The sequence below is a fragment of the Candidatus Abawacabacteria bacterium genome, from assembly GCA_016207805.1.
Taxonomy (GTDB): domain Bacteria; phylum Patescibacteriota; class Gracilibacteria; order RBG-16-42-10; family RBG-16-42-10; genus JACQZO01.
This window is the reverse complement of the sequence record JACQZO010000010.1, coordinates 1-40,601: the sequence shown is the minus strand read 5'-3', so window position 1 is coordinate 40,601 and position 40,601 is coordinate 1. Positions and strand designations below refer to the sequence as shown.

The 40,601-nt window shown below is 40.7% G+C and carries 36 protein-coding genes and 2 tRNA genes; 28 read left to right on the top strand and 10 right to left on the bottom strand.

All coding sequences use genetic code 11. From position 1 onward, the window contains the following. Positions 1-376 precede the first annotated feature (376 nt). Positions 377-453 (top strand) — tRNA-Asp (locus tag HY817_02800). 105 nt (positions 454-558) lie between these two features. On the opposite strand, the gene HY817_02795 is transcribed toward HY817_02800, so the two are convergent. From HY817_02795 to HY817_02765, 7 genes are all read right to left on the bottom strand, one after another. Then, positions 559-777 (bottom strand): hypothetical protein, encoded by a 219-nt coding sequence (locus HY817_02795; protein MBI4836163.1) that lies wholly within the window; start codon positions 775-777, stop codon positions 559-561. A gap of 351 nt (positions 778-1,128) precedes the next feature. Then, positions 1,129-1,557, bottom strand: a complete 429-nt coding sequence (locus tag HY817_02790) for a DUF3592 domain-containing protein (GenBank protein ID MBI4836162.1) — start codon at positions 1,555-1,557, stop codon at positions 1,129-1,131. A 108-nt stretch (positions 1,558-1,665) separates the two neighbouring features. Continuing rightward, positions 1,666-2,403: a hypothetical protein gene (locus tag HY817_02785; protein MBI4836161.1), complete on the bottom strand. Its 738-nt coding sequence runs from the start codon at positions 2,401-2,403 to the stop codon at positions 1,666-1,668. Between the two features lie 63 nt (positions 2,404-2,466). Further along, a complete protein-coding gene (locus HY817_02780; protein ID MBI4836160.1) occupies positions 2,467-2,820 on the bottom strand; it encodes a hypothetical protein in 354 nt (117 codons plus the stop codon). A gap of 4 nt (positions 2,821-2,824) precedes the next feature. Next, positions 2,825-4,429: a hypothetical protein gene (locus HY817_02775; protein MBI4836159.1), complete on the bottom strand. Its 1,605-nt coding sequence runs from the start codon at positions 4,427-4,429 to the stop codon at positions 2,825-2,827. 60 nt (positions 4,430-4,489) lie between these two features. After that, positions 4,490-5,533, bottom strand: a complete 1,044-nt coding sequence (locus tag HY817_02770; GenBank protein MBI4836158.1) for a hypothetical protein — start codon at positions 5,531-5,533, stop codon at positions 4,490-4,492. Positions 5,534-5,596: 63 nt separating this feature from the next. Next, positions 5,597-6,295, bottom strand: a complete 699-nt coding sequence (locus HY817_02765; protein ID MBI4836157.1) for a DUF3592 domain-containing protein — start codon at positions 6,293-6,295, stop codon at positions 5,597-5,599. A 184-nt stretch (positions 6,296-6,479) separates the two neighbouring features. Between HY817_02765 and HY817_02760 the strand changes: the two genes are divergently transcribed. From HY817_02760 to HY817_02730, 7 genes are all read left to right on the top strand, one after another. Next, positions 6,480-6,761: a winged helix-turn-helix transcriptional regulator gene (locus HY817_02760; protein ID MBI4836156.1), complete on the top strand. Its 282-nt coding sequence runs from the start codon at positions 6,480-6,482 to the stop codon at positions 6,759-6,761. An 11-nt stretch (positions 6,762-6,772) separates the two neighbouring features. After that, positions 6,773-8,182, top strand: coding sequence for a Fe-S cluster assembly protein SufB (sufB, locus tag HY817_02755; protein ID MBI4836155.1), 1,410 nt, complete (start codon positions 6,773-6,775; stop codon positions 8,180-8,182). Between the two features lie 3 nt (positions 8,183-8,185). After that, entirely contained in the window at positions 8,186-9,244 is a 1,059-nt protein-coding gene (locus HY817_02750; protein ID MBI4836154.1) for a SufD family Fe-S cluster assembly protein, read from the top strand. A gap of 51 nt (positions 9,245-9,295) precedes the next feature. After that, a complete protein-coding gene (sufS, locus tag HY817_02745) occupies positions 9,296-10,510 on the top strand; it encodes a SufS family cysteine desulfurase (GenBank protein MBI4836153.1) in 1,215 nt (404 codons plus the stop codon). A 67-nt stretch (positions 10,511-10,577) separates the two neighbouring features. Then, positions 10,578-11,030, top strand: a complete 453-nt coding sequence (locus HY817_02740; GenBank protein MBI4836152.1) for an SUF system NifU family Fe-S cluster assembly protein — start codon at positions 10,578-10,580, stop codon at positions 11,028-11,030. 55 nt (positions 11,031-11,085) lie between these two features. Beyond that, positions 11,086-11,829 (top strand): Fe-S cluster assembly ATPase SufC, encoded by a 744-nt coding sequence (gene sufC, locus HY817_02735; protein MBI4836151.1) that lies wholly within the window; start codon positions 11,086-11,088, stop codon positions 11,827-11,829. A gap of 67 nt (positions 11,830-11,896) precedes the next feature. Then, on the top strand, positions 11,897-12,712 hold the full coding sequence (locus tag HY817_02730) for a hypothetical protein (protein ID MBI4836150.1): 816 nt from the start codon (positions 11,897-11,899) through the stop codon (positions 12,710-12,712). A 35-nt stretch (positions 12,713-12,747) separates the two neighbouring features. On the opposite strand, the gene HY817_02725 is transcribed toward HY817_02730, so the two are convergent. Then, on the bottom strand, positions 12,748-13,578 hold the full coding sequence (locus tag HY817_02725) for a prohibitin family protein (GenBank protein ID MBI4836149.1): 831 nt from the start codon (positions 13,576-13,578) through the stop codon (positions 12,748-12,750). Between the two features lie 346 nt (positions 13,579-13,924). On the opposite strand from HY817_02725, the gene HY817_02720 reads away from it, so the two are divergent. The 11 genes from HY817_02720 to HY817_02670 all read left to right on the top strand — a co-directional run bounded on the left by HY817_02720 (position 13,925) and on the right by HY817_02670 (position 25,926). Further along, entirely contained in the window at positions 13,925-14,281 is a 357-nt protein-coding gene (locus HY817_02720) for a hypothetical protein (protein ID MBI4836148.1), read from the top strand. Between the two features lie 9 nt (positions 14,282-14,290). Then, positions 14,291-14,932, top strand: a complete 642-nt coding sequence (locus HY817_02715; GenBank protein ID MBI4836147.1) for a hypothetical protein — start codon at positions 14,291-14,293, stop codon at positions 14,930-14,932. Between the two features lie 21 nt (positions 14,933-14,953). Continuing rightward, positions 14,954-18,166 carry a hypothetical protein gene (locus HY817_02710; protein MBI4836146.1) on the top strand — a complete coding sequence of 1,071 codons (3,213 nt, stop codon included), beginning with the start codon at positions 14,954-14,956 and terminating at the stop codon, positions 18,164-18,166. A 10-nt stretch (positions 18,167-18,176) separates the two neighbouring features. Continuing rightward, entirely contained in the window at positions 18,177-18,461 is a 285-nt protein-coding gene (locus HY817_02705) for a hypothetical protein (protein MBI4836145.1), read from the top strand. A gap of 117 nt (positions 18,462-18,578) precedes the next feature. Continuing rightward, positions 18,579-21,032 (top strand): type IV secretion system DNA-binding domain-containing protein, encoded by a 2,454-nt coding sequence (locus tag HY817_02700; protein MBI4836144.1) that lies wholly within the window; start codon positions 18,579-18,581, stop codon positions 21,030-21,032. 9 nt (positions 21,033-21,041) lie between these two features. Then, positions 21,042-21,797: a hypothetical protein gene (locus tag HY817_02695; GenBank protein ID MBI4836143.1), complete on the top strand. Its 756-nt coding sequence runs from the start codon at positions 21,042-21,044 to the stop codon at positions 21,795-21,797. 124 nt (positions 21,798-21,921) lie between these two features. Beyond that, positions 21,922-23,403, top strand: coding sequence for an S-layer homology domain-containing protein (locus HY817_02690; GenBank protein ID MBI4836142.1), 1,482 nt, complete (start codon positions 21,922-21,924; stop codon positions 23,401-23,403). Between the two features lie 42 nt (positions 23,404-23,445). Then, on the top strand, positions 23,446-24,231 hold the full coding sequence (locus tag HY817_02685; GenBank protein ID MBI4836141.1) for an inositol monophosphatase family protein: 786 nt from the start codon (positions 23,446-23,448) through the stop codon (positions 24,229-24,231). A gap of 63 nt (positions 24,232-24,294) precedes the next feature. Next, a complete protein-coding gene (locus tag HY817_02680) occupies positions 24,295-24,843 on the top strand; it encodes a sigma-70 family RNA polymerase sigma factor (protein ID MBI4836140.1) in 549 nt (182 codons plus the stop codon). A 7-nt stretch (positions 24,844-24,850) separates the two neighbouring features. Next, entirely contained in the window at positions 24,851-25,147 is a 297-nt protein-coding gene (locus HY817_02675) for a hypothetical protein (protein ID MBI4836139.1), read from the top strand. A gap of 71 nt (positions 25,148-25,218) precedes the next feature. Next, positions 25,219-25,926 (top strand): S-layer homology domain-containing protein, encoded by a 708-nt coding sequence (locus HY817_02670; protein MBI4836138.1) that lies wholly within the window; start codon positions 25,219-25,221, stop codon positions 25,924-25,926. A gap of 291 nt (positions 25,927-26,217) precedes the next feature. Here the strand turns inward: HY817_02670 and HY817_02665 are convergent, their stop codons facing one another. After that, positions 26,218-28,668: a leucine--tRNA ligase gene (locus tag HY817_02665; GenBank protein MBI4836137.1), complete on the bottom strand. Its 2,451-nt coding sequence runs from the start codon at positions 28,666-28,668 to the stop codon at positions 26,218-26,220. A 180-nt stretch (positions 28,669-28,848) separates the two neighbouring features. Then, on the bottom strand, positions 28,849-29,655 hold the full coding sequence (locus HY817_02660; GenBank protein ID MBI4836136.1) for a hypothetical protein: 807 nt from the start codon (positions 29,653-29,655) through the stop codon (positions 28,849-28,851). A gap of 139 nt (positions 29,656-29,794) precedes the next feature. Here HY817_02660 and HY817_02655 point away from each other — a divergent pair, with 139 nt between their 5' ends. From HY817_02655 to HY817_02615, 9 genes are all read left to right on the top strand, one after another. Next, entirely contained in the window at positions 29,795-30,523 is a 729-nt protein-coding gene (locus HY817_02655; GenBank protein ID MBI4836135.1) for a 16S rRNA (uracil(1498)-N(3))-methyltransferase, read from the top strand. A gap of 76 nt (positions 30,524-30,599) precedes the next feature. After that, positions 30,600-31,697 (top strand): hypothetical protein, encoded by a 1,098-nt coding sequence (locus tag HY817_02650; protein ID MBI4836134.1) that lies wholly within the window; start codon positions 30,600-30,602, stop codon positions 31,695-31,697. 75 nt (positions 31,698-31,772) lie between these two features. Further along, a complete protein-coding gene (gene clpB / locus HY817_02645) occupies positions 31,773-34,358 on the top strand; it encodes an ATP-dependent chaperone ClpB (GenBank protein ID MBI4836133.1) in 2,586 nt (861 codons plus the stop codon). Continuing rightward, on the top strand, positions 34,348-35,082 hold the full coding sequence (locus HY817_02640; GenBank protein ID MBI4836132.1) for a hypothetical protein: 735 nt from the start codon (positions 34,348-34,350) through the stop codon (positions 35,080-35,082). Before clpB ends, HY817_02640 begins: the two co-directional genes overlap by 11 nt. Positions 35,083-35,140: 58 nt before the next feature. Next, positions 35,141-35,704 (top strand): nucleotide exchange factor GrpE, encoded by a 564-nt coding sequence (locus tag HY817_02635; protein MBI4836131.1) that lies wholly within the window; start codon positions 35,141-35,143, stop codon positions 35,702-35,704. Positions 35,705-35,836: 132 nt separating this feature from the next. Continuing rightward, a complete protein-coding gene (gene dnaK, locus HY817_02630) occupies positions 35,837-37,759 on the top strand; it encodes a molecular chaperone DnaK (GenBank protein ID MBI4836130.1) in 1,923 nt (640 codons plus the stop codon). A gap of 331 nt (positions 37,760-38,090) precedes the next feature. After that, complete coding sequence (locus HY817_02625; GenBank protein ID MBI4836129.1) at positions 38,091-39,158, top strand: trypsin-like peptidase domain-containing protein; 1,068 nt, start codon at positions 38,091-38,093, stop codon at positions 39,156-39,158. Between the two features lie 2 nt (positions 39,159-39,160). Continuing rightward, positions 39,161-40,252 (top strand): molecular chaperone DnaJ, encoded by a 1,092-nt coding sequence (dnaJ, locus tag HY817_02620; GenBank protein MBI4836128.1) that lies wholly within the window; start codon positions 39,161-39,163, stop codon positions 40,250-40,252. Between the two features lie 136 nt (positions 40,253-40,388). Beyond that, a tRNA-Lys gene (locus HY817_02615) sits at positions 40,389-40,464 on the top strand. The last annotated feature ends 137 nt before the right edge of the window (positions 40,465-40,601 follow it).

The following is a 40,601-nucleotide window of genomic DNA, read 5'->3' as shown; positions in this document are numbered from 1 at the left end:
GCATCTCGAAAGTTTCCTTAGCTCATGGCTAAGGTTAAAAAGAATCTCAATTATGAGAACTGTAAAAAAAGAAAACAAAATACTTGTTAGGCCATAATTATGGCAAATTCACCCGGCAAGTTAAGGTACATAAAATACTACAAAAGCATCTTATCATTCATTTCTTGTTTGTGAATGGGTGTCCGCTATTCCCAATATTATTCTCTTTAGCATTTCAAAAAGTGTTACCAACAAAGCAAGCTTGAATTGTGCTTTAACTTCATTCGGTATACTCAGCTCCTTCTTTGACATCCCTCTTATCTTCCCTTATATTCCACATGCCTCATGAAGTGAGTGCAGTGACATGTTATTTTGGTTTGATTGTTCAGCCTTATAAGGGATTGTAGCTCAGTTGGTTAGAGCGCTCGCCTGTCACGCGAGAGGTCACGAGTTCGAGTCTCGCCAGTCCCGCCATCCTACGCCAAGGCTTCGGATGGCAGGCCAATTAAGTGTGTTTTAATAAGAGGTTAGTGGGAATAAAAGCCCGCTATACAGCTGTTGGTGTCTATTTTGAAAAAGCTACTGTGAGCCAACAAAGATTTTTCGGATAGCAATATTCGTTGCCGCAGTCGGTGGAAACACGTGTACATGGCCTTTATATGGCTCTCCCTCTACAATTTTTGTTGGACAAAAAAATGGCTGATCATCCCCTGTAGCTGTGAAAACTGCTCTTATCATTTTTGCTATATCAGCATTTGGAGTTTCTATTTCTAGTCTGAGTAGTCCTTTATTTATCATATACTTATTCTCATACAAGACGTCGAGTATACTTTATCTTGTCGAAATGTACACAGGGACACCAAACTCCTTAGTAATGCTTTGAGTAACTCAATAAAAACCTTTTTCACTGGTATGTTACAATAATATGAGATAATTATTTTTATGATCGACAGTCTGGTATCAGATACTCATGGACCTATAGAGAAAACGCAGTTTAATGGCACAGTGCCCATTATAACTATTACCAAAATAAAACTGTCTTCGCGTTAGCAGACCTATGATAGAAAATTGCTATGCCACCGAGAATTTCCTTACTGTTCTGCCCATTAAGACGGTCCATAAATTAGTGTGAAATATACTTTTCGCACTTTAATTAGAAGTTACTTTTCTTAAAATAACAAAATATAAAACTATTGCCGAGATCAACGCTGCACTGGACGCTATACCGGAAAGAAAAGTCCACAAATAAAGCTCCCAGAAAGTAGCCACCTTGGCCTCAGCCGGATTATTGGGATTAAAAATTACATCAACAATATCTGCGACTTCATAGCCAGGCTCGGAAGCATTAAAAGTTGTTTCGATCATATATTGCTTGCCCTGTCGATCGGCATAAGCAACTTTAGTAGTATAGCTCATTCCTTCAAAGTCATTATGTGCAGTAAAGCCAATTACTGTACCTTTGGTCCATACCGAGTGTTGTAAAAAACCCTGGGTAGCAGAATATTGATACACACTAAAACCAGCACAGATTACGGCCAAAGTGACCAGGAAAATGATGAGGCGTGAGATTGATTTCATAGTTTAATTATTCCTTGTATATCCTTAGTGCGATGAACATGTGCAGTCACGATATTCTCAGCTTTTGCCATTCACCAAACCACATCGCAGCAATTAAGCCAGATAAACCTAGGCGGATTTAGCTACTACTTGCCGAAGGCGACGACGCTGAACTTCTTGAGTGCTAATTTCCGTTAACTTTTCCCCCTGACGAAATAATTGACTAGCGACTAAAGTCACCAACGGCACAGCTGCTTTAACTTCTTTATCTGAACCTACCGTGTCATTTTTAGCAATGAAAGTGTCATCTTCCATGGCGTCTATCAATCCCGGCTCGCTGGCCACACTGATCGTATAACGTTGGCCGATACTGTCATCCACAGTATCGTCACCACCTTGCACTATCAATCGCCATATACCTTCTGGAACATTCTGCTTGCCACGACACATGATCTCCATCAGCCATGGCCTTGAGTCACTATCAGCACCAAAAAGATGGATACGCAACTCAATATAGTTTGGATGGAATGGTTGCTCATTTGTTACTTGATTGAGACAAGAGACAGTTAATGGAATTGTAGGATGATATGTCACAATTAGCTCAGCCCGATGCGTATTGGCATTGTCATTTTGAGCACAGTTTGTTTCCAAAAAGACCTGTATAGTTCCAGTACCATCCTTCATCGTAAAACAGCGGAAAAGACGTCCAGAAAATATTTTCTGTGGCTGAATAGCGGCAATATTGGCACCTGCAGCATCACGCAGTACCAGTCGTTTTACCTCAGCCAAGATAGCATTCATATGCCGTTTTATTTGCTCAGCACCTTCACCTAACGGAGTCGATTCTCTTTGTTCTATTGAATACATAGAATTAATAAAAGACGCAAATATACCCGATAAAGCAGCTTTTGATAAGCAAATTAATAATTTTCATGAGGTCCTATTTATATTCTTCAAGTTAATAATCACTACTTGGTTTGGTAACTTTTTACAAAGTCGTACAGTTACCATCTCTCCTACTTTTGGCGCATATTGTCCCGGATACAACATTTGACTAAATTGAACACGATAGGGTTCTTCAGTCGGTCGATACACCTCCAAATCAACATCAAAAGCGGGAAATAAATCATACGTATTCTCCCCCTCCATTTGAGTTAATTTGCAGGCCAATACCTTAGCAGGCACTTCTTCATTGATTGACTTCCGATTTGGTAAAAAGATTATAATACCAGCAATAACCAAAACCAGTAGCACAGGAATAAATTCTGGGACCATAGCATCCATACATTCAATGTAAAATTTGCTGATAAGCAGATTCACTTACAATTCTACCATCTAAACTTTTGGGCAAAGTGGTCATTATGGCTTGACCTGTTTTAGCACAGAGCGTTTCACGAGCAGAGCCATCAAAGTGCATCCAAGAGAAGTTTTCATTAATACGGCGAGCATAGAAACAATTGGGCAAAGGAACTTGCTGCTTTTTACTATGTTCTAGATCAAATTTTTGAATAGTAAATGGCCTTTTGGCTACTTCATCCCAGAAACCTTTTTGCATAACTTTCTCTTCCATCGCTTGAATATCATCGGGTAGTGCTGATACAGGTAAGTAATCACTAGCGTTATATGGTTCATCTTTTTTTACCCGAAATTGTAGTCTCGCCTGTTCATCTCTACTCAAGGGGAAATATACGGTAGCTAAACTTTCTTCATAAGCGCCTGGAGCAAAATAGGCTGGAAATAATTGCCCGTACTCATTACTAGCTCGTAAATGTGACTTTATCTCAACCAACTTCTTATCATACTCTTGAGGAGAATACTCTTTATTGAGAATACAATACTTTTTTCCTACTAAACCCGCACAACCAAAGCAGTGCTCACAATTAGCACAATACATACAATATTCCATAAATTTACTATCAACTAAATTTACTGAATACTTAATGTCGTAAACACCTTCAGAGCCTAGGAAAACAGTATAGGCTACCAACTCCGAGCCAAAACATCCTACTGAGTTCACAACATCTTTTACTTGAAATGCGCGACACGTATTGACGATGTCCTGCCCCTTATCAATAAAAAATGCCATTGAGCTATCTTTTACTTCGCGTAAATAATCTCCCATTGCATTTTCTGTCTGATCTAAGTGCTGTGCTCGCCACCAGGCTTGAGTATGCAATAAACTTTTGAAGTGCTCTTTTGCTTGATCATAACTTTTTCGTGAACTGAAATGATACTCTTGTTTCTTTTGCTCATATTCTTCCTTACTGTATTGCTTGTTTTCAATACAGTACTGTTTGTTTCTCAAATTGAAACAGAACATGCAATCACTACAGTTGCGACAATCAAAAAGAAAAGCTGAGTCTCGACACTGAGAACAATCCAAGCCATAGGTTAAGTTGTAACAATTGGTAGAGTTAATAACATCAGTACAAAGCTCACAATTGTTACTAAACACACAGAAAAAAGAATTACGACAGTTGATTACCCGATATGAATAGTAGACATCTTCGCACTGAAAACCAGAGTGACTCAGATAACAGTTTTTTGAATACCACCAATCATCGGTATATTCGCAATTCTCAGTATTAATGCAGACATTATGAGGCAAGGGACAATGTTGAAACAAATCCCAAAGTTGCCCCCAAAAAGGCTTATTAGAATCAAATTCTGCTTGAGGAGGATTAGCGTGTTTAATCCACTCATCTCGATACCACACCGGATAGGGACAATCTTTACTAAAAACAGAGATAACGTCTTTACCAGTACGATCACATTTCCGCTTGAATAACGAGGTGTGTTGCCAAAATGCTAAGAGATGTCGAAAAAGATCAGGTAAAGCTAAAAGACTAGCTGGCACATGCATCTTCGCCAGCAATTCTTGTTCTCTATTCATTGTGTTCAAGCTAATTCATCAAGATAATAAAGAGCAAGTATAAAATCCGCAATTAATTTTTTACTTCGTGCTAAATATCTTGAGTGTACCTGGTCTCGTGGCTAAAGAGATTTCAACATTTCCTGGTTTAGCAAATGAAACCACTTTTGGTGTACCATCGAGGTGAATATGCCTTTTATCACCAGCGCGAACTTGATGAGTCACCTTATGAGTTCGCTGATGGCTAGGACGGATAGATTTAACTAACTCCCAGGCAGGCATTGCTGTGGATAGTTGACCATGCAGCAATGTATCCCGCCAAGGAGAATGTGTCGCTGCCAGCAAAGTAGCAAACTTGGTAACAGCATCCCTAGGACTAGTAGCAGTAATTGATATCGAACCTATCAGGTCAGAATGAAGATAGTCATGGCATGGTCCCAAATCTATTGGCGATCCTAAATGACGTTGGGTAACACCAGCGAATTCATCAGGCACATAGCCATCTGCTACGGCCTCAGGATAAGCAGTCCATAATGCTCTTAGCACATTTTCTGTGACTGTCCTTTTTCTGTCCTGAGGTTCATAGTGGACTAATAAGCGCGCTACTGCACCTACCCCACAGAAGCTTGTCCAAGGGCCACAAAAAATTTCTTCTCCACTAGCAGCGTCAGTGATTCGCAGCTCTCTTATTCTCAAATCTTGTAAAGATCCTTCCCCTCGTAAAAAGGTCTTCCAAACAGCTTTTCTGCCAGTACCTAAATGTCGCGACAAGAGATTTTCCGTTCCGCCGGGACTGATTAACACTTCTACTTGACCTTCACAACGCTCTTCTTGCACTGCCCTTATCGCATTGAGAGCAACTGTTGTGGAGCCATCGCCAGCTACCACTATTATTTTTGTTTTGACCAAAGATAAGCCATGTAGGACAGCACGTACTTGCTCTACCGGTGAAGTATAGTCGAGACATAGTGTTTGTGGCGCATAACCGGCAAGACAGATCTCTTTTACTATCTCCGAAAAGACTTTTACTCCTTTTGGATTGGAGGGGCGTTGGCCACTATTACTAGGAGTACCAATTAATAGCATATCCCCCCGAAGTCCAGATTGTTTATGTAAAGAACGCATGAACACAAATTACAAGAGCGCAATTTACTAGAAATAATTACGGATGACAAATTGTAGGGATTTTCACGCAGCCACTTTAGGCAATTGCTCCAATGACACCCAATAACTTTTAATATTATTAGGATCAATAAATACATCTATTTCATCTTTTACGTACTGACTGGGATCGAACCAAATGTTATCACTACGAAAGACTTGAATAGCACCCATTGGGTCTTGCCACTGAGTCACAATTACATAAGGCGATTGACCATTTACTTTGAGATTAGTATTACGATCCACACTTAAAACTTTTGCTTTTACTACCTGGCCATTGTGTTTGAGCCATTCGATCTTTTGCTTCCGTTTATGCATAGAAAAAAGCACTCCTCCACTAATAAGCGTAAATAGTCCGCCCATAATGCCCAAAATCAATGTGCCTAAATGTAAGTCAGCAAAACTGTTTAACTGGGCTGTTTTGAAGTCAGCAGGATCATAGAGCACCTCTATTCTATCGCCTTCTTCGAAAGCAGGTAGATTGGACGATGTAGCAGATTCAAAAGTATGTTCTTTTCCTCGACGGTCTGTGAAAGTGATCACCGGTGAGTACATATAATCTCCATCGCTGTCTATATGCCCAGCTATTTTTGTTACCGTGCCATGTGTTTTGATTGCCTTATCAAGAAATGCTTGGGTATTACGATAATTACCATAGGCCAAACACAGTTCTCCTATACCCATAATTAGCAATATCCAGATAATTATTCGCGCCTTTTTGAACATAGGTTTTGTTTTTAATTTTGCTCTTAGCTCTATTATACCAGAGTACTCTTTGCTTATAAAAGCACTCTTGTAATTTCGTTACTAACAGATGCGGCCACCCCATGTACCCGAGCCCCGCGAGTGATTCATGGTTGATTTTTCCTAAATTATCCCTATTATCCTATAGATATCTATCTATGAATCAATGCCATCTTGTACTCCCAAGAAATGTTCGCAATGCTTTGCTCTTCTCGCAGACGAAACTAGATTAAAGATATTTAGCAAGGTGCGTGCTGGTATCAATCAGGTTAAGCTTTTAGAAAAAGAACTTGCCGTGAGCCAACCAACCATATCGCATCATTTGGCTATGCTGAGCTCTGCCGGAGTAGTAATAGCAAGCAAACAAGGCCGGGAAACAAAATATCAATATAATCCTCAATTTGCCTGTAATGGCTGTAATATTTTCAATCTGGAATTTAGAGTATAGAATTTATTCTTATGAGTCCCAAAAGCATTTCTGACATCACTATCGATCGCTCCCGCTATGATCATGCTGACAAAGGGCATAATAAATATGCTTCAGGTAAAGGTTTAACTGAAGCGGTAGTGCGTGAGATATCTAAGCAAAAAAATGAACCGGAATGGCTGCTCAAAAAGCGGCTCGCTGCTTATCAGCTTTTTGTTGAGACACCGATGCCCAGCTTTGGTCCTAGTTTGGCCAAGCTGGATCTAGACCAAATTGTTTATTTTGTCCGTCCTGATACTGAAGAAAAAAAGATTTGGGAAGAAGTTCCTGAGAATATTCGTAATACTTTCGAAAAGCTTGGTATCCCTGAAGCTGAAAGAAAAGCCTTGGCCGGTGTCGGAGCACAGTATGACAGCGATGTGGTCTATCACAATCTCAAAAAGGAATGGGAAGAAAAAGGTGTGATATTCGAAAACATGGATACTGCAGTTCACAAATATCCTGAATTAGTAAAAAGATATTTCATGACAGATTGTGTCGGCATCAATGATCACAAGTTTGTGATGTTGCATGCGGCTGTGTGGAGTGGTGGCACTTTTATTTATGTCCCTCCAAAAGTGAAAGTATCTATCCCCTTACAAGCATATTTCCGGATGAATGCCCAGGCTGGTGGCCAATTTGAACATACACTTATTATCCTTGATAAGGGTGCTGAGCTTCATTATATCGAAGGTTGCTCTGCCCCTCGTTTTGAGGCCAGTGCATTGCATGCTGGCTGTGTGGAACTTCATGTTCATGAAGGCGCTCGTATGCGTTATAGCAGTATTGAGAATTGGAGTAAAAATACATTCAATTTGAACACTAAACGGGCAGTAGTAGATAAAAATGCTACCGTAGAATGGATTAATGGTAATTTGGGCAGCGGTGTCACCATGCTCTATCCTTGTAGTGTCTTGCGCGGTGAAGGTGCTCATTCTGACAGTCTGGGTATTGCTTTTGCTGGCCCGGGACAAGATCAAGATACCGGCGCAAAAGTGATTCATGTCGCACCCCATACCACTTCAACTATTAGAGCCAAAAGCATTAGCAAAGGCGGCGGCATATCTAGTTATCGTGGCCAAGTGCGCATTACTCCTGGGGCCCATCATGCCAAAGTAAGTGTTCATTGTGATGCCTTACTTTTTGATAAAACATCAAGTTCACGAACATACCCAGTGATGAAAGTGGAAAATGACACTGCGATCATTGCTCATGAAGCTAGTGTGGGAAAAATCAGCGACGATGAGATTTTCTATTTAATGAGTCGAGGAATAAGCAAAGAACAAGCAATTCAGATGATAGTTAGTGGCTTCATTGATCCTGTCGTACGAGCACTACCCTTGGAGTATGCAGTGGAGCTAAACAAATTAATCGCTTTAGAGATGGAGGGAGCTGTTGGCTAATATATGGACAAAGAATTAAGCAAACAGATTAAGAAGCAACAATATGGATTAGGCATTTTTGCTTTGCTACCAGCGATCAGTGATGATCACTTTTCTGCAGCTACTTATCATATTGCTAGTAAAACTACGATACAGAGTATTCCCTTAATAAAAGCGGGAAAAAAATTCAATGTTTTATTTGATTTAAATACTGCTTTTGCTGCTACCATCATACCTAAGGGAATTTTGGCCAAAGTGAAAGAATCTGCAATTCTGATCCATGTTCCCGCAAACACCAAAGCTGCTGATGCCTACACTGTCGATATAGATGGATTCGCGGGCTTTAGCATCGGCTGTGTTTGTATCTTGGTGGAAGCATCCAGTGATGTCCATATCATTATCAAACATACGCAAGCTACTAGTCAGCTATTGGTACATACCATATGTGAAGCCAATGCCAAGTTAAGTTTGGTTCACCTCACTCCTCAATACCCCCAACCCTATCACTATTATCAACACAATATTATCCAGACAAAAGCTCAATATTCTGGCTTGGAACTAATTCGCAATGCTGACCTAGTTCAGTCTCATGTCACTACTCAATTAGCGGGAGCCGAAAGCGCTGCATTCCAAGGGCATATTGATTTTGGCTCAAGAGAAAGTAAACACGATCTTTTTGTGGGCATGCACCATGAAGGAGCTGGTTCCACTTCAGAAATGCTGAGCAAAGTAATTCTTAGAGATAGATCACATACTGTTTATCGCAGTATGATCAAAATTACAGAAGATGCTGACAAGGTATCTGGTCAACAAAAAGAACAAACATTACTCCTTAGTCCCCAAGCCAGGATTGATGCCATTCCCATGTTGGATATTACTAATGATTCAGTTAGTTGCAGCCACAGTGCTAGTATGAGTAATCTAGACCAGGAGCAATTATTCTATTTACAATCACGAGGCTTTTCTTATGAGCAAGCGGAAAGTCTCATCGTACAAGGATTTTACAGCGATGTCCTAAAATACTTCTCCAACCTGGCGCTTTGTGCCCTAATTCATGACTACACCTCGCCTCTTCATTTATAATTCCTTTCTTTACACATTCGTAATTAGTAATTCGTAACTCGTAATTCTCACATGCCTTTTTCTCCACAAGCTTTCAAAAAACACTTCTCCATTTTCAAAAATCAGCCCAACCTGGTGTACTTAGATAATGCTGCCACATCACAGACCCCAGACTCGGTACTAACGGCCATGAATGATTATTATCAAAATTACCGAGCGAATACGCATCGGGGTATTTATGAGAGCAGTGAAAAAGCAACCAGCAAGTATGAAGACAGTCGAGAAAAAGTAGCAAATTATATCAATGCTGCCCCTGAAGAAATCATTTTTACTCGTGGAGCCACTCATGCACTCAATTTGGTAGCCAATGGGTTAACAACATCATTACAGCATGGAGATGAAATTGTCATCACCGAAATAGAACATCATAGCAATTTGGTTCCCTGGCAAGTATTGGCTAAGAGGTATCAGTTGGTTTTGCAATACATTCCCATTAATGCTGATGGCCTTCTAGATCTTACAGACATGGGAACTATTATCACTAAAAAAACTAAAGTAGTAGCATGTTCTCATGCTTCCAATGTCTTAGGTACCATCACTCCTCTCGAGCAAATTATTCAGCATGCTCACAATGTAGGTGCTGTGGTAGTAGTAGATGCTTGCCAAAGTATTCCACATCAACGAATTGATGTGCGGGCATTGAACGCTGACTTTGTCGTTTTTTCTGCCCATAAAATGTTCGGCCCCACAGGCATTGGCATATTGTATGGGAAAAAGGAGTTATTAAATCAATTACCACCTTTCGAATATGGCGGCCATATGATTCATGAAGTTACTTATACAGACACCACCTTTGCTGAAGCGCCGGAACGTTTCGAAGCAGGAACAGCCAATATCGCTGGCGTGATTGGCTTTGGGGCTACTATCGACTTCTTGCAATCGCTAGACTGGCAGGGTGTTCAGGAACACGAACAAGAATTGGTAAAATATACTTTACAGAAATTGCGCCAATTAGAAGCAGTAATTGTTCATGGACCAAGCGGCACAGTAAATCGCACGGGTGTAATTTCTTTCAACATAAATACTGTGCATAGTCATGATGCTGCTCATATTTTGGCTATGAATAATATTGCTGTACGCGCTGGCCATCACTGCGCTCAGCCGCTTTTGCATAAATTGGGTATTAAGAATAGCATCAGAGCTAGCCTATATTTCTACAATACCGCCGAAGATATTGACGCCTTAATTATGGGCCTCAAGAAAGTCATAACAACCATGAAGGCCTAGGATAGGTCTACCTCATCCCGTACACTCGCAATTAGTAATTAGTAATTCGTAATCCGCAATTATACGCATGTCTCTCCACCAAGAAATCACCAATCAGGCACTGACTCCTGAACAGGAAATATATCGAGAAAATATCCTCGATCATTACCGTGAACCTAAGAATGCGGGGACATTGCTTGAGTATGATATTAAACATAGAGAGTTAAATCCTTTATGTGGTGATGAAATAACCGTGTATATTTTGTTTGATGCTAAGCAGAAAATAAAAGATATTCGTTTTGATGGTCATGGCTGCGCGATTAGCCAGGCTTCAATGTCCATGTTTACTGAAATGATTCAAGGAAAGACAGTAAAAGAAGTAGCGCAAATAAAAAAAGAAGATATTTTAAAAATGCTGGGCATTCCTATTGGTATTGTAAGGATGAAATGTGCTTTATTGTCATTACGTACGGTGCAGAAAGGACTGGTTCAGAGCAAAGAGCAAAGAGCAAAGAGCAAAGAGATCATGTCACGGGCCTAATCCCTTTATCCTTTTCCCTTCATTTGTAATTCGTAATTTGTAATTAGTAATTGTCATGCTTGCTCTTATCATCAAATCTCTCTCAGTTGCTGTGGATGGCAAATCTATTCTTAAAAATCTCAATTTAAGTATTAAGCCTGGTACTGTGCATGCACTCATGGGACCAAATGGTTCAGGAAAGAGTACTTTAGCTAATACTTTGATGGGGCATCCCAAATATCAAATCACTAAAGGAAAAGTAGTATTGAATGGTCAGGATATCACTAAACTACCTCCTGATGAAAAAGCCAAGACTGGGCTTTTTCTTTCCATGCAATATCCAGCCGAAATTGCTGGCATTACTGTGAACAATTTTTTACGCAATGCTTGGCAAACTATTAAGGGCGAAAAGATTAGCTCACTCGACTTTTTTCGTTTATTACAAAAAAAGATGAAAGTGTTACATCTTGATGATAGCTTTGCCCAAAGACCACTCAATGTTGGCTTCTCTGGGGGAGAAAAGAAAAAAATGGAAATACTACAGATGCTAATACTAGAACCTAAGTATGTTATCCTCGATGAAACAGATTCAGGCTTAGATGTAGATGCCCTCAAGACTATCGGTAAGGCAGTTAATTTGTTAAAAAAAGAACAAAAGATTGGAGTATTAGTCATCACTCATTATGCTCGTTTTCTCCATCATATTGTTCCTGATTTTGTCCATATATTAAGTAAAGGCAAAATAATTGAGTCTGGTGATAAGAAGCTAGCAAAAAAAATTGAACGTCAGGGTTTCAAAGCAAAGACTAAAGTGGCATAAGTATGCTCTGCCCGACATTGACGAAATAAAACCAAGAAACTAGAATCACTTATCTTGTTTATATTCTATGGATAAGAGTCAAATTACTGAACATTTTCGTGCAGGCATATATACACCTATTGAAACTGCCTTGCATAATGAGATAGCGACGCTAGAAGCTACCTCCTTAGCCAACAACAGACGGAATCGTTGGGCTCTAGCGGCGGTTATTGCCGCTGCTTTCGTACCAATAGGCGGATTAGGTCTAGCACACCAAGCACTCAGTAAGAAAAATGCTGCATTAGCAAGGATCGCTACTCATATCTTAGCGCAAGAATTGGCCCTTGAGGAGGCACGGATGCGGCAATGGCAAATGAGAGTAACAAGGTATAATCTCCATTTAAGACTACCGGGTGCTACTAGTGCCCACCCTTTACCGGTTGCTTGTCGACTATCTTTGAATGATCAAGAAAACGCCCTCGACACAATGAGAGTAGTGCGGCACGGCAGAGGGTACTTTGCCGGTGTGCATGCTAGAATTAGACAATTACAAGTATCGCATCCCACTTGCATTGCCTTGACTGATAAAATACGAAAAATTGAGACCGCTGCAACAGCCAATGTTTCAGCCATTGACACTTGTTTACAACAACTAGAAACAGCTCGCACTGAGGAGGCTCGCCAGACATTGCGTAGAGCCAGCTTATTGCAGACAGACCCTTTGCGATTAGCTGCTGAAGCGGTAGAGAATACCAATCGCAGCCTATGCAATAACCCTGATATTAGACGTGAGTGTACCGGTAGATTGCATGGCCTTATTTGCTATGCTTTTGCGCCAGGAACTAGAGACCGTCGCTCTTGTGAATTAGTAAAGCCCATATGTATTAGCTGTGGACTAAGATAGTTTTGAGCTTTACAGTTTTTTGTCCTTAATCTCTGCTATTGGGTTAACGATTTCAAATCGATCAAGGGCAAAGCTCCAGATGGCAATATTCCCCAATTAATTTGTGGTGCCATTTTCTGCACAAATTCAAATTGAATAACTGCAGGATTAGCTCGTAACGTTTCTCCCTTCAGCTTAATCGCTTCCGCCTCAGCCTGTGCCTCAATAATCTTCTTCTGCTTCAATTGTTCAGCTTCTTGCTTTTGGTATTCTGCCGTCTTGATTCTTTGAAAAGCGATTTGTTTTTCTTCAATTGCTTTTGCAAAATCTGGAGAAAAGTTAATGTCTCGTAATACTACTTCATCCAAAGTTACTTTATTTTCTGCCAAACTACTACCCAGCGCCGCATTCATCGCACTCACGATTTCTGTACGCTTTTCCGACACCAAATCCAAAGCATCATAACGAGCTACTACTTCACGTAAAATAGACCGAGCCTTCGGAGTAACAACTACATTTTTGTAATCATCTTCGGAACCAAGGGTAGTTTTAATTACTGGCGCGTCTACTGCAGTAATATGATAAAGAACAGTAGCATCTATCCTGACTGATTGACCATCACGAGACCGCGCTTCAATTGGATAATCCCCGCTATACTCCTCACCGACACTCATAGTATAAGCCTGAGTGCGAATAGTATAATGAGTCACTGTTTGCCAAAAAGGAATTTTCAGATGAATACCGGCATCCATAGCATTCGGTAATATTCCCCGACCACGATCAAATATCACTCCCACTTCACCAGCGTTGACCAAGACAAAACCATCAAGGATGATCAGAACAATGACTATCACTGCAACAGTAATAGCAGTTAACTTTGATTTCATAAGAGAGATTTTTAGATCAGAGGCACTATATAGGTAGTACCCAACAATTGGCAATTGGTGAAAATATCTCAAGAACCTTTTAGAACAAAGAACAAGATCATGGAAGACAAAGACGAAGACTAAGACGGAAGACGAGAGATTAACTTTGAGCAGCACACTTCTTGTTATGGTCGCAAGTCTTCTTCATTTCGATGAGCAAAACTTTCTAACTTTTTCTAGTTTTTTTCCTGTCTTCGTCTTTGTCTTGGTCTTCGTCTTTATGATCTCGTGCCTCGTCCACCCTTAAAAACTTCCCACTTCATGCTACTTTGTGTTACAATTTCTAGAAACCAAAACAAATCCCCCCATGCCAGTCCCCACCGCAAAATCAATGCGGGAAAAATCTAAAGTAAGCAAAAGGCAGCTTGTAAACTACCTTCTCGAGCATGCAATTGATTTAACTTTTTCCGCAGAAGAATTGGCAAAGTTGCCTATCACTGCCTTACTTAATGAAAAGGTGTATATGCAGACTGATGATGATAATGATCGCTTGCGTAGTCCTCAAGAGTTAACCGCAATTGAATTTATTTTGGCCCAACCTGACAACTTTCTTTCCCGTACCGACCTTGAAGCAATGTGTTCTCAAGATCTCTTGGCTGAGGAGCGATGGTTACAAGCAAAAACTCGTAAAGTTTCTTTGCAATCCATTTTTTATCATCACTAAATTATTTTTATGGCAGGCACTGTTATAGAGCTAAAACCCAGAATAAGTACTACACCTACTATCGGGCCTAATACGCCAGCTAATGATGTAGAGACCGTGGTTGTCAGCAATGATAATGATATGCGCTCAGAGCTGAAAAAGTCAGCCCATGCTGTGTGGAAAAATCGTGATGCTTTACCAGCTGCATTTGAAGCTCTCCACGAAGATCCAATGTGGGTGATGCTTTTTAATTTATTTGAGCACCTTACCGATGCATTTGTCCCTACTGTCATGGAAGCACAAAAAAGAGCCGAGAAAAAAGCGACATTACAAAAAGCAATACTGATGATGTGGTATGTATACAATCAAGCTAAAGACAATATCAATAAAGCAAACCCAAAAGCCGATACCCATCTCAAAACTGAATTACATACTAATCTGCTTGATACATTTCAACATCAGAGAACATCTTTAAGACAAATTCTCCATACTCCAGCGACAACGCAAGATGCGCAAAAAAGTTTAAATGCTTTAAGCAGAGCAACAATCAGCACTTGTGCAGCCGAAATTAGCAATAATCCGGAAGAGCGCCAGCATATCGAAAGATTATTAGCTCTAGCTCGAACAGTTATTGCTGAAGCAGTACATGTCAATTCTACTGATACTCATTAAACAAAAATTAAATATACTTTTATGGGCGAAGCAGCACGAAGATTAGATATACAAACAGCCACACCGGAAGTAAAGCATGGTCCAGCTCAAGCAACTCCGGACATTGCGGCAAAAGCTAAAGCAATAGAAGCGGTAGCGACAACTTTAAAACCATTAACGCGAGCTGCTACAGGACGAGATGAGGCTAGCAGTACTAGTCGCGTAGAGGGCATACCCGAAGCACGATTAGCACCTTTGGGCAGCAGTGCTAATGGCAAAAGTGAAGCTCCCTTAATTACTCGTGCACGAGCAGTACCCCCACCAGTACCAGCTGATATAGCAGAAAGATCAAAAGCTAAGCAAGTTGCAGACAAATCAAATGCTTTACCTGAAATCAAGCCACCAACTCCACCCACCACGCCCCTTGACGCTCTTCAGAAAGGCTTAGCTAATGATAATGAGACATTGGCAAAGATTAAAACTGTTGAAGCACGCATTGCGGAACTACAAAAGTTTGCTGTCGCTACGAAAGAGTATCTTGCCAAAAGCCCAATCCCAAATAAGCAATTAATAACTTTTGTTAGCCAGCTTGAGCAAGCACAAATTCCTGCACGTACTGTTGCCGCAATGCGCCATCAAATAGATATATTGAAGTCTGAAGTAATGGATCGCAGTAATAAAGCAATACAAAGTGGTGGTGATCCTATGAAAGTATCAGGTCGAGCAGAAATGTTAAATCAGGTCGCCATTCTGGAGCAGATTGTAACGGCTGCTAATCAAAGCCCTGAGCATGAAAAAGCGATCGATGAGGCTCTTTTCTTAGCTACCAATGATCAAAAGATTCAGGACTTACAAAAAACCATAGGCCACAAAGACGATGTAACTGCTAATATTACTAGAAAAACACAAGGCATTGAAAGTGGTCAAAAAGCCTTACAAGAGACAATACTAACCGATCTTAAAGCTCCTTTCGATGCATTTTTAGCAAAATATAGCCTAAAAAGAATTGGGGCTGCTCAGCTCAACATATTTTTTAATTCCGCTGCGCTACCTATTATCGAAAAAGCTGGATTAGACAAAACCAGCACACAAGTAACTCTATTGCGAAGTATCAATGGAGCAGTGGCAGAACATAATCAAAAAGTATTAGACACTTTGGCTGATAACATTCAGCGAGAACTTGCCACTTTATTGGAGACTAACAAAACAAAAGAAGTAGACGATACTTTTGCTTACAAAGTAGGGGCTTTACTAAATGAAGCAGGTTTTGCTGACAATGTAAAAGGTAAAGAATTACTCCAACGTGTTCGTGATGATATTGCTGAACATAATCAAGCCATCAAGAATCCAGTAAAAGTCCCCGACAGCATTCTTGATGATTCCACACTAACCACTAGCCTTACCAACAAGGCAGAAACTCAAGCAGAAGCGATACCGCCAGATGAAGATGGCGTTATTGACGCTAATAAACCTGTGACACAATCTGATTCCTTAGTACAGGCTCCCGTTCTGCAACCAGTTGATATTCCTCAAGCAGTTGTTCTGCCAAAAGGTCCTCAAGCAAAGCCACCGCGCCTTACTAATGAACAAGTCGCCAAGACTGCCCCTACTTTAGATAGTGATTTGCTACAGGAAACAGCAATGCAAAGAATGAAAGATGGCCTGGCAAGTGCAAAAAGTTGGGCAAAAGAACTCTTAAATCGTAACAAAGCAGAAAAAGTAGCTATTCCCGAAGTTGCCGAACCAAGCAATATTATCGATAGTTTTTTGAGTAGTCATCCTGAGCTAACATTAGAAGATCGGTTAGCGCTAAAGTTAGTGATTGCCCAAAACCTTTCTGCTAAAAATTCCGACAAGCCAAAAGTATTAGCCACTAAGCTGGCCGAAGCATTGACGCGCCAACAAGCCATTCGTGATCGTTTAACAGGTATTGCCCGAGGCAAAGACTTTAAAGAAATTGATCGAGAAATTGCTAAAGGCCAAGCTGCCATGGCATTAGACTTGGCTAAGTTAACTAGCAAAATGAAAGCCAAAGATCGTGTGGCCATGCTTGAAATAGCTCAAAGAAGATTAATGGCAGAAAATATCCAAGCTGATATTCAACAAGCTTTAACCAATAAAGATACTATTGTTGATCTTGCAACCTTACTAGAAAAGGTTAAGAACCGGCTAGAAGCAAAGAAATTGGATAGTGAATATCCTACCATTGCTCAAGAAATCACCCAAATGGTACTAGCCCATAATGCTGAAGCTCAAAAAAAGATAGATAAAGCTATCAATGATCAAAAACCAGAAAATATATTCAAAAAGTTGCAAGCAGATACAAATCTACCTTTACCATCACAAACTGTCGACACTACTCGTCCTATCGAAAAATTAGCTACTGTACTTACACAAGCAACTCCTGATACGGTATTGGCTACCGCTATTCAAATGGCAGAAAATACTGATAATGAAGTGGAAGCTGATCGCCTGGAAGATATTCAGAAAGAATTTACCGCCCTCTTAAAAAGAGCTAAAGAAAATGCGGACACTATTAGTACCGAAGGAATAGAATTTTTATACAATAAGATTCGCACCCTCTTTGGTACAGAGCGCAAAGCAATAGCTGATGCGATAATAGGCAAGCTAGATACTCAAGTTTACGCTCATAATAAAGCTGTGGATCAACTGGTACAGGAAGAGTTTGCAGAAGAAGATGCTAAGCCCCCCACAAATCCAGAGTTACCAAGATCATCTTTGCCATTAGCATCTCCTGCACCGGAAGCCTCCCTTGCTCAACCTGCGCCAGCTATAACGGTGCATTTACCTCTAGCAAGCAGTGGTACCTCTGATGAAGAAGAGTCCCCTACTCATCATCAACAAGCTGCAGAAGTACAGGACATAAACATGGAAAGAGCAGAAAAGCTTGCTAAATTGGAACTAAATGCCCGCCAATACATTATCGATCAGCCTAATCTCACATGGCTCAGTCAATTGATCCAGTTAGCTAAGTTTTATCGTGAACGTGGCGAACCACAAATTGCTAGTCAATTTGATCAAGTCTTCAACGTCAGTGCAGCTGATGCTGAAAGTGAATTTGACAATGACACCCTGTTGCCAATTGAGCTTGAACAAGTGATGAATATTGGTAGCCAAATAGACGGCTTGCTGAACATTTCTACCACGACCAAGGCGGCCTTAAAAAGAAATGCGAGCAAATATGTAAAACAGCATAATGCTTCTGTGAAAACAGCTCAAGACAAAGCCGCTTAATTCGATACTTATGCCTATCCAAGATCTTCACACTATTCAGGAATTCCACGATTTACTAGCTTTATCAGCCTTAGATCAAGAGCTCAAACTAGCGCTAACTGAACAAGTAAACAAAGGCACCATGACTCCCGAGACTTTCGCGGAGGTTATTTCCCTGCTCCGAGAAGAAGATCGATTGGACAAAGACATTCAACGCTATGGCACTGATTTGGCCAACTTTGATACCGATGGCTACTTAAACAGTATTCAGCAAGTGGTGGATGAAGAAGTGAAGAAACGCTTGAAAAAGAGCTAAGAGCTAAGAGTTTTTTCCTATCTTAGCTCTCAGCTCTTCGCTCTTAGCTCTAATTCCCCGTGTTTCCTGCCATCTTTAGCTGTGTTATAATGTTTAGAAGCACAAAATAAATACACAATGAACAGTTCCCTCACCTCCGTATTGATTGGCATTGTGGTCACATATTCTCTCTGGAAAATATGTTTGTGGTTCTTGGCAAAGAGAAGAGCAGAAAAAAATGCGGAAAGAGCTAAACAGCTGCAATATTATTTGGTCACCATTCCTAAAGCTGATCCGAATAATAAGCCAGGCGACCACAAAGAAGTGATTGCCATCATGGAGCAAGTACTTACTGCCATGAATAAAACCCAGAAGAGTCGCTGGAAAGCTTATTTTAATGATGATGATTATTTTGGTTTTGAACTCTCAGCAAAAAATTTTAAAAGCAATCCTGATGGTTGTCAGATAGACTTTTTTATCATTGCTCTGCCAGAATATTTGAGCTTGATCCAAAAGCAGATTACTGCCTTTTATCCTGATGCCAATATTGAATTAGTGAAACGTGAGGATCAAACTATATTTACCGAAGGGAAAGAACACCATGGGGCCACTTTAAAGTTGGGCAAGAATTGGATTTTCCCTATTCGCACTTTCCGAAATTTGAGTGCGGATCCTATGAATAGCTTGATCAATCCTCTAGCTCAATTGGAAATCGATGAAGGTAGTGCTATCCAGCTACTACTAATGCCTGCAGATAAAAAGTGGACAGATAAAAGTCTCAAAGCAGTAGGCAAGATTCGTGATGGCAAATCATTAGAAGTTAACAAGTTCCTTAAACCATTGATTAAAATTGGCGAACTTGTCCAAAGCATTTTTAGTAAGGATGATAAAAAAGAAAAGCATACACCTACTGATGTCGAACAAGAACAAATAAAACTGGTGAATGAGAAAGCCCGCAAAGTAGGGTTCAAATGTGTCATTAGAGTTGTTTCTTCTTCTGCTACTGAAGAGAAAGCGAGAGCACATGTAGAAACTTTGATCAGCTCTTTTGGCCAATATAATGATCCAGCTACCAATGAATTTATTGTCTATGAAAAAATCCCATCTGATAAAACAATTAAGGGGTACAAAGCAATAAGTATCGGCTCAAGCGATAAATTGGCCATACTGAATACTGAAGAAATTGCCAGTATCTTTCATTTTCCTAATAGTCATATCAATACTACCCCTTCTATCCATTGGCAGAACTTCCGTATTGCAGCAGCACCGGCTGTGTTAGCTAAAGAAGGTGTACTCATTGGCTACAATGTCTATCGTGGTAATAGTCGCGAAGTCTACATGAACTTTGAAGACCGTTTTCGTCACCTCTACATCATTGGTCAAACTGGTATGGGTAAATCTGTACTGCAAAAGGCACTGGTAAAACAGGACATGAAAGCTGGTCATGGTCTATGTGTAGTGGATCCTCATGGAGAATTAGTAGACGACTGTATGGAATGGATACCACCCGAAAGAATTCAAGACGTTATTGTTTTCGATCCATCTGACACGAAGTATCCCGTGGGCATCAATATGCTAGAAGCAAAAACACCAGAAGAAAAAGATTTTATTGCCCTTGATGCCATGAACATGATGATTGGCTTATTCGGTCCAGAAATATTTGGTCCGCGTATTCAAGATTATTTTCGTAATGGTTGTCTCACCTTGATGGATGACGAAGAAGAAGGTGGTGCCTTGACTGATATTGTCCGCCTTTTTACGGATGAAAAGTGGCAGCAATACAAAGTGAGCAAAGTAAAAAATCCTATTGTGAAGTCCTTTTGGACGAAACAAATGGCCGCTACTGGTGCTCGGGAAAAAGAGGAAATGATTCCTTTCTTAGCGGCAAAGTTCGGTGCCTTTGTGACCAATACCACCATGCGCAACATTGTTGGTCAGACTAAATCTAGTTTCGATTTCAGTGAAGCCATGAACAGCAAAAAAATTATTTTCGTAAAGTTGGCCAAAGGATTAATTGGTGATATCAATGCCAATCTTCTCGGTATGATTTTCGTCAACAAAATGCAGGTCGCAGCTATGCGGAGAGCAGGTATCGCCAAAAGTGAGCGCCAACCCTTCTTTTTGTATGTTGATGAGTTTCAAAACTTCGTTACTGATGCCTTTGAAAGTATCCTTTCTGAAGCACGTAAATATCGCTTAGGGTTGATTGTCGCTCATCAGTATATTGCGCAGTTAGTGAAAAATAACAATGACAAAGTTAAAAATGCCGTATTTGGTAATGTGGGTACTATGCTCAATTTCAAAATCGGTGCTCAAGATGCTGAATATATGGAAAAAGAAATGGGACCAGTATTTTCTGCTAATGATTTGATCAATCTACGAGGTTTCAATGCCTGTATCAAAATGTCGATTGCCAATATTATTTCTCCCCCATTTAGTTTAAATACGGTGAAGGACTTTGATAAAGGCAATAAAGAAATCACTAAAGTAGCAACAGAAATGTCTCGCCTCCGCTATGGCCGCGATGTGCGCTTTGTGGGACCAGAAATTCTTTCTCGTATTGGCGATGTGGACTTTAGTAATGTTGCTTAAGCTTGTTGTATGATTACCCAAGAACAATCAAAAGATCTTCCCGAGCAAACTAGCGCATTAGCCAATATAGACTGGCAAAGAGCTTCAGCCATTGATGTTCGTCGTCAATTAGCTCAGGCCTTTGAAAAGTATTTGCTGCATAGTATGAATGCCGGATCCGTAGCTCCGGAACAGGCTCAAGATATAGCCGGGCTATTTGTCAAAATATTTGAGACAGCCACGACAGCAGAAACGCTCAACAATGCCTTTGATATTCTTCATGAAGATCGCAACCCTTTACTGCGAGGATTCTCACTCAAAGTCGAAGAGACCAGGCAAAAAGCCATTGGTCGAACAGTGTATGATGCCATGCTTGCGCTAGCCAAACAGGAGCAATACGCTGTAGCCCGAGAGCTATTTCAACTCTTTGAAACCGGGCACATACAAAATAATGCCCAGGTAGCAGAAATTGTTTCTCAAAGCACCCTTCATATTCAAGTAGCGACACTAATTAAACAGTTAGAGGAGGCTGGATTGAAAGCGCCAAGTGCCAGCCTGCAACAAGCTTGGAGCCAAAAGCAGATCATCACTGCCAAAGAATTAGCACCATGGCAAAATTTGGTTATTGGTTTGGCTCAACCAACTATTAGTGATAAAAAGGGACCTGTGGCAAAAGTGCCGGGAATAAATAATGGCGCATTATCAAAGTTAACTGCTGGACTATATGGTTTTGATAAATGGTTACGCCAAGTGGTTTCACCTAATAAACCCAATAAGAGTAATTAGTGTGTATTCTAATTGAGCGCTCAGACTTTAAGATAGATTGATCTATTTCTTATTCTGTCATCTGCTTCTCATGTAAATACCCACTTTTTCCTGCTATTCTCAGGCATGTATTTAGTATTCTTATATGCCTTTTAAACACATCATAGCTGGGACTAAAGTAATAGCATTTTGGGCCATAGCACTATTGGTGACTCCTTTAGCCAATGCTGCTTTTCAAGATGTTCGCGGGAATGATTGGTTTTATCCTTATACGGAGCAATTAGTTAGTGCTGGTATTATTGCCAATAACCAAAACTTTTTTCCTTTCCGCTCCATTACAAGAGCAGAATTAGCAAAGATGGCCACCAAAGCAGCTGAGTATCAACGCATTCTCTCTTTGTCCCCAGCTGCTACCACTTTTTGTGATGTAGAGGTAAATAATTGGAGCAATACTTTTGTGCAAACACTTTTTGTCCGTGGAGCCGTGCAAGGATCCTCTTCAGGCTGCGCCCAAAGAAGAATGTTCCATCCTAATAATTCGGTTACTCGAGCAGAAGCATTAAAAATTCTGTTGGGAGTTTATGGGATAGCAGTATCAGGCAATGGCTCTTCATTTTCAGACATAGCGGGAGCGAGCTGGTATGCTCCTTATGTTACTACAGCAGCTAGTATTGGATTGATTAATAATGGAGGCAGTTTCAGACCACATGCTAATTTGACCCGGGCGGAGATGAGTAAAATTATTGTCAAATTGACCGAATATATTGCTGCCCATCCGGAGGTAGCGAATCGGAAGCAGACTGGCAACAATGAGGAAGACGATGAGAACGAGGGAAGTGAAGACGAAGACACAGACCAAGACGAAGAGGAGGAGACATCGCCAACACCGGCAGCTTCTTCACCAATGCCCACACCTAGCAGCACTAGCTCTCCTACTCCTACACCAACACCAACTCCATCAGCGTCACCCACCAGCTCTACTAGTAGCGGTCGTTTGCCTAGTGGCGCATTAACTTTTTATGCCTTAGGAGATAGCCTTACTGAAGGTGATCGTGATGAGCATGAGATGGGGGGCTATCCATTACGCTTACAAAATCGTATTGAGACACTGAGACCAGGTTCTCGAGTGATTAGTATCGGTCGGTCCGGTAATGATTCTGGGAATTTAGTTGAAGGACAATTAAGCACAGCGGTATCTGCCAGACCAGATGCAGCATTGGTTTTGATCGGCAGCAACGACATGTGGGTTGATTGTTGGAATGACAATGACACCTCAGCTGGAACTATTGCTAATTATAACGACAATATGGAGACGATTATGTCCCGTCTTCATAGCGCTGGCATTAAAATCTTCGTGGGATTAGTCGATGATCAAGCTCGTCGTACAGGAGCAGCTGCGGTCTGTGAATCTGCCACCGGTAGGCAAAGAATGACAAGAGTTGCTAATGGGTTCAATGATATTATTCGTACCAAAGCACGGACTTATAACGCTACTATTGTTGACTTCTATAACAGCACAATTTTCTATAGTGCAGCCACGCTCTCAGATGATGGTAATCACCCTAATGCAGCAGGTTATGATGCAATGGCCAATTTGTGGTGGAATAGCATCAGACCACAACTTTAAAGCATGCCAATTACCGGCATCACTTCATTCTGACTCTGCCTCATGCATTACCGTGATCTCGCCATCAGCCTCGCCTATCAAGCAGGGACCATTATCAAAAACAATTTCCAGCACAATATGGTTAAGGAATGGAAAGAAGATAATAGTCCCGTGACTTTAACGGACTTAGCTATCAATCAATTAGTATTAGATGAGATTCAAGCTCATTATCCTAGCCATAGCATCATGGCCGAAGAAGGAAGCAAATTGCAGGCTAGTGAATTTGTTTGGGTATGTGACCCGGTCGATGGCACCACCCCATTTTCTCATGGGATACCAAATTGCGTTTTTGCTTTGGCCTTGGTCCATCAAGGGAAAAGCATACTAAGTACTATTTATGATCCTTTCTTGGATAGATTATTTTTTGCTGAAGCTGGCCAGGGAGCTTACCTCAATCAAAAACGAATCTATGTCAATAAACAAATAACGCTTAATCGAGGGCTCATTGGGGTAGTACCTAGTCGCCGTTATCCCACACTGCTCAAAACAATCATGCAATTTGCTCGAAAAGAAAATATTCATATCGTAAGCCTAGGATCCACTATTTATATGGGTATGCTAGTAGCTAGTGGCGATTTATTAGCAAGCATATTCGCCGGCAAAAAAGCTCACGACTCAGCAGCCCTTCAAGTGCTTATCGAAGAAGCTGGTGGCCAAATGACCAGCTTAACTGGCGAAGCTCAGCCTTACGATAGAGAAGTAAATGGTCACCTCATCACCAATGGCCAAGTCCACAATGACTTCCTACAAGTGATCTCCCCTGCCCTTCCCTCCATTCGTAATTTGTAATTCGTAATTCGTAATTTCTTCGTAACACCCTTCCGACTATAGTAATGTAGATAACTGTTGAACATGTTGCTTCACGATGAAACTGATTTAATCCGAAAAGTCCAGGCTGGTAATATAGAAAGCTTTCGTCCTTTATATCATCACTATATTACTTCTCTCTATCGTTTTTTCTTATACCATGTACAACACAGAGAAGAGGCAGAAGATCTTACTTCCCAGACTTTTTTCAAAATTTTACAATCCATCAAAAGTTTTCGTTTTGAAGCAAAGTTTCAGACTTGGATCTTCACAATAGCAAGATTCACCCTCAATGATCATTGGCGCAGTGTTTATAAAAAGGGAAAAGAGATCCCGTTAGCAGATTATTTAGCCCAGGAAATCCCCCAAACTGAGCAATATGAGCCATTAATCCACAGTGAAAAAACCGTGCACAATATTTTACGTCAATTACCTCGACAATACCGAAAAGTGCTTAGGTATCGTTTCTTGAAAAATTATTCAATCAAAGAAACTGCTCATCAGCTCAAATTGACTCCAGAAAATGTCAAAGTATTACAACATCGTGCCCTTAAAAAAGCTGCTACTATTTACCCTTTATTATATGCCAACTGAAGAATCTATGACTCAACTTTTGAAAGCTAGTAAGGATCGCCCAAAAAAGGAATTTGTCAAAAAGTTAGAACATGATCTTTTGGGAGAGCGAATGAAGTCTCATCATTGGTGGGCATGGTTAAGTATTCCGGTCTTGGCAATAGCGGGCTCGCTATTTTTAATTCTGCAGCCTTTTCACTCCAATACTATAGTAGCCCCAAATGACGATTATTTTTTGCAGCAGTTGCATGATTTAGAAACTGATATTCAAACACTCGATATTGATACTGCTCTGAGCACCATTCAAACCCAATTGGTAGAATAAATTTTGACAGTAAAAGTAAAACACTTTACTTTGAAAAAGACATTTACTTGAGCCATTTACCCTAAATACTTGTGATCAAAAAGTTACTTATTATTGGTTCTTTCTTGCTCGGCACCTCTGGTACCGTTTTTGCCAGTTTTAGCGATGTCAGCAGCATCCATCCAGACTCTACTGCAATTAACTATTTGCAAGCACAAAATATTATTAGTGGCAGTGAAGACGGCAAGTTTCATCCTGAATTGGGCCTGACTCGTTGTGAGCTAACCAAAATAGCCCTTAAAACCAGCAATATCTCTTTGGTTACACCGCAATCATCAATCTTTCCCGACTTGCCAACTAGTAACTGGTGTCATGCTTATGCTTATACCGCTCGTAGCAATGGTATTTTGCAAGGTTATCCAGATGGAACATTTAAACCAAATAATAAAGTTACTGAAATTGAAGCTTTGAAGATTATTCTTAATAGTCTACAGCTACGATTACCAAGCGTGACGCAAAACTTATATCAAGACGTGCGAGCCACTGACTGGTGGGCGCCATATATTCTCTATGTCAGAAATTTCAATCTTTCAGCTCTCCCCAATGGTGATTATTATGGCATTCATAATGAATTCCTACGAGCAAAAATGGCCAGGGTCCTTTATCGAGGACTACAAGTAAAACAAACGAATCAACCGTTCAGCACTACTACCTCGAGCAGTGACTTTGAATCTGAGCTCGATAGTATTGATGAGACTATGGCTGAACTTGATGAGATTGATTTTGATAGTTTTAATTAAAAATAGAAGCTCATTGTTAAGTTATAGGCAAACAAAAATTGTTAACTTTATCAGTATCAGATCTCTCCACGAGGTCGAGATGACAATGAGACAAGGGAATGGCACTCAAACAAATTGGTCAATTGTCTCTTACCTAAGCAAAAACTGACCAGCTTGTTTGGTGAATAAACACACACACTTGTCATCCCGAGCGCAAGCCTGCCCTGAGTGGAATCGAAGGGAGGGATCTGATGCTGATGGAGCTTGTAATCATTAGCACTCATGAACCACCGATAGTATTGGTATGCATAGTTACTTAACCACCAAATTCACCATTTTCCCAGGTATATAAATTTCCTTTTCCAGCTTGCCGCTTTCTAACCATTTTGCTACCGCTGGTGAAGCTTTTGCCCGGCTTAGAATTTCCTCTTTCTCAATATCAGCTGCTACTTTCATCACATCTCGAACTTTTCCATTTACTTGAATGGGAATCTCAATTTCTGTTTCTACTAAATAACGATTTTCATAGTGCGGCCAACTTTCCGATACCAAGAAGGATGTGTGCCCCAACTTTTCCCAGAGCTCTTCACTTATATGAGGAGCAAAAGGTGCTAGTAATTTTAGCAGCGCTTCTAAGTAAGGCTGATACACTGTTTCTTTTTCTCCTAAAGCATTCACCAATATCATCATTTGGCTAATCGCTGTGTTGAAAGAGAGTGCTTCAATATCTTCTCCTACTTTCTTAATTGTTTTATGAACTAAACACGTTAATTCATTCTCTTCATCCCCAGTAAGAGTTTTTTCTAGCAAACGCCAAACTTTGCTTAAAAAGCGTGACACACCTTCAATCGATTGGGTACTCCACGGCTTCATTTCCGTAAATGGTCCCATGAACATCTCGTATAAACGAAACGTATCCGCGCCATATTGATTAATTATCACATCAGGATTCACTACATTACCGCGAGATTTGCTCATTTTTTGGCTATTTTCACCTAAAATAATTCCTTGATGTTTCAAAGTTTTGAAGGGTTCTTCATAAGGCACCACCTTGATATCATACAAAAACATATTCCAAAAACGGGCATAAAGCAGATGGAGCACCGCATGCTCAGAACCACCGATATACATATCTACTGGCATCCAACGTTTCAACAAATCGTAATCAGCTAAAGATTGCTCATTGAAAGGATCAATAAAGCGCAAAAAGTACCAACAAGAGCCCGCCCATTGAGGCATAGTGTTGGTCTCTCTTTTCGCTGGTTTCTGGCATTTAGGACATGTGGTATTGACCCATTCCGTAATACTAGCCAAAGGTGATTCACCGGTACCAGTTGGTTCGTACTTTTCTACTTCAGGTAACAATAAGGGCAATTCTTCTTCCGGTATAGCCACAGGCCCACAGGATTCACAGTGCACAATTGGTATTGGTTCTCCCCAATAACGTTGCCGAGAAAATACCCAGTCATGCAGACGATAATTCACTTTCTGTTGAGCAAAGCCTTTGGCCATTCCCAACTCAACTGCTTTCTTGCGAGCAGTCTCACTAGTTAAACCACTTAAAGTATCGGAATTAATACAAATACCATCATCACAATAAGGCAATTGCATACCAGCCGCTTCTGGAGAGAAATCTTTAGTCCACAGAGAAACTTGATTATCTAAAGTTAATTTTTCCGGCACAATGACTGTTTTGATTGGCAATTGATACTTCTGAGCAAATTCGAAGTCACGTTCATCATGAGCCGGCACGGCCATCACCGCTCCAGTACCATAGTGACCCAAAACATAATCAGCTAACCAGATAGGAACATACTCATTGGTATAAGGATTCAAGGCAAAGCTACCTGTGAAGACACCAGTTTTATCTTTGTTGAGATCGGTACGCTCCAAATCGCTTTTTTTCTTAGTAGTGTCGATATATTGCTCTACTTCCTTCTTTTGTTTAGCCGTAACCAATGAGCTAACCAAAGGATGCTCTGGGGCCAAGACTACATAAGTACAACCATAAATAGTGTCTATACGAGTGGTAAAGACGGTTATTTTTTCTTCCTTATTTTCTAAACCAAAATGGATTTCTGTTCCTTCACTTCGACCAATCCAATTTTCTTGAGCAATGCGAGTCTTCTCTGGCCAATGAACATTTTTTAGACCAGCTAATAAACGATCAGCATATTTGGTAATTCTTAGTACCCATTGACGCAAATCTTTCCGCACTACCGTAGTACCACAACGTTCACAGGCACCATCTACTACTTCCTCATTAGCTAAGCCAGTTTTGCAGCTAGGACACCAATTAATAGGCATTTCTGCTTCATAGGCCAAACCTTGCTTAAATAATTGCACAAAAATCCATTGTGTCCATTTGTAATATTTAGGGTCCACTGTACTCAATTCTCTTTCCCAATCATAAGAAAAACCAAAGCTTTCTAATTGACGATGAAAATTTTGAATATTTTTTTCCGTAGTCACCCGCGGATGGGTGCCTGTCTTGATCGCATAATTTTCTGCTGGCAAACCAAATGCATCCCAACCCATAGGATGCAATACATCATGGCCGGTCATGCGTTTAAAACGAGCAATAATATCCGAGCCAATATAGCCTAGCGGATGACCGACATGCAGTCCCGCCCCTGAGGGATATGGGAACATATCAAGCACATAACATTTTGGCCGATCGAGATTATTAGGGGTACGATATACTTTTTCATCTTGCCAACGTTTTCGCCATTTTGCTTCTATAACAGCAGGATCAAAGGACATAAATAAGGCTAAAGCGGAAGGATAATAGCAAAAGAATTCGAAATTCGGAATTCTGAATTCGGAATGGACAGTGGGACGAAAGTTGTTGAGCAAACAATGATGTATAACTTTTTCAATAAAATTGAAAAAGCCGCGTAGCCTCCTACCTCAATTCAGCATTCAGCATTCAGAATTTTTTTGCTACTCTTGAATAGTAAAATAGCGATAATCTGACCAAATGCCCATTTTCCCGGCGGTATCAAGTGCTCTTACTCGAAAACGATATTCTTGACTCTTTTGAAAAGAATCTAAGTGTAATGTGGTGTCTAGGGTTGTGTGCTTCGTAGTGATCCACTCTTGATTTGCTTTACATTGACGACAACCAAGCTCAACTTCATAAGAAAGTACTTTTGCCAATGGTTCCCACACTGCATCCACAGTCGCTGAAGGTTTAAACATTTCTCCTTGTTGAGGCATTAATAGTTTTGGTGCCGCAATGCCATATGTTTCTGTGCGCTTGGGAAGGTAGACAATGGGCTTAGTATCATAGGTGAAGTAACGATAGTCTGACCATGGGCCCATCAAGCCACTTTGGGCAATACCACGAACACGGAAACGATATTTCCCTTCATGAGCCAAAGCAGGAGTGATCCAATGGGTATAATAATGCACACTTTTACGCACTACTTTGCTCCATGCCACTTTGCTATCAGCACAAAATTCACAAGCCAATTCCACTTCATAGTCCATCGCATCAACTAGCTTTTCCCAACCAATACCGGCTTTGCGGGGATTATTTTTCAATACTTCATGCTGTCTAGGCGATAAAACATTTACTGGTTTTAGAAAGTCAGCAAAATGTGCCCAATCTATTGGTTCTTGTGGAGTCGCATTAGAAAGTTCTTCCCCTTTTGGCAGAATTTCTGTATCAGCTTTTGCCGCCAAGAAATGAAGTGAAAGTATTGGTAGAGCTACTAGCGCCAATAGACAAATTGCCAGCTTTTTCATAGATAAAATAAATGAAGGGATGATTGTTACACACTTTTTAACATTTGACAATGTCTATTTAGTATTCTGTAATATACATCTCTTCTATTGTAAGAAATGATATCTAAGCTTTCTCTATTTAAGGATATTCAATTAGTTTATGCATAGATTCTATTTATCATCACTCCCTCAGATCATTGATCAAAAGTTCACTCTCAATAGTAAAGAGCACAGTGATTTATATTATCAGCTCAAAAATGTGCTGCGGGCAAAGCTAGATGATTCCTTTCTTTTCTTTGATCAAAATGGTCAAGAATATCTTTGTAAAATAGCAACACAGGAGCATAACACTTATACGCTAACAATCCTCGCCCAGAATAGTGTCGATAGAGAGCTTCCTTATATTCTTACCCTTATCCAAGCTTTGCCCCAAAAGGCAGACAAATGGGAATGGATTTTACAAAAAGGGACCGAATTGGGTGTCACTAAGTTTATTCCATTGATCACAGCAAGAACGCAACGACATTCCTTACCTAAAAGTGAACGCATGGATAGAATCATCATTGAAGCTGCTGAGCAGTCTGGCAGAATAAAGATTCCCCAAGTTCTCGGCATTAGTGAATTATCAGCCTTGCATTTCCAAGGACAGCAAATGGTGCTATTCGCGAGCTTACTGACAAAACAAAACCTCATAGCATTATTGCCGCAAAAACAAACTGCTGTCACAGAAGTTGTAGTTATTATTGGTCCCGAAGGAGGTTTCACTGAAAAGGAAGAAGAAAAACTCATGGCTATTGGAGCCATCCCCTTCAGTTTAGGGAAACGAGTATTACGTTTAGAGACAGCTGCTATTGCTAGCTTGAGTATAGTTGCACAGATTTATAGCTAATTATTGAGCGGATAGCATCAGGCAAAAAATGGCTCAGCAGTGTCAACTGTGCTACAATAAAAGGAAAACAAAAAGTATGAATGACATGCAATTAAATGACGGGATTGGTGGTGTAGATAATAGCATAGACGCTAGCAAACCAATTGCCGTTAATCCTGGTCAGGAGAAAAAGATTTTACATGCAGTCCTTAGTAAAGCTGAAGGTTTGAGTATTTTGGATATTCTTAACACATCAGCTGCTCAACTTCGAGACTTGACTCAGGAGGAAAGAGATAAGGCATTGCTTAGTATTCTCAATGGCCAAGTGGAAAACACTCTCCATCAAATCACCAGCTCTTTGGCTAATCCCGATAAAGCACGCGAATATTTAGGTCAAATTGCTAATTTAAGGAAAGAGGCCCAACGAAGAAAGGTAGCATTAGCAGAAGCTGCGATCAAAGCTCATTTAGCCCAATTAACACAGATAGCGAAGCAGGCTCAGGAAGTTCCAGCCAATCATGGCCAACAGAAAAAAGTACTGCATACACTACTCAATCCTACAGAGAATATCATGAGCAAATCAGCAGATACATTACCCGAAATTACTGGAGATGCTTTAGCAAGAGTATTAAGATTAATTGCTAGTAAAGATCGTAATACGGAGCTTGTGTTACAGTTTATCATTACTAGCCAAGGAGGACCGACTACTCCCAAAGGTAAAGAATATGCTGCTCAGATTCAGCTTCTGAGAGAAAGAGCGCAACAATTTATCTCCACTCCGCCACCACCGACTGCTGTTCGCGAAGTTCCTAATACAATAGAGTTACAGCTTGCGCCAGAAGCAAGATTAACCTATGACTTTTTGCAGCAACGTCTTATGTTTTTCAGAGCAATGCTATCGACTGGCAATCCGGCCAACAAAGATCAGCTGGAACGACACATAGCCACGATCAATGCCGCTATCCCACTCATTGGTCATGGGCAATCAATTCCCCTGCCATTAGCTCAAGACATCAGAACTATTATTGACGATACCAGAAAGCCGATCACAGATGCTATGGATAGATCACAAACAATTACCCAGGAAACAGAAAGGACTGCAAGACAAAAAGAACTAGGCACAAATCTACAACAATTGTGGACTATTCGCACCTATATAGACAGTCACAGTAGTGTTGTAGCACAAGCCGCTTAATAGCTAAACTTCAGTTCATAATATTGACGGGCAAAACCTAGCACTCTATAATTCAGAGTGCTAATTTGCCTATTTATGAATATCGAAAAACTTACTAATAAGGCTCGTGAAGCATTGCAGGATATGCAACAAATTGCTGAAGAACATAAGCATCAAACGGCCACAGCAGCTCATTTGCTTTTCGCTTTAGTGAAGCAAGAGGGTGGTATTGTGCCCGCTTTACTGAAAAGTCTTGAAGTAAACAAGAACCATCTCATTACTGACATTGAAACCCAGCTTAAAACATATCCCCAAGTATCTGGCAGCGAGACCACCTATATTGCTCCAGAGTTTAAACAGATATGGAGTAGTGGTGAGAGTGAAGCAGGGAAATTGCGTGACGAATATATTTCTACTGAACACATTTTTTTGGCTTTGTTAAATATCAAAAGTGATGCTCAACGTTTACTCAATAATGCCAGGATTACTTACGAAAAAACTCTCCAGGCTTTGGCCAAAGTTCGGGGCCAGCAAAAAGTCTCTGACCCTGATCCAGAAGGTAAGTATCAGGCATTAGAAAAGTATACGATTAACCTAACCAAACAGGCACAAGAAGGGAAAATAGATCCTGTCATTGGCCGTGACGACGAGATTCGGCGGGTCATGCAAATTCTCTCTCGTCGTACCAAAAACAATCCGGTATTAATTGGTGAACCAGGTGTAGGAAAAACTGCGATTGCTGAAGGACTAGCCCGAAGAGTTATTGCTGGTGATGTCCCAGAGAATCTCAAGCATAAACAGTTACTATCTTTAGATATGGGTGCCTTGATTGCTGGCACTAAATATCGCGGTGAATTTGAAGATCGTTTGAAAGCAATTATCAAAGAAATCGAGGGTAGAGATGACATTATTCTTTTTATTGATGAGCTGCACCTTATTATCGGTGCGGGCAAAACTGATGGTGCTATGGATGCTGGAAATTTATTAAAACCAGCCTTGGCACGAGGGAAGCTACGTACTGTCGGTGCCACCACTTTGAAAGAATACCGTCAATATATTGAAAAAGATGCCGCTCTGGAGAGAAGATTTCAGCCAGTAATAGTCAATGAACCTACAGTGGATGATGCAATCTCAATTTTACGTGGAATCAAAGAAAGATACGAAGTGCATCATGGTGTGCGTATTAAAGATAGTGCCATAGTTGCTGCCGTTACTCTTTCTAAACGTTATATCACCGACCGCTTTCTACCAGACAAAGCAATTGATTTGATCGACGAGGCCACCTCGATGCTCAGAATGGAAATTGATAGTAAGCCCCAGGCATTAGATTCATTGGAACGGAAGATCATGCAATTGGAAATCGAAAAGGAAGCATTAAAGAAAGAAAACGATGAAAATAGTAAAAAGCGGCTAGCAGAAATTGAACATGAGTTAGCTAATCTCAAAGAAGAATCTAAAGTAATTGAATTGAAATGGCGGGAAGAAAAAGAAGTTATTACTACTATTCGTAGTAAAAAAACTGAAATCGAAAAGATTCGTAATGAGGAGGAACAAGCCGAAAGAGCTGCTGATTTGCAAAGAGTAGCTGAGATTCGCTATGGCATTTTACCCAAGCTCAATCAGGAGCTGGCCGAAGCAGAAACAAAACTAGCAGGCTTACAGAAAGATGATCATTTTCTCAAAGAAGAAGTAAGTGAAGAAGATATTGCCAAGATCGTACATCGATGGACTGGGATACCGGTAACCAAAATGTTGAGCAGTGATGTTGAAAAGTTAGTCCAATTGGAAGAAAACTTAGCCACAAGAGTGATTGGTCAAAAAAAAGCACTCAGTGCCCTAGCCAATACCATTCGTCGTGCTCGCTCTGGCATTCAAGAAGAAAATAGGCCGCTTGGTTCTTTCATTTTCATGGGCCCAACTGGTGTAGGAAAAACTGAATTAGCAAAAGCTTTGGCAGCCACAGTTTTCCATGATGAAAATGCCCTGGTACGTATCGATATGAGTGAATATATGGAAAAGCACAGTGTTGCTCGGCTAATTGGCTCACCTCCAGGGTACATCGGTTATGAAGAAGGTGGACAGTTAACTGAAGCGGTACGAAGACGACCATTTAGTGTCATTTTATTTGATGAAATTGAAAAAGCTCATCCTGAAGTATTTAACATTTTTTTACAGGTACTCGATGATGGCCGCTTAACTGATAGCAAAGGACGCACCGTAGATTTTAGAAACACAGTCATTATTATGACTACTAATTTAGGCAGCGACGTCATTCAAAAATTGGCAAAAAAGCCCAAAGAGCAAGAACAGGCCCTGCAAGAAATTCTTCGTCATAGCTTCAGACCTGAATTTCTCAATCGTATTGATGAGATTATCACCTTTACTCCGCTCACTGAGAAAGAAATCCAACAGATTGTGGAATTACAGGTAGCCAAAGTACAAGAACGCTTAGCAAAACAAAGTATTACCTTAGAGATCACTACTATTGCCAAAAAGTTCTTAGGCAATGCTGGCTATGACCCTGTGTTTGGTGCCCGACCACTAAAACGCGTGATTCAAAAACAAATCTTGGATAAACTTGCGTTGGAAATTGTGAGCGGTACAATCAAGCCAGGAGATACAGTGATTGTCGATTACGTCGCTGACCAAATTACTTTGCAAGTTGAACATCATGGATCGTAAATTTAGCATTCTCAAAGCCATTATCGAGACATTCATTAAAGAAGGTGGCCCCGTAGGGTCACAGTATCTACTAGATGAGTTCGACTTTTCAGTCAGTCCCGCCACTGTACGGAACGATATGATGTTACTTGAAAAAGCAGGCCTTATCTATCAGCCGCATACATCCGCTGGCCGCGTGCCCACAGAAAAAGGTTTACGCTATTTCATCGATCAAATGATGGACGAACAACATATTCGTATTCCCCAGAGCTATTTGCAGCAATTGAATCACGTACAGCAAATGCAAGAAAAGATTGCCAGTCAAAAAGCAGAAAAAGCAATCTACACTTCCGTGGGCATTCTAGCTAAGATTACTGATGAAGTAAGTTTTGCCACCTTACCTTGGCTCGGAGAAACCTACTATCTTGGCCTTGCAAATGCCATGAGAAAACCTGAGTTTGCCGACAGCGCTCGCTTTAGCACCGTAGTAGAAGTACTAGAAGACCAAGACCACTTTTTGGAATTATTAGAAAGTCTGAATCTCAGTCATGATGTCACCGTACTAATTGGCAAAGAGAATATCATTGAAGCGATCAAAGGCTGTTCGCTACTAGCCACGCAATATGAAATGTCCCCCGAATATAGCGGCATCATTGGCATACTGGGAGCGATGCGCATGAATTATCCCAGGAACATCGCAGCCCTGACTGCGGTAAGAAATGATTTAGAAAAGACTCACTTTTAATCCCCCCTACTTTTTCCCCCCCCCATTTGTAATTCGTAATCCGTAATTTGTAATTCCTATGTTTGACACCAAAGATCCCAACATTTCTATCAACTTTGACAATGATCCCTCCACACCGCAGGAGGAAAATCCCCAAGCTCAAAATGGCAACACTCCCCCACCAACCCAAACGAATGATGAGATTGAACTACTAAAAGCAGAAATAGCTCAATTAAAAGAAAGCGTTGCTCGAGCCCAAGCTGATTTTATTAATTTTCGGCGCAGACAGAGTCAAGAACTAGAAAGCACTATCAAGTTTGCCTCAGGTCAGTGTATTAACGAATTATTGCCAGTTATCGATAATTTACAAAGAGCATTTCTCCATATTCCGGAGGAATTAAAAGACAATCAATGGGTAAATGGTGTATTTGCCATCGAAAAACATTTTTTACAAACGCTAGAAAAGTTAGGCGTCAAAAAGATTCCCACAGTAGGAACCAAAGCTGATCCCAATTTCCACGAGATTATCGGCGTTGGAGAAAAACCCGATACTGAATCCGATGTAGTAATTGATGAAATTGAAGCCGGTTACCTGCTGCACGAAAAAGTACTTCGACCAGCAAAAGTAAGGGTGCAAAAATAGTCCTTCCCCCTCAATTCAGAACTCAGCATTCAGCTTTCAGCATTTTTCTTTCTTTCTCTTTCAACTGATTTGACTTCCCCATTTTGGCACTCTATACTTCTGAGTGCTAAGTAATAATTTAAATATAAATGTATGTCTAAGATCATAGGTATTGACTTAGGAACAACCAACTCTTGTGTCGCTGTGATGGAGGGTGGCCAAGTAACTGTTATTCCTAATAGTGAAGGTATGCGTACCACTCCTTCAGTAGTGGCCAAAAAAAGTGGCAAGGGTGACGATGAATTGCTTGTTGGTATCGTAGCAAAGCGGCAATCAGTAACAAACCCTAAAAATACTATTTATTCTGCTAAGCGTTTTATTGGTAGACAATATAAAGAGGTGCAAGAGGAAATGAAAACGGTACCTTATGAATTTGCCGAGGGGAAAAATGGTGAAGTAGATATTATTTTTGATGGCAAATCAAGAAAGCCGGCAGAAATTAGTGCCATGGTTTTACAAAAGCTGAAGCGTGACGCTGAACATTACTTAGGGCATCCTGTTACTGAAGCGGTAATCACAGTACCCGCTTATTTTAATGATTCACAACGCCAAGCTACCAAAGATGCAGGAAAAATTGCTGGTCTCGATGTAAAACGCATTATCAACGAACCAACTGCTGCTGCCCTTGCCTATGGCATGGACAAAAAGAAAGAAGGAAAATTGGCAGTATATGATTTTGGTGGAGGAACATTTGATATTTCTATTCTTGAATTAAGTGATGGAGTCTTTGAAGTACTTTCTACTAATGGTGATACCCACTTAGGTGGAGATGATTTAGATAATGCTATTGTTAAATGGTTAGTGAGCGAATTTAAAAAAGATCAAGGACTTGATCTAAGTAAAGACGATATTGCCCTACAACGCTTACGAGAAAGTGCTGAGAAGGCAAAGATTGAACTTTCCTCTAGTGTCGACACAGAAATTAATTTGCCTTTTATTACGGCAGAAAATGGTTCTCCAAAACATTTAAATATTAAGCTTACTCGCAGTAAGCTCAATGAATTAGCGAAACCATTTATTGAACGCACCATCGATCCTTGTTTGAACGCAATTAAAGATGCTGGGGTAAAAGTAGAAGAGATTGATGAAATTATTTTAGTTGGTGGCCAAACTCGCATGCCAGCAATTATGCAAAAGGTAGAAGAGATCTTCAAAAAGAAACCTTCTGCTGGTATCAATCCCGACGAAGTAGTCGCTATTGGTGCTGCTATTCAAGGTGGTGTCTTGCAGGGAGATGTTAAGGATGTTTTGCTTTTGGATGTTACTCCCCTAAGTCTTGGTATTGAAACTATGGGTGGTGTAGCTACTCGACTCATCGAGCGTAACACCACGATTCCTACCTCAAAGTCCCAAACATTTTCTACCGCTAGTGACAATCAACCTTCCGTAGAAATTCATGTGGTACAAGGCGATCGAGAAATGGCTAAAGATAACAAGTCCTTGGGTCGATTTATTCTTGATGGTATTGCTCCCGCACCACGCGGCATCCCTCAAATTGAGGTGAAGTTTGATATCGATGCCAACGGTATTCTTCATGTGTCAGCCAAAGACAAAGGTACTGGCCGCGAACAAAAAATCACCATTCAAGGCTCTAGTGGCTTAAGCAAAGAAGAGATTGAAAAGATGCAAAAAGAGGCCGAACTATATGCCGAAGAAGATAAGAAAAAACGTGAAAAAGCAGAACAGAGAAATCTTGCTGAAACACTCATATATAGTACTGAACAAGCATTTAGCAAAGCTGGCGACAAGATTACCGCCGAAGAAAAGAAACCAGTAGAGGCAGAAATTGTTTCATTGAAAGAATTGCTTGCTAAAGAAGAAAGTACTGCAGATGAAATCAAAGCAGCCACTGAAAAGCTCTCCGAAGCAGCGCAAAAAATTGGCACCAAATTATATGAAGCAGCTAAGGATGCTGAGGAAAGCGCCAAGAAAGATGGTAACGTGGTAGAAGGAGAAGTCGTAGAGAATAATGAGGAGAAGAAAAAGGAAGATGATGAGAAGGAAGCTAAAAGCTAAAATCTAGATTATAGCTCACTAGCTATCTGTCCCCCAAGTTTTCTCCTAATGTCATTAACCCCCATATATCATGTTAGACAACACCACATCACAATCAGAACAATCTCAAACAGAACAATCTCAAACAACAACTATTATTGAACACACTCAGAAATCAGGACAGAGAGTTTCACTCAAAGCAGCTATTGCAGTCATGGCCGTAATTAGCATTGTATTCGCTAGTGGAGCCTTCTATGCGGGCACACAATTACTACCTCCACCAGTATTGTCACAACCAGAAACAGCAATATTCTCTACCACCAATACAACCGGAGCAGTATTTTCTGCGATCATGGAAGAAGAAGCTACAATCAATGCTATTAAGAAAGCGCAACCTGCTGTGGTGAGTGTAGTGATCAAAAAAACTGTCAGTGCTCTTAATGCCGATCGCAATCGCAATTTTTTCTTTATTGATCCTTTCACCGGGCGGCCACTCAAGCCTTCGACACCCAATGATGATATTACCGACCAAGATCCTATTGAAAGAGAAGTCGGTGGCGGTACCGGATTTATTATTAGTACCGATGGTTACATTATTACCAATAAACATGTAGTAAGTGATAAGAGTGCCAGCTACGCGATATTTCTCAATGATGGCACTGAGTACAAAGCACAATTGCTTGACACTGACCCTTTAAATGACTTAGCCGTGTTAAAGATTGAAGGCTCAAATTTACCCACCGTAGAGCTGGGTGATTCTAATAAAATAGAAATTGGCCAAACTGTAGTGGCCATTGGTAATAGCCTTAATGAATATCGCCAAACAGTCAGCAAAGGCATAGTGAGTGGCTTAAATCGTACCATCAAAGCCAGTGATGAATCAGGTCGTCGTAGTGAATCATTGGAGGGCATTATTCAAACTGATGCTGCTATCAATCCAGGCAATAGTGGTGGCCCATTAGTCAATCTACAGGGTCAAGTAATCGGTATTAATACGGCTATTGATCGGTCAGGTCAATCAATTGGTTTTGCCCTACCTATTAACGATGCCAAATTTATTGTCGAAAGTATTAAGACTTCAGGCAGAGTGGTGCGACCACAGCTGGGCGTGCGCTATATGATACTCAACAAAACAATAGCCAAGGCTAATCAGTTACCGGTCGAATATGGAGCCTTAATTATTCGCGGTGATCAAGCAACTGAATTGGCAGTGTTGCCAGGAAGTCCTGCTGATAAAGCTGGCTTAGTAGAGAATGATATTATTCTCGAGCTCAATGGCCAAAAGATTGATGAAAAAAATAATTTAGCGAAATCATTACAAAAGTTTAAACCTGGTGACAATGTGAACTTGAAAGTATACCATCGTGGCGAAGAAAAAATGTACACAGTGACACTCAACGAACAATCTCAACAGAATTAACCATGGCTCAGGATTTATACGAAATTTTAGGAGTACCCAAAAACGCGTCTACTGAAGACATAAAAAAGGCATATCGTAAGCTGGCAAAAGAATGGCACCCTGATAAACATAAGGGCGATAAAGCAGCTGAAGAAAAGTTTAAGGCCATCAACAATGCTTATGAAGCATTAAGCGATGATCAAAAACGTGCCCAATATGATCAATTTGGCTCTACTGAACAATTTGGCCAAGGTGGCTTTCAACAGGGCAATTTTGACTTTTCTCAATTCGGTGGTTTTGGTGATATCTTTGAAACCTTTTTTGGCGGCAGTGGTGGCAGTTTCGGTGGCCAAAGAGCCGAGGAGCAAGGACGTGATTTGGAAATGCAAATTACTATTAGTTTTGAAGAAGCTTGTTTTGGTACCGACAAAGATATCGTTCTCACCCGCTTAGCTCAATGCGACCATTGTAAAGGCACTGGTGGTGAACCGGGCAGCCAAGTAAGTACCTGTGACACCTGTAATGGTACGGGTCAAGTGAGAAGAGTACAAAATACTATTCTGGGTCAAGTGGTTACCAATCAGCTCTGTAATGTTTGTCACGGTTCAGGTAAAAAGATCAGTCAGCGTTGTAGCGAATGTCAGGGTGAAGGCCGAAAGAGAAAACAAGAAACATTAAGCATTCATATCCCCGCCGGCATTGATAATGGCGAGACATTGAGAATGCGCGGCTATGGAGAGATTGGTCGATTTGGCAAACATCCAGGTGATCTCTATTTGCATGTTCAAGTCACTCCCAGCAAAGAGTTCAGCAGAAAAGATCATGACATCTACAGCGAATTACCGCTATCAGTGACTACCGCTGTACTGGGCAAAACAGTACCAGTGAAAACAATTCACGGTGAAAGTATGTTAAAAATTCCCGCCGGTACTCAACCTGGTACAATTATCAAAATCAAAAATCAAGGCATCCATGACACTCGAGGGAATCAAGGACATCATTATGTAACGATTGGTATCCATGTTCCGGAAAAACTTTCTGTTGAAGAGAAAAAACTTTATGAAGAGTTGGCTACATTAGAAACACAACCAAAGAAAAAAGGCTTTTTTGGATAATAGACCTTGCCTAAAGCAAGAATCATTACTAATATCACGCCGCAAAGGAAATTATAGAATCTAGATTGTCGCTCGAAAAAGCGACGCAGCCTCAAAACTGATTAAGAATTTAGATTTTATCATCTAGAATTTCTCTGGGACGGTAGCTCAGTCGGTAGAGCAACAGCCTTTTAAGCTGACGGTCGCGGGTTCGATTCCCGCCCGTCCCACCACACGAGCACCGTAGGTGTGACGTATCTTATCCTAATCCTAATCCTCGTATATTGTTATGAGGCTTTTTGAGTATATTTAAAAAGCAAGCAAACATGGGAGCCACGTCCTCATCCTGGAGAATCCTGTCTCGCGGCAT

What these genes read in the sequence shown, in the direction of transcription:
- HY817_02715 (MBI4836147.1), top strand. Translation starts at nt 14,291, where the DNA reads ATGGCAGGCACTGTTATAGAGCTAAAACCCAGAATAAGTACTACACCT.
- HY817_02690 (MBI4836142.1), top strand. Translation starts at nt 21,922, where the DNA reads ATGCCTTTTAAACACATCATAGCTGGGACTAAAGTAATAGCATTTTGG.
- HY817_02775 (MBI4836159.1), bottom strand. Translation starts at nt 4,429, where the DNA reads ATGAATAGAGAACAAGAATTGCTGGCGAAGATGCATGTGCCAGCTAGT.
- HY817_02625 (MBI4836129.1), top strand. Translation starts at nt 38,091, where the DNA reads ATGGAAGAAGAAGCTACAATCAATGCTATTAAGAAAGCGCAACCTGCT.
- HY817_02790 (MBI4836162.1), bottom strand. Translation starts at nt 1,557, where the DNA reads ATGAAATCAATCTCACGCCTCATCATTTTCCTGGTCACTTTGGCCGTA.
- HY817_02695 (MBI4836143.1), top strand. Translation starts at nt 21,042, where the DNA reads ATGATTACCCAAGAACAATCAAAAGATCTTCCCGAGCAAACTAGCGCA.
- HY817_02700 (MBI4836144.1), top strand. Translation starts at nt 18,579, where the DNA reads ATGAACAGTTCCCTCACCTCCGTATTGATTGGCATTGTGGTCACATAT.
- sufC (MBI4836151.1), top strand. Translation starts at nt 11,086, where the DNA reads ATGCTTGCTCTTATCATCAAATCTCTCTCAGTTGCTGTGGATGGCAAA.
- HY817_02660 (MBI4836136.1), bottom strand. Translation starts at nt 29,655, where the DNA reads ATGAAAAAGCTGGCAATTTGTCTATTGGCGCTAGTAGCTCTACCAATA.
- HY817_02725 (MBI4836149.1), bottom strand. Translation starts at nt 13,578, where the DNA reads ATGAAATCAAAGTTAACTGCTATTACTGTTGCAGTGATAGTCATTGTT.
- clpB (MBI4836133.1), top strand. Translation starts at nt 31,773, where the DNA reads ATGAATATCGAAAAACTTACTAATAAGGCTCGTGAAGCATTGCAGGAT.
- HY817_02680 (MBI4836140.1), top strand. Translation starts at nt 24,295, where the DNA reads ATGTTGCTTCACGATGAAACTGATTTAATCCGAAAAGTCCAGGCTGGT.
- sufB (MBI4836155.1), top strand. Translation starts at nt 6,773, where the DNA reads ATGAGTCCCAAAAGCATTTCTGACATCACTATCGATCGCTCCCGCTAT.
- HY817_02710 (MBI4836146.1), top strand. Translation starts at nt 14,954, where the DNA reads ATGGGCGAAGCAGCACGAAGATTAGATATACAAACAGCCACACCGGAA.
- HY817_02675 (MBI4836139.1), top strand. Translation starts at nt 24,851, where the DNA reads ATGACTCAACTTTTGAAAGCTAGTAAGGATCGCCCAAAAAAGGAATTT.
- HY817_02785 (MBI4836161.1), bottom strand. Translation starts at nt 2,403, where the DNA reads ATGTATTCAATAGAACAAAGAGAATCGACTCCGTTAGGTGAAGGTGCT.
- HY817_02780 (MBI4836160.1), bottom strand. Translation starts at nt 2,820, where the DNA reads ATGGATGCTATGGTCCCAGAATTTATTCCTGTGCTACTGGTTTTGGTT.
- HY817_02740 (MBI4836152.1), top strand. Translation starts at nt 10,578, where the DNA reads ATGTCTCTCCACCAAGAAATCACCAATCAGGCACTGACTCCTGAACAG.
- HY817_02730 (MBI4836150.1), top strand. Translation starts at nt 11,897, where the DNA reads ATGGATAAGAGTCAAATTACTGAACATTTTCGTGCAGGCATATATACA.
- dnaK (MBI4836130.1), top strand. Translation starts at nt 35,837, where the DNA reads ATGTCTAAGATCATAGGTATTGACTTAGGAACAACCAACTCTTGTGTC.
- HY817_02665 (MBI4836137.1), bottom strand. Translation starts at nt 28,668, where the DNA reads ATGTCCTTTGATCCTGCTGTTATAGAAGCAAAATGGCGAAAACGTTGG.
- HY817_02760 (MBI4836156.1), top strand. Translation starts at nt 6,480, where the DNA reads ATGCCATCTTGTACTCCCAAGAAATGTTCGCAATGCTTTGCTCTTCTC.
- HY817_02640 (MBI4836132.1), top strand. Translation starts at nt 34,348, where the DNA reads ATGGATCGTAAATTTAGCATTCTCAAAGCCATTATCGAGACATTCATT.
- HY817_02770 (MBI4836158.1), bottom strand. Translation starts at nt 5,533, where the DNA reads ATGCGTTCTTTACATAAACAATCTGGACTTCGGGGGGATATGCTATTA.
- HY817_02750 (MBI4836154.1), top strand. Translation starts at nt 8,186, where the DNA reads ATGGACAAAGAATTAAGCAAACAGATTAAGAAGCAACAATATGGATTA.
- HY817_02795 (MBI4836163.1), bottom strand. Translation starts at nt 777, where the DNA reads ATGATAAATAAAGGACTACTCAGACTAGAAATAGAAACTCCAAATGCT.
- sufS (MBI4836153.1), top strand. Translation starts at nt 9,296, where the DNA reads ATGCCTTTTTCTCCACAAGCTTTCAAAAAACACTTCTCCATTTTCAAA.
- HY817_02685 (MBI4836141.1), top strand. Translation starts at nt 23,446, where the DNA reads ATGCATTACCGTGATCTCGCCATCAGCCTCGCCTATCAAGCAGGGACC.
- HY817_02765 (MBI4836157.1), bottom strand. Translation starts at nt 6,295, where the DNA reads ATGTTCAAAAAGGCGCGAATAATTATCTGGATATTGCTAATTATGGGT.
- dnaJ (MBI4836128.1), top strand. Translation starts at nt 39,161, where the DNA reads ATGGCTCAGGATTTATACGAAATTTTAGGAGTACCCAAAAACGCGTCT.
- HY817_02720 (MBI4836148.1), top strand. Translation starts at nt 13,925, where the DNA reads ATGCCAGTCCCCACCGCAAAATCAATGCGGGAAAAATCTAAAGTAAGC.
- HY817_02655 (MBI4836135.1), top strand. Translation starts at nt 29,795, where the DNA reads ATGCATAGATTCTATTTATCATCACTCCCTCAGATCATTGATCAAAAG.
- HY817_02635 (MBI4836131.1), top strand. Translation starts at nt 35,141, where the DNA reads ATGTTTGACACCAAAGATCCCAACATTTCTATCAACTTTGACAATGAT.
- HY817_02650 (MBI4836134.1), top strand. Translation starts at nt 30,600, where the DNA reads ATGAATGACATGCAATTAAATGACGGGATTGGTGGTGTAGATAATAGC.
- HY817_02705 (MBI4836145.1), top strand. Translation starts at nt 18,177, where the DNA reads ATGCCTATCCAAGATCTTCACACTATTCAGGAATTCCACGATTTACTA.